General features: G+C 71.9%; 52 protein-coding genes and 1 tRNA gene (1 of these 53 only partly in view). 26 read left to right on the top strand and 27 right to left on the bottom strand.

Annotated elements, in window-relative coordinates; genetic code table 11:
* The 3 genes from ACZ4MH_RS11480 to ACZ4MH_RS11470 all read right to left on the bottom strand — a co-directional run.
* On the bottom strand, positions 1–359 hold the 5' portion of the coding sequence (locus ACZ4MH_RS11480; protein ID WP_351594152.1) for an LmeA family phospholipid-binding protein. The gene continues 355 nt to the left of window position 1, outside the view; 359 of the gene's 714 nt are visible here — the first part of the coding sequence; the start codon lies at positions 357–359; the stop codon falls past the left edge of the window.
* Between the two features lie 137 nt (positions 360–496).
* The gene (locus ACZ4MH_RS11475; RefSeq protein ID WP_351594149.1) at positions 497–1,690 is read right to left on the bottom strand and encodes a hypothetical protein; all 1,194 of its coding nucleotides are present in this window, start codon (positions 1,688–1,690) and stop codon (positions 497–499) included.
* A gap of 8 nt (positions 1,691–1,698) precedes the next feature.
* Positions 1,699–1,962: a MoaD/ThiS family protein gene (locus tag ACZ4MH_RS11470; RefSeq protein ID WP_351594146.1), complete on the bottom strand. Its 264-nt coding sequence runs from the start codon at positions 1,960–1,962 to the stop codon at positions 1,699–1,701.
* A 97-nt stretch (positions 1,963–2,059) separates the two neighbouring features.
* Here ACZ4MH_RS11470 and ACZ4MH_RS11465 point away from each other — a divergent pair, with 97 nt between their 5' ends.
* Together ACZ4MH_RS11465 and ACZ4MH_RS11460 are read left to right on the top strand one after the other, a co-directional pair.
* Positions 2,060–3,793, top strand: coding sequence for an ABC transporter ATP-binding protein (locus ACZ4MH_RS11465; protein ID WP_351594144.1), 1,734 nt, complete (start codon positions 2,060–2,062; stop codon positions 3,791–3,793).
* Complete coding sequence (locus ACZ4MH_RS11460; protein WP_467754471.1) at positions 3,790–5,811, top strand: ABC transporter ATP-binding protein; 2,022 nt, start codon at positions 3,790–3,792, stop codon at positions 5,809–5,811. Before ACZ4MH_RS11465 ends, ACZ4MH_RS11460 begins: the two co-directional genes overlap by 4 nt.
* A 220-nt stretch (positions 5,812–6,031) precedes the next feature.
* On the opposite strand, the gene ACZ4MH_RS11455 is transcribed toward ACZ4MH_RS11460, so the two are convergent.
* Complete coding sequence (locus tag ACZ4MH_RS11455; RefSeq protein ID WP_351594141.1) at positions 6,032–6,874, bottom strand: alpha/beta hydrolase; 843 nt, start codon at positions 6,872–6,874, stop codon at positions 6,032–6,034.
* A 296-nt stretch (positions 6,875–7,170) separates the two neighbouring features.
* Between ACZ4MH_RS11455 and ACZ4MH_RS11450 the strand changes: the two genes are divergently transcribed.
* The 5 genes from ACZ4MH_RS11450 (at position 7,171) to ACZ4MH_RS11430 (ending at position 12,522) form a co-directional block, all read left to right on the top strand.
* Positions 7,171–7,983, top strand: coding sequence for a response regulator transcription factor (locus ACZ4MH_RS11450; protein WP_351594138.1), 813 nt, complete (start codon positions 7,171–7,173; stop codon positions 7,981–7,983).
* A 24-nt stretch (positions 7,984–8,007) separates the two neighbouring features.
* Positions 8,008–9,033 carry a LacI family DNA-binding transcriptional regulator gene (locus ACZ4MH_RS11445; RefSeq protein ID WP_351594135.1) on the top strand — a complete coding sequence of 342 codons (1,026 nt, stop codon included), beginning with the start codon at positions 8,008–8,010 and terminating at the stop codon, positions 9,031–9,033.
* Between the two features lie 180 nt (positions 9,034–9,213).
* Positions 9,214–10,263 (top strand): S1C family serine protease, encoded by a 1,050-nt coding sequence (locus ACZ4MH_RS11440; RefSeq protein ID WP_467754470.1) that lies wholly within the window; start codon positions 9,214–9,216, stop codon positions 10,261–10,263.
* Between the two features lie 73 nt (positions 10,264–10,336).
* Positions 10,337–11,071, top strand: coding sequence for a response regulator transcription factor (locus ACZ4MH_RS11435; protein WP_351600540.1), 735 nt, complete (start codon positions 10,337–10,339; stop codon positions 11,069–11,071).
* Positions 11,072–11,130: 59 nt separating this feature from the next.
* Positions 11,131–12,522, top strand: coding sequence for a sensor histidine kinase (locus ACZ4MH_RS11430; protein WP_351600551.1), 1,392 nt, complete (start codon positions 11,131–11,133; stop codon positions 12,520–12,522).
* 7 nt (positions 12,523–12,529) lie between these two features.
* Here the strand turns inward: ACZ4MH_RS11430 and ACZ4MH_RS11425 are convergent, their stop codons facing one another.
* From ACZ4MH_RS11425 to ACZ4MH_RS11415, 3 genes are all read right to left on the bottom strand, one after another.
* A complete protein-coding gene (locus ACZ4MH_RS11425; protein WP_351600542.1) occupies positions 12,530–13,984 on the bottom strand; it encodes an FG-GAP and VCBS repeat-containing protein in 1,455 nt (484 codons plus the stop codon).
* A 118-nt stretch (positions 13,985–14,102) separates the two neighbouring features.
* Complete coding sequence (locus tag ACZ4MH_RS11420; protein WP_351600544.1) at positions 14,103–15,407, bottom strand: LmeA family phospholipid-binding protein; 1,305 nt, start codon at positions 15,405–15,407, stop codon at positions 14,103–14,105.
* Positions 15,408–15,476: 69 nt separating this feature from the next.
* Entirely contained in the window at positions 15,477–17,282 is a 1,806-nt protein-coding gene (locus tag ACZ4MH_RS11415; protein WP_351600546.1) for a bifunctional metallophosphatase/5'-nucleotidase, read from the bottom strand.
* Positions 17,283–17,458: 176 nt separating this feature from the next.
* On the opposite strand from ACZ4MH_RS11415, the gene mshD reads away from it, so the two are divergent.
* The 4 genes from mshD to ACZ4MH_RS11395 all read left to right on the top strand — a co-directional run bounded on the left by mshD (position 17,459) and on the right by ACZ4MH_RS11395 (position 22,422).
* Positions 17,459–18,388 (top strand): mycothiol synthase, encoded by a 930-nt coding sequence (gene mshD, locus ACZ4MH_RS11410; RefSeq protein ID WP_351600548.1) that lies wholly within the window; start codon positions 17,459–17,461, stop codon positions 18,386–18,388.
* A 269-nt stretch (positions 18,389–18,657) separates the two neighbouring features.
* Positions 18,658–20,916: an RNA degradosome polyphosphate kinase gene (locus tag ACZ4MH_RS11405; RefSeq protein ID WP_351600550.1), complete on the top strand. Its 2,259-nt coding sequence runs from the start codon at positions 18,658–18,660 to the stop codon at positions 20,914–20,916.
* Positions 20,900–22,009 carry a CHAD domain-containing protein gene (locus tag ACZ4MH_RS11400; RefSeq protein WP_467754469.1) on the top strand — a complete coding sequence of 370 codons (1,110 nt, stop codon included), beginning with the start codon at positions 20,900–20,902 and terminating at the stop codon, positions 22,007–22,009. The genes ACZ4MH_RS11405 and ACZ4MH_RS11400 overlap by 17 nt, the downstream gene beginning before the upstream one ends.
* Positions 22,006–22,422 (top strand): NUDIX hydrolase, encoded by a 417-nt coding sequence (locus tag ACZ4MH_RS11395; RefSeq protein ID WP_351599481.1) that lies wholly within the window; start codon positions 22,006–22,008, stop codon positions 22,420–22,422. Before ACZ4MH_RS11400 ends, ACZ4MH_RS11395 begins: the two co-directional genes overlap by 4 nt.
* A 39-nt stretch (positions 22,423–22,461) precedes the next feature.
* Here ACZ4MH_RS11395 and ACZ4MH_RS11390 read toward each other — a convergent pair whose 3' ends face one another.
* Entirely contained in the window at positions 22,462–23,289 is an 828-nt protein-coding gene (locus ACZ4MH_RS11390) for a class I SAM-dependent methyltransferase (RefSeq protein ID WP_351599482.1), read from the bottom strand.
* 177 nt (positions 23,290–23,466) lie between these two features.
* Here ACZ4MH_RS11390 and ACZ4MH_RS11385 point away from each other — a divergent pair, with 177 nt between their 5' ends.
* The 3 genes from ACZ4MH_RS11385 to ACZ4MH_RS11375 all read left to right on the top strand — a co-directional run bounded on the left by ACZ4MH_RS11385 (position 23,467) and on the right by ACZ4MH_RS11375 (position 27,145).
* Entirely contained in the window at positions 23,467–24,891 is a 1,425-nt protein-coding gene (locus tag ACZ4MH_RS11385; RefSeq protein WP_351599483.1) for a glycosyltransferase, read from the top strand.
* Complete coding sequence (locus ACZ4MH_RS11380; RefSeq protein ID WP_351599484.1) at positions 24,884–25,390, top strand: type III secretion system chaperone family protein; 507 nt, start codon at positions 24,884–24,886, stop codon at positions 25,388–25,390. Before ACZ4MH_RS11385 ends, ACZ4MH_RS11380 begins: the two co-directional genes overlap by 8 nt.
* A gap of 105 nt (positions 25,391–25,495) precedes the next feature.
* The gene (locus ACZ4MH_RS11375; RefSeq protein WP_351599485.1) at positions 25,496–27,145 is read left to right on the top strand and encodes a glycosyl hydrolase family 28-related protein; all 1,650 of its coding nucleotides are present in this window, start codon (positions 25,496–25,498) and stop codon (positions 27,143–27,145) included.
* Here the strand turns inward: ACZ4MH_RS11375 and ACZ4MH_RS11370 are convergent.
* Complete coding sequence (locus ACZ4MH_RS11370; protein ID WP_351599486.1) at positions 27,099–28,448, bottom strand: MDR family MFS transporter; 1,350 nt, start codon at positions 28,446–28,448, stop codon at positions 27,099–27,101. The genes ACZ4MH_RS11375 and ACZ4MH_RS11370 overlap by 47 nt on opposite strands.
* 188 nt (positions 28,449–28,636) lie before the next feature.
* On the opposite strand from ACZ4MH_RS11370, the gene ACZ4MH_RS11365 reads away from it, so the two are divergent.
* A complete protein-coding gene (locus ACZ4MH_RS11365; protein ID WP_351599487.1) occupies positions 28,637–29,398 on the top strand; it encodes a phosphoglyceromutase in 762 nt (253 codons plus the stop codon).
* A 150-nt stretch (positions 29,399–29,548) separates the two neighbouring features.
* Positions 29,549–29,836 carry a hypothetical protein gene (locus ACZ4MH_RS11360; RefSeq protein WP_351599488.1) on the top strand — a complete coding sequence of 96 codons (288 nt, stop codon included), beginning with the start codon at positions 29,549–29,551 and terminating at the stop codon, positions 29,834–29,836.
* Between the two features lie 88 nt (positions 29,837–29,924).
* Here the strand turns inward: ACZ4MH_RS11360 and ACZ4MH_RS11355 are convergent, their stop codons facing one another.
* On the bottom strand, positions 29,925–30,080 hold the full coding sequence (locus ACZ4MH_RS11355) for a hypothetical protein (protein ID WP_351599489.1): 156 nt from the start codon (positions 30,078–30,080) through the stop codon (positions 29,925–29,927).
* A 119-nt stretch (positions 30,081–30,199) separates the two neighbouring features.
* On the bottom strand, positions 30,200–30,877 hold the full coding sequence (gene phoU, locus ACZ4MH_RS11350) for a phosphate signaling complex protein PhoU (protein ID WP_351599490.1): 678 nt from the start codon (positions 30,875–30,877) through the stop codon (positions 30,200–30,202).
* A 278-nt stretch (positions 30,878–31,155) separates the two neighbouring features.
* Between phoU and phoR the strand changes: the two genes are divergently transcribed.
* Together phoR and phoP are read left to right on the top strand one after the other, a co-directional pair.
* Complete coding sequence (gene phoR, locus ACZ4MH_RS11345; protein WP_351599491.1) at positions 31,156–32,469, top strand: two-component system sensor histidine kinase PhoR; 1,314 nt, start codon at positions 31,156–31,158, stop codon at positions 32,467–32,469.
* A 5-nt stretch (positions 32,470–32,474) separates the two neighbouring features.
* On the top strand, positions 32,475–33,146 hold the full coding sequence (gene phoP / locus ACZ4MH_RS11340) for a two-component system response regulator PhoP (RefSeq protein ID WP_465270440.1): 672 nt from the start codon (positions 32,475–32,477) through the stop codon (positions 33,144–33,146).
* A gap of 198 nt (positions 33,147–33,344) precedes the next feature.
* On the opposite strand, the gene ACZ4MH_RS11335 is transcribed toward phoP, so the two are convergent.
* A complete protein-coding gene (locus ACZ4MH_RS11335; RefSeq protein ID WP_351599492.1) occupies positions 33,345–33,938 on the bottom strand; it encodes a copper chaperone PCu(A)C domain-containing protein in 594 nt (197 codons plus the stop codon).
* Between the two features lie 764 nt (positions 33,939–34,702).
* Here ACZ4MH_RS11335 and ACZ4MH_RS11330 point away from each other — a divergent pair.
* The 7 genes from ACZ4MH_RS11330 to ACZ4MH_RS11300 all read left to right on the top strand — a co-directional run bounded on the left by ACZ4MH_RS11330 (position 34,703) and on the right by ACZ4MH_RS11300 (position 43,233).
* Positions 34,703–35,185 (top strand): CarD family transcriptional regulator, encoded by a 483-nt coding sequence (locus tag ACZ4MH_RS11330; RefSeq protein WP_003953493.1) that lies wholly within the window; start codon positions 34,703–34,705, stop codon positions 35,183–35,185.
* A 497-nt stretch (positions 35,186–35,682) separates the two neighbouring features.
* Entirely contained in the window at positions 35,683–36,432 is a 750-nt protein-coding gene (gene ispD / locus ACZ4MH_RS11325; RefSeq protein ID WP_351599493.1) for a 2-C-methyl-D-erythritol 4-phosphate cytidylyltransferase, read from the top strand.
* A 194-nt stretch (positions 36,433–36,626) separates the two neighbouring features.
* Positions 36,627–37,118 (top strand): 2-C-methyl-D-erythritol 2,4-cyclodiphosphate synthase, encoded by a 492-nt coding sequence (gene ispF, locus ACZ4MH_RS11320; RefSeq protein WP_351599494.1) that lies wholly within the window; start codon positions 36,627–36,629, stop codon positions 37,116–37,118.
* Between the two features lie 715 nt (positions 37,119–37,833).
* Positions 37,834–38,238 (top strand): PPOX class F420-dependent oxidoreductase, encoded by a 405-nt coding sequence (locus tag ACZ4MH_RS11315; RefSeq protein WP_351599495.1) that lies wholly within the window; start codon positions 37,834–37,836, stop codon positions 38,236–38,238.
* Positions 38,239–38,463: 225 nt separating this feature from the next.
* Positions 38,464–39,858 carry a cysteine--tRNA ligase gene (gene cysS / locus ACZ4MH_RS11310; protein ID WP_351599496.1) on the top strand — a complete coding sequence of 465 codons (1,395 nt, stop codon included), beginning with the start codon at positions 38,464–38,466 and terminating at the stop codon, positions 39,856–39,858.
* Positions 39,859–40,103: 245 nt separating this feature from the next.
* Entirely contained in the window at positions 40,104–41,057 is a 954-nt protein-coding gene (rlmB, locus tag ACZ4MH_RS11305; protein WP_351599497.1) for a 23S rRNA (guanosine(2251)-2'-O)-methyltransferase RlmB, read from the top strand.
* 292 nt (positions 41,058–41,349) lie between these two features.
* The gene (locus ACZ4MH_RS11300) at positions 41,350–43,233 is read left to right on the top strand and encodes a DoxX family protein (RefSeq protein ID WP_467754468.1); all 1,884 of its coding nucleotides are present in this window, start codon (positions 41,350–41,352) and stop codon (positions 43,231–43,233) included.
* A gap of 307 nt (positions 43,234–43,540) precedes the next feature.
* Here the strand turns inward: ACZ4MH_RS11300 and ACZ4MH_RS11295 are convergent, their stop codons facing one another.
* The 3 genes from ACZ4MH_RS11295 to ACZ4MH_RS11285 all read right to left on the bottom strand — a co-directional run bounded on the left by ACZ4MH_RS11295 (position 43,541) and on the right by ACZ4MH_RS11285 (position 46,436).
* A complete protein-coding gene (locus tag ACZ4MH_RS11295; protein ID WP_351589493.1) occupies positions 43,541–44,281 on the bottom strand; it encodes a nucleotidyltransferase family protein in 741 nt (246 codons plus the stop codon).
* 163 nt (positions 44,282–44,444) lie between these two features.
* Complete coding sequence (locus ACZ4MH_RS11290; protein WP_351589496.1) at positions 44,445–44,867, bottom strand: hypothetical protein; 423 nt, start codon at positions 44,865–44,867, stop codon at positions 44,445–44,447.
* A 432-nt stretch (positions 44,868–45,299) separates the two neighbouring features.
* Complete coding sequence (locus ACZ4MH_RS11285; protein WP_351589499.1) at positions 45,300–46,436, bottom strand: ABC transporter ATP-binding protein; 1,137 nt, start codon at positions 46,434–46,436, stop codon at positions 45,300–45,302.
* Positions 46,437–46,643: 207 nt separating this feature from the next.
* Between ACZ4MH_RS11285 and ACZ4MH_RS11280 the strand changes: the two genes are divergently transcribed.
* Positions 46,644–46,717, top strand: a tRNA-Thr gene (locus ACZ4MH_RS11280).
* Between the two features lie 110 nt (positions 46,718–46,827).
* Here the strand turns inward: ACZ4MH_RS11280 and ACZ4MH_RS11275 are convergent.
* The 12 genes from ACZ4MH_RS11275 to ACZ4MH_RS11220 form a co-directional block, all read right to left on the bottom strand.
* Positions 46,828–47,985: a tyrosine-type recombinase/integrase gene (locus tag ACZ4MH_RS11275; RefSeq protein ID WP_351589502.1), complete on the bottom strand. Its 1,158-nt coding sequence runs from the start codon at positions 47,983–47,985 to the stop codon at positions 46,828–46,830.
* Positions 47,985–48,182, bottom strand: a complete 198-nt coding sequence (locus tag ACZ4MH_RS11270; protein WP_351589505.1) for a helix-turn-helix domain-containing protein — start codon at positions 48,180–48,182, stop codon at positions 47,985–47,987. The genes ACZ4MH_RS11275 and ACZ4MH_RS11270 overlap by 1 nt, the downstream gene beginning before the upstream one ends.
* Before the next feature lie 46 nt (positions 48,183–48,228).
* Positions 48,229–50,013 (bottom strand): ATP-binding protein, encoded by a 1,785-nt coding sequence (locus ACZ4MH_RS11265; protein WP_351589508.1) that lies wholly within the window; start codon positions 50,011–50,013, stop codon positions 48,229–48,231.
* Positions 50,010–50,876 (bottom strand): bifunctional DNA primase/polymerase, encoded by an 867-nt coding sequence (locus ACZ4MH_RS11260; RefSeq protein WP_351589511.1) that lies wholly within the window; start codon positions 50,874–50,876, stop codon positions 50,010–50,012. Before ACZ4MH_RS11260 ends, ACZ4MH_RS11265 begins: the two co-directional genes overlap by 4 nt.
* Positions 50,877–51,311: 435 nt before the next feature.
* Positions 51,312–51,467 (bottom strand): hypothetical protein, encoded by a 156-nt coding sequence (locus tag ACZ4MH_RS11255; protein WP_351589514.1) that lies wholly within the window; start codon positions 51,465–51,467, stop codon positions 51,312–51,314.
* 147 nt (positions 51,468–51,614) lie between these two features.
* Positions 51,615–51,875 carry a hypothetical protein gene (locus tag ACZ4MH_RS11250; RefSeq protein WP_351589517.1) on the bottom strand — a complete coding sequence of 87 codons (261 nt, stop codon included), beginning with the start codon at positions 51,873–51,875 and terminating at the stop codon, positions 51,615–51,617.
* A gap of 161 nt (positions 51,876–52,036) precedes the next feature.
* Positions 52,037–52,765, bottom strand: coding sequence for a hypothetical protein (locus ACZ4MH_RS11245; protein WP_351589520.1), 729 nt, complete (start codon positions 52,763–52,765; stop codon positions 52,037–52,039).
* The gene (locus ACZ4MH_RS11240; RefSeq protein WP_351589523.1) at positions 52,765–53,214 is read right to left on the bottom strand and encodes a hypothetical protein; all 450 of its coding nucleotides are present in this window, start codon (positions 53,212–53,214) and stop codon (positions 52,765–52,767) included. The genes ACZ4MH_RS11245 and ACZ4MH_RS11240 overlap by 1 nt, the downstream gene beginning before the upstream one ends.
* A gap of 8 nt (positions 53,215–53,222) precedes the next feature.
* Positions 53,223–53,903 carry a hypothetical protein gene (locus ACZ4MH_RS11235; protein WP_351589525.1) on the bottom strand — a complete coding sequence of 227 codons (681 nt, stop codon included), beginning with the start codon at positions 53,901–53,903 and terminating at the stop codon, positions 53,223–53,225.
* Between the two features lie 9 nt (positions 53,904–53,912).
* Positions 53,913–54,068 carry a hypothetical protein gene (locus ACZ4MH_RS11230; protein ID WP_351589527.1) on the bottom strand — a complete coding sequence of 52 codons (156 nt, stop codon included), beginning with the start codon at positions 54,066–54,068 and terminating at the stop codon, positions 53,913–53,915.
* Positions 54,065–54,961, bottom strand: coding sequence for a hypothetical protein (locus ACZ4MH_RS11225; protein WP_351589530.1), 897 nt, complete (start codon positions 54,959–54,961; stop codon positions 54,065–54,067). Before ACZ4MH_RS11225 ends, ACZ4MH_RS11230 begins: the two co-directional genes overlap by 4 nt.
* A complete protein-coding gene (locus tag ACZ4MH_RS11220; protein ID WP_351589532.1) occupies positions 54,961–55,215 on the bottom strand; it encodes a DUF6284 family protein in 255 nt (84 codons plus the stop codon). Before ACZ4MH_RS11220 ends, ACZ4MH_RS11225 begins: the two co-directional genes overlap by 1 nt.
* Between the last annotated feature and the right edge of the window lie 342 nt (positions 55,216–55,557).

Here is a 55,557-nt window from a genome sequence, read left to right as displayed (position 1 = left end):
GCGTAGCTGATCCGCGCCTCGCCGGTCGCCGAGGCCGCGCCCTCGATGGAGGAGTAGTCGCTGCTCAGCTTCACGTCGTGGAACTGGGCCGACAGCTCCGTCACGCGCAGCCGGTGTCCCTCGGCCGTGGCCTCGATGCCGCCGAGCGTGGCGTCGACCTCGGTGAGCTCGCCGCTCGCGACCTGGGTGAGGAAGGGGAAGCCCTTGACCGAGACCTGTGGCGTCTCGCTCAGGCCCAGGCTGCCGCGGATCTTGTCGGCCGCCTTGTCCTCGGCGAAGTTCACCGCCAGCCGGTCGGCGACCACGAACAGCACGCCGACGACGACCAGTAGCACCACGAGCCTTCTCAGAGCACGCATCGAACCCCTTCCCCCCACGCTTCTGTGACGCGCCGAGCCTAACCGGGCCACTCGCGCGGCGGTACGAATCGGCCGGTCACCCTCCGTACATAAGGAGCGTGACCGGCCGCGTGAGGTTGCCCCGGCGGGGGAGATCGTCAGCCGAGGGCGCGGCCCAGGACATAGACGGCGGGCGCCGCGAGCGCCAGCGGCAGCGCCACGCCGGCCGTCAGGTGCACGAACCGCGAGGGGTAGTCGTAGCTGGCCACCCGCAGGCCGATCAGCGCGCAGCCGCCGGCCGCGAGTCCGAGGAGGGCGCCGGCCGTGCCGTAGTCGCCCAGCTGCCCGGCCGCGATGCCCGCGCCCGTGGCGGCGAGCAGCGCCAGTACGACGGAGACGGGCCCGGGCAGCGGCAGCGCGCGGGCGAGCACCGCGACGGCCACCGCGACCGCGCCGATCACCGTGGCGTGCGGCGCCGCGGCGAGGTGGCCGGCGGCCAGTACCGCCAGCGCGGAGGAGGTGAGGCCCGCCGTCAGCGCGTACATCCGCTCGTCCGCGCTGCTGCGGTTGCGCAGCTGCAGGACGAGGACGAGCAGGCACCACACGCCGAGCGTGCCGATGCCCACCACGGGCGCGTCGTCCCGGTCGGTGGCCAGCAGCGCGACATCGGTGACCAGGCCGCCGAGGAACGCCAGCGCGATGCCCTGGCGGGCCGGCCACATGCCGTTCAGCCGGAACCAGCCGGCCGCCGTGACCGCCTGCAGGACCGCGACCACTACGGCGGGGAACACCTGCGGCAGCGGCGCCGCCAGCGCGAGCAGCACGGCGAGCCCCGCCGTGAGCGCGGCCGACTGGAAGCCGGGCGGGATGATCGGCGAGTGGCCCAGGGCGCGGGCGCGCTGGTTGGGCGCGAGGCGGGAGAGGTCCTCGGGCGGCGCGGCGGCGGCCTGCTGCGCGGGCTCGTGGACCGCCGCGGCCTGCGCCGCCGCCTGCTCGACGTGCTGCTGGCCGGGCAGGTGGGTGGTCTCGGCGGCGGCGGACGCGTGCGCGGGCTGCCGCGCGTCGGTCTCCCAGGTGTCGCCCTCCCAGGTCTGCGTCCGCGGCTGCGCCTGCGGGTGGGCATAGGCGTCCTGGGGGTGGCCGCCGTGGCCGCCGCCCTGGGCGTACGGGTAACCGCCGTACGCCCCGTCGCCGTGACCGGCGCTTCCGTACGCCCCGTTGCCGTACGCCCCGTCGCCGTACGGCGCGTTGTCGTACGGCGCGCTGTTGTACGGCGCGTTGTCGTACGTCCCGTACTGCTGCTCGTAAGGCCCGTACTGCTGCCCGTAAGGGTTGTGCTGCTGGTCGCTCATCTCGGCGCTCATCCTCCCGCGAACGGCGGGAGGACCTCGACGGTGCCGCCCTGGGCGAGTTCGACCGTGGCATGGTCCCGGGTGCCGACGGCGGTGCCGTCCACCAGGAACGAGCAGCGCTGCAGTACCCGCGCGAACTCCGGGTTCGCCGCGTGTGCCGCACGCGCCGCGTCCAGCGCCTCGGCGAGCGTGCTCGCGGCGTACGGCTCCTCGGCGGTACCGGCAGCGGCCTTCGCCGCCGCCCAGTAGCGCACGGTGCCTGTTGTTGTCACGACGCCCCTTCTCCTTCGTTGCCGCCTCCATGATGGCCTACGCGGAGACAGGGAAAAGTCGGTTGCTGCGGGCAAACGTTCGCATAAGCTCGACCGAGTGCTGGTCCGACTCGCCAGGGCACACCTTGGCCCCCACAGACGCTCGATATCGCTGATCGTGCTCCTCCAGCTGATCCAGACGCTGGCCACCCTCTATCTGCCCACCCTCAACGCCGACATCATTGACAACGGTGTCGTGCAGGGGGACACGGGCTACATCTTCCGTACCGGCGGCCTCATGATCGCCGTGACGCTGCTGCAGATCGTCTGCGCGATCGGCGCCGTCTACTTCGGCGCCCGTACGGCCATGGCGCTCGGCCGCGACATCCGCGCCGCCGTCTTCGACCGCGTGCAGTCCTTCTCCGCGCGTGAGCTGGGCGGCTTCGGCGCGCCCTCGCTGATCACGCGCACCACCAACGACGTCCAGCAGGTCCAGATGCTGGTCCTGATGACGTTCACGATGATGGTCGCGGCGCCCATCATGATGATCGGCGGCGTCGTCATGGCGCTCAACCAGGACGTGCCGCTCTCCGGCCTGCTGCTGGTCATCGTCCCCGTGCTCGGCCTGCTGGTGGCGCTGATCGTGCGGCGGATGCGGCCGCTCTTCCGCGGCGTGCAGGAGCGCATCGACACCGTCAACCGCGTGCTGCGCGAGCAGATCACCGGCATCCGCGTCATCCGCGCCTTCGTCCGGGACCAGCACGAGCGGACCCGCTTCGGACACGCCAACACCGACCTCTACGACGTCTCGCTGCGCGCGGGCCGGCTGATGTCGATGATGTTCCCGCTGGTCATGCTGATCGTGAACGCCTCCAGTGTGGCCGTGGTCTGGTTCGGCGGGCACCGCATCGACAGCGGCGGCATGGAGATCGGCGCGCTCACCGCCTTCCTCAGCTACCTCATGTACATCCTGATGTCGATCATGATGGCGACGTTCATGGTCATGATGCTGCCGCGCGCCGAGGTCTGCGCCGAGCGCATCCAGGAGGTGCTGGCCACCGACACCAGCGTCACCCCGCCCGCGGCCGGCGTCACCGAACTGCGCCGCCACGGCGAGCTGGAGCTGCGCGACGTCGAATTCCGCTTCCCCGGTGCCGAGGAGCCGGTACTGAAGGACATCACCCTCCACGCCCGCCCCGGCGAGACCACCGCCGTCATCGGCTCCACCGGCAGCGGCAAGTCCACCCTCCTCGGCCTGGTGCCCCGGCTCTTCGACGCGACCGGCGGCACGGTGCTCGTGGACGGCGAGGACGTGCGCAACCTCGATCCGCGCACCCTCTCCGACGCCATCGGCCTGGTACCGCAGAAGCCGTACCTCTTCTCCGGGACCGTCGCGAGCAACCTGCGCTACGGCAGGCCGGACGCCACCGACGAGGAACTGTGGCACGCGCTGGAGACCGCGCAGGCCCGCGACTTCGTCGAGCGGACGGAGGGCGGCCTGGAGGCGCCGGTCGCACAGGGCGGCGGCAACTTCTCCGGCGGCCAGCGGCAGCGCCTGGCCATCGCCCGCGCGCTGGTCCGCAGGCCCGAGATCTACCTCTTCGACGACTCCTTCTCCGCGCTGGACTACGCCACCGACGCCGCCCTGCGGGCCGCGCTGGCCCGCGAGACCGGCCGGGCGACCGTGGTGATCGTCGCGCAGCGGGTGTCCACCATCCGCGGCGCCGACCGGATCGTCGTCCTGGACGAGGGCCGGGTCGTCGGCACCGGTACGCACACCGAGCTGATGGCGGACAACGAGACGTACCGGGAGATCGTCCTCTCCCAGCTCACCGAGCAGGAGGCGGCGTGACCACCCCGGACAAGGGCAGTGCCCAGGACAAGGGCAGCACCCCGGACAAGGGCGCCGCCGCGCAGAAGCCGGCCCCGCAGGCAGGACCCAGACCCGGTGCGGGCCCGGCCCGCTTCATGGGCGGCCAGCCCACCGAGAAGTCGATGGACTTCAAGGGCTCGGGCAAGCGGCTGCTGCGCCAGATGCGGCCCGAGCGCGCCATCGTCACCGTCGCGCTGCTGCTCGGCACGGTCAGCGTCGCGCTGACGGTCGCCGGGCCGAAGGTGCTCGGCCACGCCACCGACCTGATCATGGGCGGCATCGTCGGGCGGCAGCTGCCCGCGGGGCTGACCAAGGCACAGGCCGTCGAGGCCCTGCACCACCAGGGCAAGGACGGGCTCGCCGACCTGCTCGGCGCGATGCCGGTCACGCCGGGGCAGGGCATCGACTTCGGCGCGGTGGGCACCGTACTGCTGTGGGTGCTGGCGATCTACGTGGCCTCCTCGCTCTTCGGCTTCGTGCAGGCCCGCATCGTCACCAAGGCCGTGCAGCGGACCGTCTTCCGGCTGCGCGAGCAGGTCGAGGAGAAGCTGGCCCGGCTGCCGCTGCGCTACTTCGACAAGCAGTCCCGCGGCGAGGTGCTCTCCCGCGCGACCAACGACATCGACAACATCCAGCAGACCTTCCAGCAGACGTTCAGCCAGATCGTCGCCTCGCTGCTGACGATCGTGGGCGTGCTCGCGATGATGTTCTGGATCTCGCCGCTGCTGGCGCTGGTCGCGCTGGTGACCGTGCCGGTGTCGGTGGTGGTCGCCACGAAGATCGGCAAGCGCGCGCAGCCGCAGTTCGTCCAGCAGTGGAAGACCACCGGCAAGCTCAACGCGCACATCGAGGAGATGTACACCGGCCACTCCCTGGTCAAGGTCTTCGGCCGCCAGCAGGAGTCCGCCGAGCTCTTCCGCGAGCAGAACGACGCGCTCTACGAGGCGGGCTTCAGGGCGCAGTTCATCTCGGGCATCATCCAGCCCGCGATGATGTTCATCGGCAACCTCAACTACGTCCTGGTCGCGGTGGTCGGCGGCCTGCGCGTCGCCTCCGGCGCCCTCTCGATCGGTGACGTCCAGGCGTTCATCCAGTACTCCCGGCAGTTCAGCCAGCCGCTCACCCAGGTCGCCTCGATGGCCAACCTGGTGCAGTCCGGCGTCGCCTCGGCCGAGCGGGTCTTCGAGCTGCTGGACGCCGAGGAGCAGGAGCCGGACGGGCAGCGCCCGGCACGCCCCGACCACGTGCGGGGCAAGGTCGCCTTCGAGGACGTCTCCTTCCGCTACGAGGAGGACAAGCCGCTCATCGAGGGCCTGTCGCTGCAGGCGGACCCCGGCCAGACGGTCGCCATCGTCGGCCCCACCGGCGCCGGCAAGACCACCCTCGTCAACCTCCTCATGCGGTTCTACGAGGTACGCGGCGGACGGATCACGCTGGACGGCGTGGACATCGCCGCCATGGCCCGCGAGGAGCTGCGCGGCAACATCGGCATGGTGCTCCAGGACACCTGGCTGTTCGGCGGCACCATCGCGGAGAACATCGCGTACGGCGCGCCCGAGGGCATCTCGCTGGACAAGATCGTCGAGGCGGCGAAGGCCACCCACGTGGACCGCTTCGTGCGCACCCTTCCCGACGGCTACGACACCGTCCTCGACGAGGAGGGCGCGAACGTCTCGGTCGGCGAGAAGCAGCTGATCACCATCGCCCGGGCGTTCCTCGCCGAGCCCGCGATCCTGGTCCTGGACGAGGCGACCAGCTCGGTGGACACCCGTACCGAGGTCCTCATCCAGCAGGCCATGGCGCAGCTGCGGTCGGGCCGGACGAGCTTCGTGATCGCGCACCGGCTCTCCACGATCCGCGACGCCGACCTGATCCTGGTCATGGAGTCCGGCGCGATCGTCGAACAGGGCACGCACGACGACCTACTGGCCGCCGACGGCGCGTACGCGCGCCTGTACGCGGCCCAGTTCGCGGAGGCGGTGGCGGAGACGGACTGAGCGCTCGTCAGCGCCGGGCTCGGCCGGGCGCTGCCGGCGCGTCCGCCTCGGCCGGGCCTTGCCGGCCCCGCCGCCGTCCGCCCTGCCGGGTGCCGGCGGCCCCGCCGTTGTCAGACCCTCCCCGTACTGTGTTGAGCAGGGGCCCAAAAATCCCCCCATGGGGGAGAGGTGGGGGGAAACGGTCCGTCACGCGTGAGGGAGCGGCGGGGGACGCAGCACCTCACGCGTGGGCCGTCAGCCATTGGCCGATGCGTTTCAGCAGTTCCGGGGGCGCCGCGTTCTCCGCGTGGCCGTAGGCGTGCTCGATCCACAGGTCGGTGGAGGCGGGCGCGGCCGCGGCGGCCAGGGCGCGGGGGTGGTCGAGGGGGAAGTACGGGTCGCGGTCGCCGTGCACGATCAGGAGCGGGGTCGGGGCGATCAGCGGAGCGGCCTCGGTGGGGGAGAGGGGGACCGGGTCCCAGGCGATGCCGTGGATACGGGTGCGCAGCCCCAGCCGCCCCACCAGACGGCCCAATGGCCGTTCCACCACCCAGTGCAGCCGCCGCATCGCCGCGGTACCCCGGTAGTACCAGCGAGCAGGGGCGCTCACCGCCACCACCATGTCGGTGTGCGCTCCTGTGCGCCCCTCGTGTTCGGGGCGGTACTGCGCGGCGTGCCGGACGACCACCGAGCCGCCCATGGAGAAGCCGACCGTGGCCACGCGGGTGTGGCCCAGGGTGCGCGCCCAGCGCACCGCGGCCGCCAGGTCCAGTACCTCCCGGTCGCCCACCGTGGAGCGTCCGCCGGACCGGCCGTGCCCCCGGAAGGAGAAGGTGACCACGGGGGTGAACTGCGCGAAGGCGGCGGCCGCGCGGCGCAGCGCGGGGCGGTCCAGGGAGCCGGTGAAGCCGTGCGCGAGGACCACCACGAGGCCGTTCGGCGCGGCGTGCGGAGCGCCCGCCGCGGGGGAATAATTGGCCTCGATACGTACCCCGTCCTCGGTCAACAGCGACACGCGCCGACCACTCGAAGTGATCGAAGGAACACAAGATCGCGCAAAGTCGGCCGCCGCTCGGGAAGTCATGTGGGCTATTCTGTCGGGCAAGAAGGATCCGGGCAGCGTAGCCCCCGGGTCCTTTTGTGCTTTCAGACGCGCGGTGCGCGGATGAGCGCGGGTGTGCTCCAGGGCGCGGAGCGTACTGCGGTGCTCACGTTCCGGAGGCACGCGAGCCTCGCAAGGGCGCGGGGCCCGCGACCATACGAAGCAGTGCCGCAAAAGTCCTCGCAGGCAGGGACCGAGGAGGAACCGATGGGCGAGCGAAGCGTGCAGGAACACCGAACGGACAGGGAACGACGGACGACCCGGGGCGGTGATCAGCGATGAGCTCGCTGCTGCTCCTGACGAACGCCCTCCAGCCCTCGACGGAAGTGCTGCCCGCGCTCGGCCTCCTGCTGCACAGCGTGCGCGTCGCGCCGGCCGAAGGTCCGGCCCTGGTGGACACCCCCGGGGCGGACATCATCCTCATCGACGGCCGCCGTGACCTCCCCCAGGTGCGGTCGCTGTGCCAGCTGCTGCGCTCCACCGGCCCGGGCTGTCCCCTCGTCCTGGTCGTGACCGAGGGCGGCCTCGCCGCCGTCACCGCCGACTGGGGCATCGACGACGTGCTGCTCGACACCGCGGGCCCGGCCGAGGTCGAGGCGCGGCTGCGGCTCGCCATGGGCCGCCAGCAGATCTCCACGGACGACAGCCCGATGGAGATCCGCAGCGGCGACCTGTCGGTGGACGAGGCGACCTACAGCGCCAAGCTCAAGGGCCGGGTCCTGGACCTGACCTTCAAGGAGTTCGAGCTGCTCAAGTACCTCGCGCAGCACCCGGGCCGGGTTTTCACCCGCGCCCAGCTGCTCCAGGAGGTCTGGGGCTACGACTACTTCGGCGGTACGCGGACGGTGGACGTCCACGTACGGCGGCTGCGCGCCAAGCTCGGCCCCGAGCACGAGTCGCTCATCGGCACGGTGCGCAACGTCGGCTACCGCTTCGTCGTACCGGACAAGGTCGAGCGGGCCGCCGAGGAGGCCAAGGAGAAGGCCGCCAAGGAGGCCGAGCGCAAGGCGGCGCGGGCCGCCGCCGAGGCCCGCGAGCACACCGCGGACCGGGGCGCGGCGACCAGCGGCGTACGCCCTGCCGAGCGGTAGGACGACCCGCGTAGACTGCCGCGCGTGGCCAAGGTGACGCGGGATGATGTGGCGAGGCTGGCGGGGACGTCCACCGCCGTGGTGAGTTACGTCATCAACAACGGACCGAGGCCGGTCGCCCCGGCCACGCGCGAGCGGGTGCTCGCCGCGATCAAGGAGCTGGGGTACCGGCCGGACCGGGTGGCGCAGGCCATGGCCTCGCGGCGGACCGACCTCATAGGGCTGATCGTCCCCGACACCCGCCAGCCGTTCTTCGCGGAGATGGCGCACGCCGTGGAGCGTGCCGCTTCCGAGCGCGGAAAGATGGTGCTGGTCGGCAACGCCAACTACGAGGACGAGCGCGAGGTGCACTACCTCCGCGCCTTCCTCGGCATGCGGGTCGCCGGGCTCATCCTGATCAGCCAGGGCCCCAGCGAGCACGCCGCCGCCGAGATCGACACCTGGGACGCGCGCGTGGTGCTGCTGCACCGCCGCCCGGACGCCATCGACGACGTCGCCGTCATGGCGGACGACATCGGCGGCGCCCAGCTCGCCACCCGCCATCTCCTGGAGCACGGCCACCCCTACGTCGCGTTCTTCGGCGGCCTGGAGGAGACCCCGAAGTCCGGCGACCCGGTCACCGACCACGTCAAGGGCTGGCAGCGGGCCATGCAGGAGGCCGGCCGGACTACGGAGGGCCGGTACTTCCAGGCCCCGTACAACCGCTACGAGGCGTACCCCCTCGCGCTGAAGCTCCTGGCGAGCCCGGACCGGCCGCCGGCCGTCATGTGCGCCACCGACGACCAGGCCATCGCCATGCTGCGCGCGGCCCGCGAGCTGCGCATCGACGTGCCCGGCGAGCTGGCGGTGGCGGGTTTCGACGACGTGAAGGAAGCGGCGCTGACCGACCCGCCGCTCACCACGATCGGTTCGGACCGGGAGGCGATGGCCCGTACGGCCGTTGACCTCGTACTGGACGACGGGCTGCGGGTGGCGGGTTCGCGCCGGGAGCGGCTGCGGCAGTACCCGTCGCGGCTGGTGATCCGCGGCTCCTGCGGCTGCGGGGGCTGAGCGGGGCCCTCGGGGCGATTCGAACGCCCCTGGCCCCCCAGCTGGGGGTTACCCAGGAGGGGGTGGCGGTAGTCCGGCCAGGCTCGGCCAGGTCGTCTTTATACCGGGCATACCCACTTCTGCCGGACCTCTCAGGGCGTTCTCAGGTGGTTCTCATGCACGGCTCGCAGAGTCGTAGACATGACCGAGAGCTACCGCCGCAGCGGCGATGAGACCCCGCAGTACGACGCACAGCAGACCACTCCGTACGCGTCCTTCGGCGCCTACGGGCCCGCGGGCGCCTACCCGCCGCCGCCCCCGTACGCGCCGCCGGCGCAGCCCGCCGACGGCGGCGAGCCGCAGCCCCCGCGCCGCCGGATGCGCCGCCCCGTCGCGCTGATCGCCGCGGTCGCGCTGGCCTCCGGCCTGATCGGCGGCGGCAGCGCCGCGCTCATCGAGAGTGCCACGCAGGGCGGCGCAAGCGGTCAGAGTACCGCCGTGGTCAACGCGGGCGCCACCACCGGCAACGGGGTCTCCTCGGTGGCCAAGGCGGTCAGCCCCGCCATAGTCGAGATCAAGTCCCGTACCACCCAGGGCGAGTCCACCGGCTCCGGCGTCGTCGTCACCGGCGACGGCGAGATCATCACCAACAACCACGTCGTCTCCGGCGCCGGCACCGTCTCGGTGTCCTTCAGCGACGGATCGACGAAGACCGCCAAGGTCGTCGGGACCGACCCCGACAAGGACCTGGCCCTGATCAAGGTGCAGGGCGCGAAGAACCTCACGCACGCCACCCTCGGCGACTCCAGCAAGCTCGCCGTCGGCGACCAGGTCGTCGCGATCGGCTCCCCCGAGGGCCTGACCGGCTCGGTGACCAGCGGCATCGTCTCCGCGCTCGGCCGCGATGTGACCGTGCCCAAGGAGGACCAGCAGCAGCAACAGCAGCAGAGCCAGGGGCAGGGCGACATCCCGTGGCCGTTCGAGTTCGGCGGCAACCAGTACAACGGCGACACCGGCTCCTCGACCACCTCGTACAAGGCCATCCAGACCGACGCCTCGCTCAACCCCGGCAACTCCGGTGGCGCCCTGATCGACATGTCGGGCCGGATCATCGGCATCAACTCCGCGATGTACTCGCCGAGCGACGCGACCAGCAGCAGCGCCGGCAGCGTCGGCCTCGGCTTCGCCATCCCGATCAACACCGTCAAGGCGGACCTGGACACCCTGCGTGCCGGCGGCAGCGGCAACTGAGGAGCGGGAGCCGCACCTGAGAAGCTGGGGGCGCAACCGTCCGCTTCCCGTACACCCCGAGGACCCGACACCCATGAGCGCCGCCGAGCAGGGCGAGACGCCCGCCCGCATCCTGATCGTCGACGACGAGCCGGCCGTCCGCGAGGCGCTCCGGCGCTCGCTCGCCTTCGAGGGCTACGCCACCGAAGAGGCCGTCGACGGCCTGGACGCGGTCGAGAAGGTGGCCGCCCACCGGCCCGAACTGATCGTGCTGGACGTGCTGATGCCCCGCATGGACGGCCTGACCGCGGCCCGCAGGCTGCGCGCGAGCGGCGTGACCGTACCGATCCTGATGCTCACCGCGCGCGACACGGTCGGCGACCGGGTCACCGGACTGGACGCGGGCGCCGACGACTACCTGGTCAAGCCCTTCGAACTGGACGAGCTGCTGGCCCGCATCCGCGCGCTGCTGCGCCGCAGTTCGTACGCGGCGGCGGCCGGCGCGGCACCCGACGAGGGCGACACGCTCACCTTCGCGGATCTCCGCATGAACCTCGCCACCCGGGAAGTCACCCGCGGTGAGCGGCCCGTGGAGCTGACCCGTACCGAATTCACCCTGCTGGAGATGTTCCTGGCCCACCCGCGCCAGGTCCTCACCCGCGAACAGATCCTCAAGGCCGTCTGGGGCTTCGACTTCGAGCCCTCCTCCAACTCCCTGGACGTGTACGTGATGTACCTGCGGCGCAAGACCGAGGCCGGCGGCGAGCCGCGGCTGGTGCACACCGTGCGCGGCGTCGGGTACGTCCTGCGGTCCGGCGGTGCCGAGTGAACCTGCGCGAGGAGGCGGCCCAGCGCTACCGCCGGCTGCCGCTGCGCTCCCGGCTGGCGATGCTCACCGCGCTCGCCGTCGCGCTCGCCGTCGCCGCGTCCGCCGCCGCCTGCTGGCTGATCACCCGCGACCGGCTCACCGAGCAGCTGGACGCCACCCTGAGCAACGTCAGCGTGGACGCGGCGTACGTACGGGCGCTGGGTGCCGAGTGCAACGGCACCGCGCCCGACGGCATCCGCTTCCAGCCGACCCCGTACACGATCCAGCTGGTGTCGGTGGACGGCAGCGTGTGCACCTCGCCGGAGAAGTCGCAGATCCCCGCCGAGCGTGCGGACGTCGAGGTCGCGCAGGGCCGCGCCGGCGGTACGGTGCACACCGCGCGGGCCGCCGACGGCGCGGAGATGCGGGTCTCGACCGTGCCGTACCACGGGCCGGCGACCGACGCGCTGGGCAATCAGGTGGCGGTGTCCGTCGCCGCGCCCATGGACCAGGTCACCCAGCCGCTCAACCAGCTCGCGCTGGTCCTGCTGGTCGTCTCCGGGGTGGGCGTGCTGGGCGCCGCGACCACCGGCCTGTGGGTGGCCAGGGCGGGTCTGAAACCCGTGGACCGGCTCACGGCGGCCGTCGAGCACGTCGCCCGTACGGAAGATCTCGCGATCCGTATCCCCACCGAGGGCGAGGACGAGATCGCCCGGCTCTCCCACTCCTTCAACTCCATGACCGCCGCGCTCGCCGCGTCCCGCGACCTCCAGCAGCAGCTGATCGCGGACGCGGGCCACGAGCTGCGTACTCCGCTGACCTCGCTGCGTACCAACATCGACCTGCTGGAGCGCAGCGAGCGCACCGGCCGGGCCATCCCGCCCGCCGACAAGCTGGCCCTGCTGGACTCGGTGAAGGCGCAGATGGGCGAGTTGGCTGCGCTCATCGGCGACCTCCAGGAGCTGTCCAGGACGCCGGATCACGAGCCCGGCGGGCAGGGCGTGCCGCCGGTCGTGGCGCTGCACGAGACCGCGGGTACGGCGCTGGAGCGGGCCCGGCTGCGCGGCCCGTCCCTCACCTTCGACGCCGCGCTGGACCCCTGGTACGTACGGGCCGAGCCCGCCGCGCTGGAGCGCGCGGTGGTCAATCTCCTGGACAACGCGGTGAAGTTCAGCCCGCCCGGCGCCACGGTCGAGGTGCGCCTGAAGGGCGGCCTGCTGACCGTGCGGGACCACGGCCCTGGCATCCCCGAGGACGAACTCCCGCATGTCTTCGAGCGGTTCTGGCGCTCGCCCTCGGCGCGCAGCCTGCCCGGCAGCGGCCTCGGCCTGTCGATCGTGGCCCGCACGGCGCAGCAGGCGGGCGGCGGTGTCCGGCTGCGGCCCGCGGAGGGCGGCGGCACGCTGGCGGAGCTGACTCTGCCGGGTGCCGCCACCCCGCCCCCGGACCACGCGCCGGAGCCGGGCCGCTGAGCGCTCGTTACCGGGCGAAGTCCGACCCCAGTCCGGCCCCCGCCTCGGGGCCCCCGATCGCTCCGGGCCCGTAGGAGACGACACCGTCCGTCGTCAGCCCGCCCGCGGCGCCACGGAGGGACCACACCGCGCCCGTGTCCTTCGGGGCCGCGCCGTCCTCGCCCGGCGCGCCGGCCGCCAGATCCGCCTTCCCGTCGCCGTCCGTGTCGAGCAGCGAGACCGCCTCGCCGAAGCGGTCACCGGCCTCGGCGACGCCCGGGACGCCCGCGGTGTCCTGGTGGAAGGACTGTGCGCCGGTGCCGGTCAGGCCGCCCTTGCCGCCCTTGAGCAGTACCGTGCTGCCCGCGTCCTTCAGCGCCGCGCCGGAGGCGGACGTCAGGTCCTCGTACGGGACGCCGGCCGCGACGTCCGCGTACCCGTCGCCGTTCACATCGCCCGCGCTGAGCGAGTAGCCGAACTGGTCGCCCTCCTCGCCCGCGCCCGGGACGCCCGCGCTGTCCTGGGTGAGCGTCGTGGAGCGCTTGCCGGGGCCGTCCGCCGAGCCGTACGCGACCTTGACCGTGCCCTTGTCGTACGGGAGGTCCTCCACGACGCCGCCGGGCACCGGGCGGTATATGAGGTCGCCGTAGCCGTCCTTGTCGACGTCGCCGACGGTGGCCGTGGCGGCGTCCGGCAGGTGCGTCGGCTTGGTGGCGAGGCCGTCGGCGCCGCCCTTCCACAGCTCGCTCGACTCCGACATCTCCTCGAACGCGTGCATGCTGACCAGGTCGTCCCGGCCGTCACCGTTGAGGTCACCGGCGGCCAGGTCCTCGGAGAGGAAGAGGTGGCCGGTCGCGATGTCCGCGGTCCGGGCGGGCGACCCGGCACGGGTGAACGGCCCGTACATCACGTGCAGGCCGGAGGAGTCCCCGTCGCCCTGGCTGTCGGCGACCAGGTCCTGGTGGCCGTCGCCGTCGAAGTCCCCGGCGGTGAGGTTGCGGCCACCGGTGCCCGGGAGGCTGCTCGCGCCGCCCTTGCCGTCGGTGGAGCCCCACAGGACGACCGGCGCTCCGCCGCCGGTGACGACGAGGTCGGCGGTGCCGTCGCCGTCCAGGTCGCGGGCGGTGGTGTCGTCGCCGAAGCGGCCGTTCTCGGCGGGGTCGCCGGGCACGCCGGCGGTGGCGCGGCTGATGACCTGGTGCTTGCCGGTGGCGGCGCCGGAGGCCGAGCCGTAGACGACAGTGACGTAACCGGCTTTGGCCTTGCCGCCGACGGTGCCGCCGGGGGCGCCGGCAACGATGTCGGCGTAGCCGTCGTGGTTGAAGTCGGCCTGCGGGGCAGTGCCGGCCGGGCCCTTGGCCGCGGCGGCCTGCTTGTCGTCCGCCGGTGCCGCCTGGGCGGGCACGGCGAGGACGAGGGGAGCGGTGAGCAGGGCGGCCACCACGGCGCAGCGCGCTGCGGTGGGGGTGGGGCGGTGGCGCACGGTTCCTCCTGTGGTCGGCACCTGGACATCCCAAGTGCACCGTTCGTACACCTGCTACGACGCCAGCCACGGACGTGCGGTTGTATGCATAGCTACATCTTCTGCCCCACGTGCCCCGTCAGTGCTGTCGCTTCGCCGCGTCGCCGAACGGGATTCCGGTGCCGGAGAGTTGGGCCCGGATGCCGTCCCGCTCCACCGAGATCGTGCGCAGCCGCACGTCACCGGGGGTGGCCGGGAGGCGGAAGGACAGATCCATGCGGTCCGCGAGCTCCGGCTTGGTGAGTCCCGCGAGGCTGCCGAGGATCTTCGGATCGATGCCGACTTTTTTCAGCAGCCAGGGGTGGTCGACGACGACATCGACGAGATTGACCTTCATCAGCTTGCCGATGAAGCGCGGCGTGCCGATCAGGTCGTGCAGCTTCTGCTCGTTGTGCAGGGCGGCGTCGATGTACGCGTGCGGGATGCCGATGCGGTCGGCGATGGCCGGGACGGCGAGCATCGCCCGTACCTTGGCGGCCTCCCGGCTGAGCTGCCGGGCCGTCTTGCGGGTCAGCTGCAGGCCCTCGCCCTTCCCCGTACCGGGGCGGTAGACCGCGACATCGCCGATGTCCAGCCGCATGCCGCTGATCTCGGTGGAGATGCCGCGGTCGCCGGCCTGCCGGATGCGGGCCCTGGCGTGCATCCGCAGCTCGTGCCCGGCGATGGGCAGCCGCCCTTCCGCGCGTACGGAGTTGGGCCCCAGTTCGCTGAACTTGACCTGCGAGGCGCCCAGTTCGCGGTTCATGTCCTCGAAGGAGAGCAGTACGTCGCCGTGCATCCGGTCGACCGTGCCGCCCTTGAGGGACGTCGGCAGATCGCCGTCGAGCGTCACGTTCTCCGCCGTCGCCTCGAATTTCGCCAGTGAGACCCGGTCGGCGGCGAGGTCGGGGATGGTCACCCGCACCCGGTCCAGGCGCTTGTCCGCGACCTGGGTGAGGAAGGGGAAGCCCTCGATGTCCACCTCGGGGTCGGCCGCCAGGTGCAGCGAGTCCTTGAGCTTCTCGGCGGCCTTGTTCTGCGCGTACAGCACGGCGAACCGGTCGGCGAGGCCCGCGAAGGAGGCGGCCGCGAGCACCGTGGCGAGCAGCTTCACGGTGATCGGCACGGCGGCGAACCGGCCGATGCCGCGCTTGGCCTTGCGGTGGTTGGGCGGTGCCCACGCCTCGTCGTCGTCCGGCTCGGTGCGCAGCCCGAGACCCAGGGGGTCGTCGCGGCCGGGCTCGGGCTCCGGATCGGCCAGCCCGGCGAGCTCCGCGTAGGGATTGACCGGCGCGAACTCGCGGGTGTCGCCCTGCGGGTCAGGGCCCTGGGACGCGCGGGGCCGCTGTGAGTCCCGCGCGTCCTGCGGTGCGTGCGATGCGGATATGCGTGTGGGGGGTCGCATCGGTACATCCCACCATGCGTACGGCCATCGAACGCAAGTCTTACTAGAGGTAAAGGCGGATTTGGATGGTTACTTCACGACCGTGATGCGGTCCGCCTTCGGCGGGGCCAGCGGGCCGGACGCCGAGGAGTGCGCGCCCAGGTACGCGGTGAACGCGTCCAGGTCCGACGGGCCGACGAACTTGTCCTTGCCGTCCTTGAACGCGGCGAAGCCGTCACCGCCGCCCGCCAGGAACTCGTTCAGCGCGACGCGGTAGGTCTTCGCCGGGTCGATCGCCGCGCCGTTGAGCTTCACCGAGTCCTTGACCACCCGGTCCGCGCCCGACTTGGTCATGTCCAGGGTGTAGGTGAGGCCCTCGGACACCTGGAGGATCTTCGGGGAGGCCGCGTTCGCGCCGCTGACCTGCTGCTGCAGCGCGGTGATCAGCTGCGCGCCGGTCAGCCCGATCACGTTCGTCATGTTGGTGAACGGCTGCACCGTGAACGCCTCGCCGTACGTCACCACCCCGTCGCCCTCGCTCCCCGACGCCTTGAAGGCCAGGTCGGAGCGGACGCCGCCGGGGTTCATCAGGGCCAGCTGCGCGCCGCCCTTGCCGCTGTCCGCCGTCGCCTCCAGCTGCGCGTCGGCGATGACGTCGCCGAGCGGCGACTCGGGGGTGCTCGCGCCGCGGCCCGGGATGTCGCCTGCGATGTGGCCGACCGGCTTGTTCGCGACCGGCGCGGCCAGCCTGTCCCAGCGCTTGATCAGCGAGGTCAGGTCAGGCGCCTTGGGCTGGGTGCGGTCGACGACGTGGTTGGCCGACTTCACGGCCGTGCGCACGATGTCCTGGGTCTTCCGGTCGTACGTCAGCGTGGTGTCGGTGTAGAGCTTGCCGAAGGAGGACGCCGAGGTGACCATCCGCGGCTGCCCGGCCGGGTCCGGGATCGTGCACGCGTACGCCTGGTGGGTGTGCCCGGTGACCAGCGCGTCGACCTTCGGCGTGACCTTCTTGGCGATCTCCGTGATGGGCCCGGAGATGCCGTCACCCGCGCCGGGGCTGTCGCAGTCGTAGTTGTACGCGGTGGACGCGGGCGCCCCGCCCTCGTGGATCAGCGCGACGATCGACTTCACGCCCTGCTTCTGCAGCACCTTGGCGTACTTGTCGATGGTCTCGGCCTCGTCGTGGAACTTCAGGCCCTTGACCCCGTCGGCGCTGACGATGCCGGGCGTGCCCTCCAGCGTCACCCCGATGAAGCCGATCTTGACGCCCTTGTGCCGCCAGACCGTGTACGGCTTCAGGATCGGCCTGCCGGTCTTCTCGTCGGTGACGTTGGCGGCCAGGTACGGGTAGTCCGCGCCCTCGAATGTCCGCCCGTCCTCGTAGCAGCCGTCCTTCGGGTGGCAGCCGCCGTTCTGCAGTCGCGCCAGCTCCGCGCGGCCCTCGTCGAACTCGTGGTTGCCGACGCTGGTCACGTCCAGCTTCAGCTTGTTCATCGCCTCCACGGTCGGCTCGTCGTGGAAGAGGCCCGAGAGCAGCGGGCTCGCGCCGACCAGGTCGCCGGCGGCCGCGGTGACGGAGTACGAGTGGCCCCGGCGCGCGGTGCGCAGCGCGTTCGCCAGGTACTCCACGCCACCGGCCTCGATCTTCTTTCTGCTGCCGTCCGCCCGCTCCTCCTCCACGGTGCCGGACGAGCCCTGCGGCGGCTCCAGATTGCCGTGGAAGTCGTTGAAGGAGAGCAGCTGCACGTCGACGGTGCGCGAGGAGTGGCCGTGGCCGTCGGGCGTGCCGGCGCCGGCGGGCAGCGCCGCTGCGGTGACGCCGGCCGCGGCGGCCAGCACCGCGGCTCCGGCCGCCAGACGGCGCCCGACGCGGCGCCGGTGCGGAGTAGCTGACATCGATCGTCCCCCTTGTGGACAGCGGATGAGGAGTGGTCGAGCGACCGGAAGCCTACGGTCAACGCGCGTAGCGCAACAGGGGTGACGGGTTAAGGCGCGGTTGCGCCGGGGCGACAGCGGGCCGCCGCCCGACGGCGGTCGCCACCGGCCCCGCCGCGCGCCGTACCCTTCGGGACATGACTGACGCTGCACAGGGAACGGGCCCGGCCGGGCGGGACATGCAGGTACGGGAAGCGCTCACGCCGGACGTGGCCGGTGCCGTACTGGAGCTGATCGAGACGGCGGCACGGACGGACGGCCAGCCGGCCGTGTCCGAGCAGGGACGGCTGCAGGTACGCGGGGGACGGCGGGAGGGCGTGCGGCACGTACTGCTGCGCGCCGAGGGCGACCGCATCGTCGGGTACGGGCAGCTGGAGGACACCGACCCGGTCGAGGCGCCCGCCGCCGAGCTGGTCGTGCACCCCGAATTCCGCGGCAACGGCCTGGGCCGCAGGCTCGGCAGCGCGCTGCTGGAGCAGTCCGGGCGGCGGCTGCGGTTGTGGGCGCACGGCGGCCACCCCGCGGCCCGCCACCTCGCGCAGACCCTGGGCCTGACCCTCTTCCGCGAGCTGCGCCAGATGCGCCGCCCGCTGGCCGACCTGGAGCTGGCCGAGCCGGTGCTGCCCGCCGGCGTCACCGTCCGCACCTTCCAGCCCGGCACCGACGACGCGGCCTGGCTCGCCGCCAACGCCGCGGCCTTCGCGCACCACCCCGAACAGGGCTCGCTCACCCAGCGTGACCTGGACGACCGCAAGGCCGAGCCGTGGTTCGACCCCAAGGGCTTCTTCCTGGCCGAGAAGGACAGTGTCCTCGTCGGCTTCCACTGGACGAAGAAGCACGCGGAGGAGGGCCTGGGCGAGGTGTACGTCGTCGGGGTCCGGCCCGAGGCGCAGGGCGGCGGGCTCGGCAAGGCGCTCACCGCGATCGGGCTCCGGCACCTGGCCGGCGAGGGCGTGCCGACGGCGATGCTCTACGTGGACGCGGACAACGTCCCGGCCGTCACGGTCTACGAACGCCTCGGGTTCGTCACGCACGAGACGGACCTGATGTACCGCACCGAGCTCTGAACCGGTAACGGAGCCGGAGTTGACGGGCCGTCATGAGGTGGCGGCGGGGCTCAGCGCCCGCCGCCGCCTCCGCCCCCGGCACCGGATCGTCCCCTGCGGGTAGCCCCCCGCTTGCCTGTCCGCCATGTCCGCGTTACCGGCGATTCAAACTCGCTTGCGAGCATCACTGAATGCAGCCCTCCGCGCAGCCGGCCGGTGACCGAAGGCTCCGAGCCGCCCCGCCGCCTCCCGACGCGCCTTCCCCGCCGGGGGCGCGGAAGAATGAGGCCATGGACCAGCAGACCAGCGCCCAGGCCCCGGTAACGCCCCCGACGCCGTCCGCACAGGCTCAGCCCTCGGTCGGTTCGATCGCCGCGCACCGCCCGAACACCGTGGCCGCCTCCCTGCCCGAGCTGGAACCGGACCTCGACGCCGATCTCGACGCGTACGACGTCGACGGCGCCCTGGGCGACGACGGCGCGGAGCTGCCCGCCGGCCGCTTCCTGGACCGCGAGCGCAGCTGGCTCGCCTTCAACGAACGGGTACTGGAGCTGGCCGAGGACCCGGCCACGCCGCTGCTGGAACGCGCCAAGTTCCTCGCGATCTTCGCCTCCAACCTGGACGAGTTCTTCATGGTCCGGGTCGCGGGCCTCAAGCGCAGAATCGCCACGGGCGTCGCCACCCGCTCCGCCTCCGGGCTCCAGCCCCGCGAGGTGCTGGACCTGATCTGGACCCGCTCCCGCGAGCTCATGGCCCGGCACGCCGCCTGCTATCAGCAGGACATCGCCCCCGAGCTGGCCGGCGCCGGCATCCACCTGATCCGCTGGCCGGAGCTGACCGAGAAGGAACAGGCCCGCCTGTTCACCCTCTTCCGCCACCAGATCTTCCCCGTCCTCACCCCGCTGGCCGTCGACCCGGCCCACCCCTTCCCGTACATCTCCGGCCTCTCCCTGAACCTGGCCGTGGTCGTCCGCAACCCCGTCAGCGGCCACGACCACTTCGCCCGGGTCAAGGTCCCGCCGCTGCTCTCCCGCTTCCTGGAGGCGTCACCGCAGCGCTACGTCCCCATAGAGGACGTCATCGCGGCGCATCTGGAGGAGCTGTTCCCGGGCATGGAGGTGCGCGCGCACCACATGTTCCGGGTCACCCGCAACGAGGACCTGGAGGTCGAGGAGGACGACGCGGAGAACCTCCTCAAGGCCTTGGAGAAGGAGCTGATGCGGCGCCGCTTCGGGCCGCCGGTCCGGCTGGAGGTCGAGGAGTCCATCGACCCGGCCGTACTGGACCTGCTCGTCCAGGAGCTGAAGATCTCCGAGGCCGAGGTCTACCCGCTGCCCGGCCCGCTGGACCTGACCGGCCTCTTCGGCATCTCCGCGCTGGACCGGCCCGAGCTGAAGTACCCGAAGTTCGTCGCCGGAACCCACCGCGACCTCGCCGAGGTCGAATCCGCCTCGGCCCCCGACATCTTCGCCGCGCTGCGCGCCCGCGACGTCCTCCTCCACCACCCGTACGACTCCTTCTCCACCTCCGTCCAGGCGTTCCTGGAGCAGGCCGCCGCCGACCCGGACGTCCTCGCGATCAAGCAGACGCTGTACCGGACCTCCGGCGACTCCCCGATCGTCGACGCCCTGATAGACGCCGCCGAGTCCGGCAAACAGGTCCTCGTCCTCGTCGAGATCAAGGCGCGCTTCGACGAGCAGGCCAACATCAAGTGGGCGCGGAAGCTGGAGGAGGCCGGCTGCCACGTCGTCTACGGCCTGGTCGGCCTCAAGACGCACTGCAAGCTCTCCCTGGTCGTCCGCCAGGAAGGCGACATGCTGCGCCGCTACTCCCATGTGGGGACCGGCAATTACCACCCGAAGACCGCCCGGCTCTACGAGGACCTGGGGCTGCTGACCGCCGACCCGCAGGTGGGCGCCGACCTCTCCGACCTGTTCAACCGGCTCTCCGGCTACTCCCGCCGGGAGACCTACCGGCGGCTGCTCGTCGCCCCCAAGTCGCTGCGGGACGGCCTGGTCCAGCGCATCACCAAGGAGATCGCGCACCAGCGCGCGGGCCACCCCGGGTACGTCCGCATCAAGGTCAACTCGATGGTGGACGAGGCCGTCATCGACGCCCTGTACCGCGCCTCCCAGGCCGGTGTGTCCGTGGACGTCTGGGTACGCGGGATCTGTGCACTGCGGCCCGGCGTGCCGGGCCTGAGCGAGAACATCCGCGTCCGCAGCGTCCTGGGCCGCTTCCTCGAACACTCGCGGGTGTTCGCCTTCGGCAACGGAGGGGAGCCCGAAGTGTGGCTGGGCAGCGCGGACATGATGCACCGCAACCTCGACCGGCGGATCGAGGCGCTGGTACGGGTCACCGACCCGGGCCACCGCGCCTCGCTCGACCGCCTGCTGCGGACCGGCACGTCGGACACCACCTCCGCCTGGCACCTCGGCCCGGACGGCAACTGGACCCGGCACGCCGCCGACGCGGACGGCACCCCGCTGCGCAACGTACAAGAAATGCTCATCGACGCCCGGAGGCGCCGGCGTGGCCCTGCGACCTGACCTCTCCCCGCCCCGCGAGCGGACCGGTGCCCACGCGGCCGGCCCGGCGCCCGACCGCGCGACGGCCGGCGAGGTGCTCTCCGCCTACCTCCACGAAGAGTCGACGGCCTTCCTGCGCAGCCTGCGGCTGCACCGGGAGAGCGGTTCGGACGCGCGGGGCGCGGGCGACGCGGCCCGGGAACTGCGGGCCGCGGCCCGCAGGATCAGCGGCGCGCTGCACACCTTCCGGCCGCTGACCGACGAGGCCTGGGCCGACCAGCTGCGCGCCGAACTGGGCTGGCTATCGGGCACCCTGGCCCGCGAGCACGCCTACGCCGACCGGCTCGCCCGCCTGCTGGCCGCCCTGCACCGGGTCGCGGGCCCCGCCGAACCGTCCGGCGCCGCCAGAGAAGCGGCCGGCGCCGCCAGAGCCCCCGAGGGCGACGCCCCGCCTCCGCAGCGGTCGCAGAGCCGCACCGCGGGGACCAGGGAGGGCGCCCGCGACCCCAAGGACCCGGCCGCCACCACGGCTGCGGGGGCCGCGCGGGCCGGCGCGCTGCTGGACCGGCAGCTGACCCTGGCCCGCACCCGCGCCCACTCCGCGGCCCTCCAGGCGCTCGGCTCCTCGCGCTTCCACGCCGTCGCGGACGCCGTCGCGGTACTGGCCTCCGAAGCGCCGCTGGACAAGAATGCCGCCGACCGGCTCGCCACCGAGGCGCTGCCGCCGCTGGCCGACCACGCGCACCGCCGGCTCGCCGAGGCCGTCGCCGCGCTGCCGCTGACCCGCGTCGGCCACCCGTACAACGCCGCCGCGCTGGCCGGCGACGACCGCCAGGATGCCGCCTGGCACCAGGTACGGCTGCTGCTGCGGCACAGCCGGTACGCGCAGGAGGTCGCCGACGGCGGCGTCACCGACCTGCGGCTGCTGGAGGCGGCCCGCGCCCTGGAGCGGCACCGCGACGCGGCCGAGGCCGCGGCCGCCGCGGCCGCCGCGGCCCGCACCCCGCGCATCGCCCCGGCCACCGCGTACGCGCTCGGCATCCTCCACGCCGACCAGCGCCACGAGGTCGAGGCCGCCCGCTACACCTTCACCCGCGCCTGGAGGACCGGATGAACAACGGAACGGTGATCCGCGCGGCTGGCTGCGTCCTGTGGCGCCGGGCGCCGGGGACGGGCGGGCTGGAGATCGCCCTGGTGCACCGGCCGAAGTACGACGACTGGTCGCTGCCGAAGGGCAAGCTGAAGCGGGACGAGGAGGCGCCGGCGGCGGCGGTGCGCGAGGTCGCGGAGGAGACCGGCATGGACTGCCGGCCGGGCCCCGAGCTGCCGACCGCGTACTACGAGGTGAACGGCCGCCCCAAGGAGGTCCGCTACTGGGCCGCCGAGGCGTGCGGCGGGACGTTCGCCGCCAACGACGAGGTCGACCGGATGGCCTGGCTCTCCCCGGCCGAGGCCCGCGACCGCCTCACCCAGGCCCGGGACCGGCCGCTGGTCGACGCGTTCCTGGCGGCGCTCCGTACGGCCTGACCCGGCCGCTCAGGCCCCGCCCAGCGGTCCCCGCGCCGCTCAGGCCCCGCCCCGCGGTGCCAGCGCCTCCCAGCGCACCGTGACCTCGCCCAGGCGCCAGCGGCCGGGGCCGTCGGCGAGGGGCCAGCCCGCGGCGTGCAGGGCGCGGACCGAGCGGATCCAGCGCTGGCGGGCGCCGAGCGCGCCGTAGGGCGCTGCCGCCGCCCAGGCGCGGTCGAAGTCCCGCAGGAAGGCGTGCACCGGCTCGCCCGGCACATTGCGGTGGATGAGCGCCTTCGGGAGCCGTTCGGCCAGGTCGGAAGGGGTGGCCAGGGACGCGAGCCGGGCCGCGAAGGTGACCGTGCGGGGGCCCTCGGTGCCGAGCGCGACCCAGACGTGCCGGCGCCCGATCTCGTCGCAGGTGCCCTCCACCAGCAGGCCGCCCGGGGCCAGCCGGGCGCACAGCCGCGCCCAGACCGTCGCCACCTCGGCCTCGTCGTACTGGCGCAGCACGTTCGCCGCCCGGATCAGCGCGGGGGAGCGGCCCGGGGCGCCCGGCAGCGGCACCTCGAAGCCGCCGTGCAGGAAGACCAGCCCGTCCCGCTCGTACGGCCGGGCCGCCGCGACCCGCGCCGGATCGATCTCGACGCCCACCACCGCCGCGTCCGCGCGGGCCGTGCGCAGCCGGTCCAGCAGCTCCACGGCGGTCCAGGGCGCGGCGCCGTACCCGAGATCGACGGCGACCGGGTCGGCGGTGCGGCGCAGCTGCGCGCCGTGCGTGGCGGCGATCCAGCGGTCCATGCGGCGCAGCCGGTTCGGATTGGTGGTCCCGCGGGTGGCGCTCCCGACCGGGCGTGCGGACGGGGGAGGGGAGGAGCTGCGGGCCATGAGATGACTTTATGCGCCGCTGTGCGCCGGCCCGCCCGGGAGCCTCTTAGGGTCACGCTTTGGCAAAGAGGGGGCGGCGCGGCGTCTGGCGGGAAATGGCACGGCCGGCTCTGTTGTTGGCCGGTGGAGAGGCGTTTTTGTGCCGGATTTCCGCCGGATTGTGGGAGGTAGCTCGCAGTGAGCCAATATGTGTCCCGGCTCCGCGGCCGTCCTCAGAGCCAGTTCGCGGGCCCCGCCCGGCTGCGCCTGGGGGGCTCCCGCAAGCCGCGCCGGGTGGCGATGCTGAGCGTGCACACCTCCCCGCTGCACCAGCCCGGCACGGGCGACGCGGGCGGCATGAACGTCTACATCGTCGAGCTCGCCAAGCGCCTCGCCGCGATCGACATCGAGGTCGAGATATTCACCCGCGCCACCACCGGCGCCCTCCCGCCCTCCGTCGAGCTGGCCCCCGGCGTGCTCGTACGGCACGTGGACGCGGGCCCGTACGAGGGCCTGAACAAGGAGGACCTGCCCGCCCAGCTGTGCGCCTTCACGCACGGCGTGATGCAGGCGTGGGCCGGCCACCGCCCCGGCCATTACGACCTGGTGCACTCGCACTACTGGCTCTCCGGCCACGTCGGCTGGCTCGCCGCCGAGCGCTGGGGCGTCCCGCTCGTGCACGCCATGCACACGATGGCCAAGGTCAAGAACGCCGCGCTCGCGGCGGGCGACACCCCGGAGCCGGCCGCCCGCGTCATCGGTGAGACGCAGATCGTGCGCGCCTCGGACCGGCTGATCGCCAACACCGCCGAAGAGGCCGGTGAGCTCGTCCGGCACTACGAGGCCGAGCCCGGCAAGGTCGCGGTCGTGCACCCCGGCGTCAACCTCGACCGCTTCCGCCCGGCGAGCGACGCGACGGGCAGCGACGCGACGGGCAGCGGCGTGACCGGCAGCGGCGTGACCGGCAGCGGCGCCGCCGACGCGCGGGCCGCGGCCCGGCACCGTCTCGGCCTGCCCCAGGACGCGCTGATCCCGCTCTTCGCGGGCCGCATCCAGCCACTGAAGGCCCCCGACATCCTGCTGCGCGCGGTCGCGGTCCTGCTGGACCAGGACCCCTCGCTGCGCTCCCGGATCGTCGTCCCTGTCGTCGGCGGCCCGAGCGGCAGCGGCCTGGCCAAGCCCGAGGGCCTGCAGAAGCTGGCCGCCCGGCTCGGCATCGCGGACGTGGTGCGGTTCCGGCCGCCGGTCGGCCAGGACCAGCTCGCGGACTGGTACCGCGCGGCCAGCGTGCTGGTCATGCCGTCCTACAGCGAGTCCTTCGGGCTGGTGGCCATCGAGGCGGAGGCCTGCGGCACGCCGGTGATCGCGGCCTCGGTCGGCGGCCTCCCGGTGGCCGTGAAGGACGGCGTCAGCGGCTTCCTGATCGACGGGCACGACCCGGTGGACTACGCCCGCGCGCTGCGCCGGTTCGCCGAGGACCCCTCGCTCACGCCGCGGATGGGCGCGGCGGCCGCCCGGCACGCCGGCTCCTTCGGCTGGGACACCGCGGCCGCCGCGACCGCCGACGTGTACACCGCCGCGATGCAGGAGCGGCGCCGTCGCCTACGATCACTGCATGGCTGAGGACAGCAGGGCCGCGGACGCGCGGCAGGTCGTCGAGGAGACGCTGAACGACGCCGGACTGGAGTGGGAGTCCCCGGAGGCCGGCAGTTATGTCGTGAAGCTGCCCGGCACCCGCAAGCTCTCCACGACCTGTTCGCTGCTGGTCGGCAGGCATTCGCTGTCGGTCAACGCGTTCGTCGTCCGCCGCCCGGACGAGAACCACGAAGCGGTGCACCGCTGGCTGCTGGAGCGCAACACCCGTCTGTACGGCGTGGGTTACGCGATCGACAAGCTCGGCGACGTCTACCTCGTCGGCAAGCTGCCGCTCGCGGCCGTCACCCCCGAGGAGCTGGACCGGATCCTCGGCACGGTCCTGGAGAACGCCGACGGCTCCTTCAACACGCTGCTGGAGATGGGCTTCGCGTCGGCGATCCGCAAGGAGTACGAGTGGCGCGTCGCGCGCGGCGAGTCCACCCGTAACCTCGACGCGTTCGCGCATCTGACCAGCCGGGACAAGTAGCACTTTCCGGCCCGTTTCGCGGCGTCCTCTTCCGCCGTGCGGCGGGCGCGTGCCATGCTCGCGCCGTCTCTCCCATGCACCTCTTCACCTGCATGAAGGCGGCCCATGGACATCAGCAGGCGCACTGTGCTGGGCAGCGCGACCGCCGTGACGGCGGCCGCCGTACTGCCCGCCCTCCCGGCCGGCGCTTCCGGTCACCGCAACGCACTCTGGGACGAGTTCACCGCCCGCCCCTTCCGGCATCCGCAGATCCCGTACGTCGGCCGGGCCGGCAGCCGGCGCGGGCCCCGGACCGCCGGCGAAGGGCCCGTGATCGACGCGGTACGGGAGCACGGCGCCGTCCCGGACGGCAGCAAGGACTCGGCCCCCGCCCTCAACCGCGCCATCGAGGCAGCGGGCCGGCGCGGCGGCGGCGTCGTCACCCTCCCGCCCGGCACCTTCCGCATCGACGGCATCGTCCGCATCGGCCACGATCACGTGGTGCTGCGCGGTGCCGGCAGCGGCCGTACCAAGCTGCTCGCCACCAAGCACCTGACCGAGCTCATCGGCCCGTACGGCAGCCGGTACGGCGGCGACAAAACCGCCTGGTCCTGGACCGGCGGCCTCATCTGGCTCTGCCCGACGGCCCGTTGGGACTCCCTGGTCGCGGCGATCAGGAAGCGGGACTGGCCGTTCGAGGGGTGGACGGGCAACCGGCGCGACGAGTGGCGCACGCTCACCGCCGTACGCCCCGCGCGCCGCGGCGACCGCACCGTCACGGTCGCCGACGCCTCGCGCCTGAGCCCCGGCGCCCTCGTCCTCCTCCGCCTGGCCGACGACAAGGGCCACACCCTCCTCCAGCACATCGCGGGCGACGGTCCGGGCCCCGCCGCGTACACCTGGCACGACAAGGTCAAACTCACCAGCTACGTCCCGTACGAGTGGCCCGTGCGCATCGTCCGTATCAAGGGGCGCTCGGTCACCCTTGAGCGCCCGCTGCCGCTCGACGTGCGCCCGGAGTGGGACCCGCGGCTCACCACCCACGTCCCCGCGCTCGTCGGCGCCGGCGTCGAGGGCCTGACGATCGAAGCGGTCGAGACGCCGCAGTCACCGCACCTGCACGACAAGGGGTACAACGCCCTCACCCTGCAGTGCGCGTACGACTGCTGGGTGCGGGACGTCGTCGCGCGCCACGTCGACAACGGCTTCGGGATGACCGCCGCCTCCGCCTGCACGATCAGCAACACCCGTGTCGCGGGCCGCGGTTCGCACCACCCGTACTACTGCCGCGAGGGCTCGCACGACAACCTCTTCGAGGACTTCACCATCGAACAGCGCACCGTGCCCACGCCGCCCGGCACGCAGCTGCACGGCATCAACGTCGAAGGACTCTCCAGCTACAACGTCTGGTCGCGCGGCCGGATGGAGATGGGTACGTTCGACTCCCACCGGGGCATGCCGTTCGCCAACGTCCGTACCGACATCGTGCTGAACAACAACGGCCGGCACGGCGGCGACATGCGTGCGGGGCCGCTCTTCGGGGCCCGCTTCACGCACTGGAACGTCCGCGTCACCAACGGCCGGGCCGGCATGGTGCGGATCGACGGCCTGGCCCCGTACAGCGTCACCGCGGGCATCTCCGAGGTCCGCGAGTTCGACCAGACCGACCAGCCGGACTTCACGGGCGACCTGCACAGCAGGCTGATGGCGTACGGCCGCCCCGGAACGGTCAGGCCACGGAATCTGTACGAGGCACAGCGCCGGCTGCGTCCATGACGGGCGCGGATTCCGGAACCCGGTCGGATACCGATCCGGGTTCCGGAGCCGGGTCCGATATCGGCGCGGGTTCCGGAGCCGGCGTACGCGCCGCCCGCTCCTCGGTGTTCATCCGCCGCAGCAGCAGCCCGTAACCGAGCGCGGCCACCGTCCCGATCACCGCGCTGCCGGACCAGAGGGTGGCCGGGCCGTAGCGGTCGATGACCGTGCCGCCGAGCAGCGGGGCGGCCAGCGAGGCCACCGACCAGGACAGCGCGTACATGCCTTGGTAGCGGCCGCGGCCATGGGTGGGCGAGAGCCGGACCACCAGCCCCATCTGCGTGGGCGAGTTGATGATCTCGCCCAGCGTCCAGACGGCGACGGACACCGCGAACAGCGCCACCGAACCGGCGAACGCCGTCAGCCCGAAGCCGTAACCGGTCAGCAGCGCCGAGCCGATCAGCAGCGCCGCCGGGCTGCGGTGCTCGATGAAGCGGGTCACGGGGATCTGCAACAGCACGATCAGCACGCCGTTCGTGGCGATCACCAGCCCGAAGTCCGTGCTGCTGAAGCCCGCCCGGCCCATGGTCACCGGCAGCGACACGTACGCCTGCTGGAAGAGCAGCGCGAGCAGCAGGTTCAGGCCGACGACGGTCATGAACCGCCCGTCCCGCAGCACGGTCAGCATGGAAACCCGCCGTACGGGCTCCTCCGCCGTACCGGCCTCCGCCGCCTCCGCCGCCACCGGCCGGGACTCGGGCAGCTTCACGAAGACCACCACCGCGCAGGCCAGCACCAGCGCCGACTCGCCGAGGAAGAGCAGCAGATAGCCGTACTGGGCGAGCAGCCCGGCCAGCGACGAGGAAATCGCGAAGCCCATGTTCAAGGCCCAGTAATTGAGCGCGAAGGCCCGCACCCGGTCCTCCGGCGCCACGATGTCCGCCATCATCGCCTGCACCGCGGGCCGCGAGCCGTTGCTCGCCATGCCCACCACGCCGGCCACCGCCGCGATGGCCACCGGGTCCTCCATGAACCCCAGCAGCGCCACCGAGACCGCGGTCGCCAGCTGTGCGATCAGCATCGTGGGCCGCCGCCCGAGCCGGTCGGTCAGCACCCCGGCCACCACCGAGGAGACCACCCCGCCCAGTCCGTACAGCGCGCCGACCAGCCCCGCGTACGACGCCGAGTACCCCCGCTCCACCGTGAGGTACAGCGCCAGGAACGTGGCGACGAACGCCCCCAGGCGGTTGATCAGCGTGCTCGTCCACAGCCACCAGAACTGCCGCGGCAGCCCCGACACGCTCGCGACGACGGCTCGTCTCACCGTGCCTCCCCCAAAGAACCGACGTAAGTGGCGCAACCGCCAAGGGGAAGCTATAGACGCAGGTCACCTCACGCCATTGAATTGACGCGAACCGTCAAACGTCATCGCCCCGGCACAGACGAGCGCCCCGGAGTCCACACATCGGCCCCCTGCCTGGCCTGTCACCGTTTTCGATTAGTCTCAAAGACATGGCCGACGCACCGTACAAGCTCATCCTCCTCCGCCACGGCGAGAGCGAGTGGAACGCGAAGAACCTGTTCACCGGCTGGGTGGACGTCAACCTGAACGAGAAGGGCGAGAAGGAGGCGGTCCGCGGCGGTGAGCTGCTCAAGGACGCCGGCCTGCTCCCCGACGTCGTGCACACCTCCCTCCAGAAGCGCGCCATCCGCACCGCGCAGCTGGCCCTGGAGGCCGCCGACCGTCACTGGATCCCGGTCCACCGCAGCTGGCGCCTGAACGAGCGGCACTACGGCGCGCTGCAGGGCAAGGACAAGGCCCAGACCCTCGCCGAGTTCGGCGAGGAGCAGTTCATGCTCTGGCGCCGCTCGTACGACACCCCGCCGCCGGCGCTCGACCGTGACGCCGAGTACTCGCAGTTCTCCGACGCGCGCTACGCCACGCTCCCCCCGGAGCTGCGCCCGCAGACCGAGTGCCTGAAGGACGTCGTCGTCCGGATGCTCCCGTACTGGTTCGACGGCATCGTCCCGGACCTGCTCACCGGCCGCACCGTCCTGGTCGCCGCCCACGGCAACAGCCTCCGTGCGCTGGTCAAGCACCTCGACGGCATCTCCGACGCGGACATCGCCGGCCTGAACATCCCCACCGGCATCCCGCTCACCTACGAGCTCGACGCCGACTTCAAGCCCCTCAACCCGGGCGGCACCTACCTCGACCCGGAGGCCGCCAAGGCCGCCATCGAGGCGGTCAAGAACCAGGGCAAGAAGAAGTAAGCCCGAGCCTTCTCCGACGCCAGGCCCCCTGCCTGCGGTTTTTCCGCGGGTGGGGGGGGGCTTGCTGCCGCTCTGGGGCCGGCGTTGGGCCGGCAGCGTCGCGGTAGTCTCCGTGCCCCTGGTTCACCTGCGTCGAAATGTGAGCACCCTGTGGCCATACGTGAGACATTCGCCAACCTCTTCAAGCGCACGGCGAAGACCGCCGACGGAGCGTACGCGGCGGAACGACCCTGCCTGTGCTCTCCCCCGTGGCCCGGCCTGGAGACGACGGCGAATGGCTACACGCTCCCGGCTGTGGTTTCGAGCCACTACAGCGTGCTCACCCACCCGGACGTCGGCCCGTTCGTCGCTCGCTGCACCGGCTGCCGGGCCCGGTACCCCGACCCGTGGGTGATTCCGCAGGGCGCCCCCATGCCCTTCCGGTGGGCGCAGGACTAGGGACTCCGGGCCGTGCGCCCGCACATCGAGGGGCCCCGGTCGGCGGTGCCGGCCGGGGCCCCTCGGTCGTGCGGTCGCGGTTGTTGCCTCAGCCGCAGTTGCCGCCGCAGCTGCACGGGCCGCCGGACTGGCAGCCGCAGCCGCAGCCCGAGCCGCAGCCGCAGGCGGCCACGAGGGGCAGCAGGGGGCGGCGGTCGTCGGCCGCGGGACGCTCGGTCGTCACAGGGGTGGGGGAGTCAGCCATGAAATGCCTCCTCTGGAGGGGGTCATCGGGAGGTCGTACCGGGCTGTGCTGTACCGCTGCCCATGACATGCCCGCGTGAAGAGGCGCATCAACCGCGCGCGGTGGCACGCGGTGGCGCGTCAGCCGCCCTCGACCGCGGTCGGCGGCGCGATCTCGTCCGCGTGCTCGCCCGTGACCAGGTACACCACGCGCTTGGCGACCGATACCGCGTGATCGGCGAACCGCTCGTAGTAACGGCCCAGCAGCGTGACATCCACCGCCGTCTCGATGCCGTGCTTCCAGCGGTCGTCCATCAGGTGCTGGAAGAGCGCGCGGTGCAGCAGGTCCATCGCGTCGTCGTCCTGCTCCAGCTGCAGCGCCAGATCGACGTCCTTCGTGATGATGACCTCGCCCGCCTTCGCCATCAGGCGCTGCGCCAGCTGCCCCATCTCCAGAATCGTGGCGTGCAGGTCCCGGGGCACCGCCGTCTCCGGGAACCGCAGCCGCGCCAGCTTCGCGACGTGCTGCGCCAGGTCACCGGACCGCTCCAGGTCCGCGCTCATCCGCAGCGACGTCACGACGATCCGCAGATCCGTGGCGACCGGCTGCTGGCGCGCCAGCAGGGCTATGGCCCGGGCCTCCAGGTCGCGCTGCAGATCGTCGACCTTCTCGTCGCCGGCGATCACGTTCTCCGCCAGCTTCAGATCCGCGTCGAGTATCGCCGTGGTGGCGCGCCCGATCGCGGAGCCGACAAGCCTGGCCATCTCGACCAGGCCTTCGCCGATCGAATCCAGCTCCTCGTGGTACGCGTCCCGCATCAGTGACCTTCTCTCGCATCGAGTCGTTCGAGTCGTATGTGGGCCTGCGATGCCCGTGATCAGTCCCCCGGGCCGGTGCCCCTGCGTAGTCGCCCGGGCTGCGCCCCTGGTGGTGTGGGCCTACGATCCCCACGCTCCCACGTTCGAGCCCGGATGCGACCGGTTCGCCCCTCCGGAGTGAACCGGTGCCGACATGAAGGTGAACTCTCGGCAACCAGTGGCCGAGGTGACCCTCGGACGGCTGGGGAACTGTCACAACCGGCGCATAACCTGGACTCATGAACGTGGACGCGGCCATCGCCGCAGTGGCAGCGATCGCCGGTTGTTGTACCGGCGTGATCGCCATGCTGGCGTTCCGCTGGAGCGAGCGGGACCAGGCCAAGCCCACGCGTACGTCCCTGCACACCGACGCCGTCCTGCCCCCCGGCGTGGACACCGTCCTGTCGGTGCTGCGGTCCTCCGCCGTCGTCCTGGACGAGGCCGACGGCGTGGTCAAGGCCAGCTCGGCCGCGTATGCCCTGGGCCTCGTACGAGGCGGCAAGCTCGCCGTCGACCCCATGCTCCAGATGGCGCGCGACACCCGCAGGGACGGGGAGATACGCCAGGTCGAGCTGGACCTGCCGCGCCGCGGCACCGGCCGCGGCGACGCCCTCGCCGTCTCCGCGCGGGTCGCCCCGCTCGGCTCCCGGCTCGTCCTGCTCCTGGTCGAGGACCTCACCGAAGCCCGCCGCATCGAAGCGGTCCGCCGCGACTTCGTGGCGAACGTCAGCCATGAGCTCAAGACCCCGGTCGGCGCGCTCTCCCTGCTCTCCGAGGCCGTCATGGACGCCAGCGACGACCCCGAGGCGGTGAACCGCTTCGCGGGCCGCATGCAGGCCGAGGCCACCCGCCTGACCAGCCTCGTACAGGAGCTCATCGACCTCTCCCGGGTGCAGAACGACAACCCCCTGGAGGACGCCGAGCCCGTCCGCGTGGACGAGCTGGTCGAGGAGGCCATGGACCGCTGCCGCCAGCAGGCCAGCAGCAAGTCGATCACCATGGCCATCGGCGGCATCGCCGACCTGCACGTATGGGGCAACAGAAGCCAGCTCGCCGGCGCCCTCGGCAACCTCGTCGAGAACGCCGTCAACTACTCCCCGGCCCGGACCCGCGTCGGCATAGCCGGCCGCCGTGTCCCGGCGTCCGGCGGCACGATGATCGAGATAGCCGTCACCGACCAGGGCATCGGCATCTCCGAGAAGGACCGGGACCGGATCTTCGAGCGGTTCTACCGCGTCGACCCGGCGCGCTCCCGCGCCACCGGCGGCACCGGACTCGGTCTCGCCATCGTCAAGCATGTGGCCGCCTCGCACGGCGGGGAGGTCACGGTATGGAGCGCCGAAGGACAGGGCTCCACCTTCACCTTGCGGCTCCCGGAAGCCGGCGCGGTCCGTGACCGCGACACCCAACGGGACGGCGCCGCAGCAGACCCGGACGACCTCGATGGCGAGGACGGTCCGTACGACACCTTCAACGGCCCGGCCGACACCCACCACCACACTTCCCCGGAAGCGCTACGCGCGCCCTACCCTGCCCCGGAGGTCCTTCCGTGACCCGAGTGCTCGTCGTCGAGGATGAGGAGTCCTTCAGCGACGCCCTGTCGTACATGCTCCGCAAGGAGGGCTTCGAGGTCGCGATCGCCGCGACCGGCCCCGACGGACTGGACGAGTTCGAGCGCAACGGCGCCGACCTGGTCCTGCTCGACCTGATGCTGCCCGGCCTGCCCGGTACGGAGGTCTGCCGCCAGCTGCGCGGCCGCTCCAACGTCCCGGTGATCATGGTGACCGCCAAGGACAGTGAGATCGACAAGGTCGTCGGCCTGGAGATAGGAGCCGACGACTACGTCACCAAGCCGTTCTCCTCGCGGGAGCTGGTCGCCCGCATCCGCGCGGTCCTGCGCCGCCGCGGCGAGCCGGAGGAGGTCACCCCGCAGGCCCTGGAGGCCGGCCCGGTCCGCATGGACGTGGACCGGCACGTCGTCACGGTCTCCGGCGGCAAGGTCGACCTCCCGCTCAAGGAGTTCGACCTGCTGGAGATGCTGCTGCGCAACGCCGGCCGGGTCCTCACCCGTATGCAGCTGATCGACCGCGTCTGGGGCGCCGACTACGTGGGCGACACCAAGACCCTCGACGTCCACGTCAAGCGCCTGCGCGCCAAGATCGAGCCGGACCCGGGCGCGCCGCGCTATCTGGTCACGGTCCGCGGCCTCGGGTACAAGTTCGAGCCGTAGGCCGACCGGCGCGCCTTCAGGGGCGCGGGGAACTGCGCGAGCAGTCCAGGCGGCGAGATGTCCGCGCCACGTGCCCTGCCCACCACGGGCGGGGCGCTTTCGCGTACGCGGACGGCCGCTACGACGCCCGCACGGACGCCTCCATGTGCCCGAACGCCCGCCCCGCCGCCGAAGCGGCAGAGCGGGCGGGGGCATACCTCAGTGGCCGCCGTGCGCGGATTCCGAGGCCGAAGGCGAGGCCGACTCCGAGGCGGACGCGGACGCCGACGGCTGCGGCACCTCGCTCGGCCCGTAGTCCTTGAAGTAGCTCTTCGCCGGGACGACGTACGCCCGCAGCGTCACCTTGCCGGTGCGGCTGAAGTCGAAGGTCACCTTCTGCGCGTTGCCGTCCTGGACGGCCTCGCGGCCGCTGGACAGGGTGGCCGAGGCGTTGCCCTTGCCGCCGATGACGAGGGAACCGCCGGCCGGCACGGTGATCTTGCCGGAGCCCTTGGCGGGCTTCAGCTCGGCCTGCTGGCCGCTGCCGTCGACCGTGACGGAGTCCAGCGTCTGGTCCTTCGTACCGCCGTTGAACAGCGTCGCGGACACCGCTGCCGGGCCCTTGGCGTCCGGCTTCGGCTGGGTGATCACGATGGCGTTCTGGATCTTGATGTCGCCGACGGAAGTGGCGGCGTTGTCCGGCTTGACTTGCAGCGTCGCGGCATCGTTCCCGGCCGCGCACGCGGAGAGCGAGGCGATCGAGAGCGTGAGGACGGTGGCGGCGAGGGCGCCGCGTCGAAGGCTGCGGCTCACGGCGGCGGCATCTCCTAGGACGAGCTTCGGCGGCCGAACGGGCATGCCCGGTCGCGGGGTGGACGGCTGGGCGGCCGTTCCGTACGCCGCGCGTCGGCGCCGTACGTAAAGCCGCCCTAAGGGTGTGTCAGCGCCGCTAGGTTACCGAGCCGCCCTTCCGCCGCCGCACCCGACCCGCCCCCTGCGCGATCACGTGCCGATCGCGCGCCGGTCACATGATCACGAGCGGCCGCCCGGAACGCTCCCGACGCCGCTGCCGGCGGCCCCTCCCGTGCGTGCCCGGCCGGCTTGCCGCAGCCCTCACGAGAACTGCCGGAAGAATTCACCTCACGTCCGTTCGAGTGATCGCCGCGGGAGAATCCACCGGAGCCGCCGAGAGGAATAGCGGCAATGGCAAAGGAATGCGCCGCGTCACACGAATTGATCATGTCCGGTACGCCCGGCCGGGTGACGGGGTGATCAATTCTCGATTCGGGCAGGAGTGATCGGGAGTGACCGAACGGAGTAGTGGAAGCACGCCATCCGGATCCCGGCAAACCGGGACGTTCGTCCTGTCGATCGGGCTCTTCGGGAGCTGTAACGTACGCGTTTCGCTCCGCTCAAGAAGCGCCTCCGACCTGCGCATACCTACTTCCATTGGGCGGTCGATGCACGTCACGACCGTCGTTGTCAAGCCCCGAGATGCGCCCTGACCTGCGAAAACGCCATTCAGAACGGACCGTTCCCGTGTTAGGATGGATAGCCACGGAAGGGGTACCTGTCACATGACGTTCAAGGTTGGCGACACCGTGGTCTATCCCCATCACGGGGCCGCGCTGATCGAGGCCATCGAAACTCGCCAGATCAAAGGCGTGGACAAGACCTACTTGGTGCTGAAGGTCGCCCAGGGCGATCTGACGGTTCGTGTGCCAGCGGACAATGCGGAGTTCGTCGGTGTACGCGATGTGGTCGGCCAGGACGGGCTCGACCGGGTCTTCGAGGTGCTTCGCGCACCATATGCCGAAGAGCCGACGAACTGGTCCCGTCGCTACAAGGCAAATCTCGAAAAGCTCGCCTCCGGCGACGTGATCAAGGTCGCCGAGGTGGTTCGCGACCTGTGGCGCCGTGAGCGTGAGCGCGGACTCTCCGCAGGTGAGAAGCGAATGCTCGCCAAGGCCCGCCAGATCCTGGTGAGCGAGCTCGCCCTCGCGGAGAACACGAACGAAGACAAGGCCGAGGCTCTGCTCGACGAGGTCCTCGCGTCCTGACGCCCGCCGCTGCCGGGTTTCCACAGTGATCGCTCACGGTGGCAGGCCCCGCGATGAGGCGCTCAGCACAAGGAGCGCGCTCAGCGGTGCTCAGCAGTGGTGCTCAGCACGAAAATGCCGCGGTGCCCGAGCGACGATTGCTTCCTCGCGGAAGCAGTCCGTTGCCGGGCGCTGCGGCATATCTGATGACAGGCGTACCCGATGGCCTACGTACCTGGTGTGCTGCCCCAGCCCCTGGCGTGCCTACGGGGCCTGCCTACGGTCCTACGGGGCGTGCCCTACGGCCGGCGTGCCGAGAAGCCGGCCACGGCGGCCATACCCTGAGCCGAACCAGGAACTGACGTGCCGGGCCCGGGCAGCTGGCTCGACCGGCCGTCACGGAAGGGTCCGGTCGGGGCGTCGCGCCCGGCACGGTGTGGCCATACCCACCTCGGCCGAGTAAACAAACCTGCCGCTCGAAATTCGGGGTGCGACCCCCGGCTCACGGAGTGCAACCGATGTCTGAAGATTCCCGCCGACTTCGCACGGCGGCGGTCATCCCCGCGGCCGGCCGCGGGGTACGCCTCGGCCCCGGCGCCCCCAAGGCGCTGCGCGCGCTGGGCGGCACGCCCATGCTCATCCACGCCGTACGGGCCATGGCGGCGTCCCGCGCCGTCTCGCTCGTCGTCGTGGTCGCGCCGCCCGACGGCGCGCCCGAAGTACGTGCTCTGCTGGACAGCCACCCGTTCCCCGAGCGCACCGAGCTGCTGGTCGTCCCCGGCGGCGACACCCGCCAGCAGTCCGTGAGCCGCGGCCTGCAGGCGCTGCCCGACGACGTCGACGTGGTCCTCGTCCACGACGCGGCGCGGCCCCTCGTGCCGGTGGACACCGTCGACACCGTGATCAACGCCGTACGGGGCGGCGCGCCCGCCGTCGTACCGGCGCTGCCGCTCGCCGACACCGTGAAGGAAGTACGGCCGGATCCCGACGGCGGATCCGAGCCGGTGGTGGGCACACCGGAGCGCGCCCGGCTGCGCGCCGTACAGACCCCGCAGGGCTTCGACCGCGACACCCTGGTCAAGGCCCACACGACCGTGACCTTCGACGGCGAGGGTGCCACGGACGACGCCGGCATGGTCGAACGGCTCGGCGCGCCGGTCGTGGTCGTACCCGGCCACGAAGAGGCGTTCAAGGTCACCCGCCCGCTGGACCTGGTACTCGCCGAGGCGGTACTGGCGCGCAGGCGCGTGACGGACGGGTACGCCTGAGGGACGGGTAGGCCGGAGGGACGGGGGCGCCTGACGGGTCCTTCTCCGGTGGCTGTTCTGTGGACGGCTTGGGGTTTGGGGTGGGGGCGGGGCGTATACGGGGGCGGTGGGGGTGGCCCCCTACCCGTCCGACGAGCGGGGGCGGGGCGGAGTTCTCGCGCGGTTCGATGTTCACTCGCAGGGAGGAAAATTTCATGGTCGCGTTGCCCCAGGTGGGGATCGGGACGGACGTACACGCCTTTGAGCAGGGGCGTGAGCTGTGGTGCGCCGGGCTCCTGTGGGACGAGGCGGCCAGCGGCGGCTACGGCCTCGCCGGGCACAGCGACGGCGACGTGGCCGCGCACGCCGCCTGCGACGCGCTCTTCTCCGCGGCCGGCATCGGCGACCTCGGCGCGCACTTCGGTACGAGCCGCCCCGAGTGGTCCGGCGCCTCCGGCGTGACGCTGCTCGCCGAGGCCGCCCGCATCGTCCGGGCCGAGGGCTTCGAGATCGGCAACATCGCCGTCCAGGTCATCGGCGTACGCCCGAAGGTCGGCAAGCGCCGCGAGGAGGCCCAGAAGGCGCTCTCGGCCGCGGCCGGCGCGCCCGTCGCGGTCTCCGGCACCACCACCGACGGCCTCGGCCTCACCGGCCGAGCAGAAGGCCTGGCCGCCCTGGCCACGGCCCTGGTGATCCGCACGGCATAACCCCCGACGGCCCGGCCCCACGAGCCGGCTGACCCGGTTTCGGCCGGGGCTCCGGTTTCGGCCGGGCCTCCGGGCTCGCTTCGACCCGCCGCCTCGGTCCGGGCTTCGGGTTTCACCTCGACCCGCCGCCTCGGCCGGGCCACCGGTTTTGGCCGGGCCTCCGGGTTCGCTTCGGCCCGCCGCCTCGGCCGGGCCTCCGGTGCCGCCTCGGCCGGGCCGCCCGGTCCCACCTCGGCCTCGGTGCCCGGTTCCGCCTGGATCCGGCCGTCCGGTTCCCCGTTTCGGCCTCCGGCCCACCTGGCCCGGCCGCCCGGTTCCGCCCACGCCCCGACCGCCCGGTTTCGCATACACCCGCCCCCGGCCACTCAGCTTCGCGTACGCCCGCCCCCCGCCGCCCGGCTTCGCGTACGCCCGCCCCCGGCCGTCCCGTTCCACCCTGCGGGTGAATCTCGTGCTCGGCGCGAACACCCGCCACCCGTCATTCGTCAGACGGGGTGGGGGCCCCAGGGTGCGCACATACGGGCGCAGCCCCGAACTCGCCGCTCCTCAGGGGGAATTCCGCGCCCCAGGGGAATTCCCCGCCCCGCACGGACGTTGGCCCGGCAACAGCACCCGTCCGCGTCCTGCTCCGCTTCGCACCCGCGCTCCCGCTTCGCCCCGTGTACGACCGCTTCGACCGCGTCCCGCTCCGTACGCTCCGCAGGAAGGAACCGCCGTGGCAGCCGAACTCTCCGAGGCCCTCAAGAAGGTCCTCGACTCCCCGGTCCTGGTCACCGTGGCCACCATCCAGCCCGACGGCAGCCCGCAGCTCTCGCCGGTGTGGGTCAAGCGGGACGGCGACGACCTCCTGTTCTCCACGACCGAGGACCGCCGCAAGGCCGCGAACCTGCGGCGCGACCCCCGGGTGACCGTCATCGTCCAGCCCGCCGACGATCCGTACGCCTACGCGGAGATCCGCGGCAGTGCGGAGCTCACCGGCGAAGGCGCGCAGGAGCTGCTCGACGAGCTCTCGGTGAAGTACACGGGCAAGCGGTACGCGGAGTTCAACCCGAGGGCCGGCCGGGACGGCGCGCGCGTGGTCGTCCGCGTCAGCCCGCGGAAGGTCGTCGGGCGTCTCTGACCGGCCCGCTCGCACCCCGCCCGCCCCGCCTGGCATCCGCAGGCGTACAACCCGTATCCCCGTCCGCCCCACCCCCGTCCCCCCCCCTCATCCCCGGGCGTACCACCGCGAAGTGGTGCCGAAGGGGTGCCGAAGTGGTGTGGAACACCCGCGAATATCACGCTTCTGTGTCCCCGTGGGCCATCGGGTCGCGGGGCACTGCCTCGTTCCGTCTACCCTTGATGCGTGACCATTCGCCTGTACGACACCAGCGCCCGGCAGATCCGTGACTTCTCCCCGCTCACGCCGGGCTGCGTCTCGATCTACCTGTGTGGCGCGACCGTGCAGGCCGCCCCGCATATCGGGCACATTCGGTCGGGACTGAACTTCGACATCATGCGCCGCTGGTTCGAGTACCGCGGCTACGACGTGACGTTCATCCGGAACGTCACGGACATCGACGACAAGATCATCAGGAAGTCGGCCGAGCAGGGCCGCCCCTGGTGGGCGATCGGGTACGAGAACGAGGTCGCGTTCAACACCGCGTACGACACCCTCGGCTGCCTGCGGCCGACGTACGAGCCGCGTGCGACCGGCCACATCCCCGAGATGATCGAAATGATGCGCGGCCTGATCGAGCGTGGCCACGCCTACGCCGCCGATGGCAACGTCTATTTCGACGTGCGCTCCTTCCCCGGCTATCTGGAGCTGTCCGGCCAGGACCTGGACAAGCTGCTGCAGCCGTCCGGCGAGGGCGAGACCGGCAAGCGTGACCCGCGCGACTTCGCGATGTGGAAGGCGGCCAAGGAGGGGGAGCCCAGCTGGGAGACCCCCTGGGGCCGCGGCCGGCCCGGCTGGCACCTGGAGTGCTCGGCGATGGCCCACAAGTACCTGGGTGAGCAGTTCGACATCCACGGTGGCGGCGTCGACCTCGTCTTCCCGCACCACGAGAACGAGATCGCGCAGGCCAAGGCGTTCGGTGACGCGTTCGCGCGGTACTGGGCGCACAACGCCTGGGTGACGATGAGCGGCGAGAAGATGTCCAAGTCGCTGGGCAACTCCGTGCTCGTCTCCGAGATGGTCAAGCGCTGGCGTCCCATCGTGCTGCGCTACTACCTCGGTACTCCGCACTACCGTTCGATGATCGAGTACAGCGAGGAAGCGCTGCGCGAGGCCGAGTCCGCGTTCGCGCGCATCGAGGGTTTCGTTCAGCGCGTCGTGGAGAAGGCCGGTCCGGTCGAGCCCGCCGACGAGGTGCCGCTGGCCTTCGCCGAGGCGATGGACGACGACCTCGGGGTGCCGCAGGCGCTGGCGATCGTGCACACGACCGTCCGCCAGGGCAACTCCGCGCTGACCGCCGACGACAAGGAAGCCGCCGTCGCCCGGCTGGCCGAGGTCCGTGCCATGCTCGGCGTGCTGGGCCTGGACCCGCTGGACGAGCAGTGGTCCGGCGGCGGCTCGGAGCGCGGCGAGGACCTGCACGGCGTCGTCGACTCCCTGGTCCGCATGGTCCTGGACCAGCGGCAGGCGGCCCGCGCCCGTAAGGACTACGCCACCGCCGACGCGATCCGCGACCAGCTCCAGCAGTCCGGCCTCGCCATCGAGGACACCCCGTCGGGGCCGCGCTGGTCGCTGTCGTGACGGACGGCGAGCCGGCCCGGTCGTCCGCCCGGCCGCCCGCGCGGTCGCCCGCACGGGGGACGGCGGGGGACACTCGTACGTACACGTAGCAAACGCAGCGCATGTAGCAAACACAGTACGAGTAGCAAACACGGTACGAGTAGCAAACGCAGTACACGTAGCACGTGTATACGCATCAGACATCTACGCAGCAGACATCACATCCACGTCGCGAGACGTCGAGAGCAGTAAGAAACAGGTGACCCATGGCCGGCAACAGCCAGCGCAGGAACCGCCGCACGTCCAACAAGAAGGGCATGCAGGTCGGCAGCGGCGGCCAGCGCCGCCGGGGCCTGGAGGGCAAGGGCCCCACCCCGCCCGCGTCCGCCCGCAAGGGACATGTGAAGAACCGCGTCGCCAACGCGAAGGCCAAGCAGGCGGCGCACCATCGCCCGGCCCCGCGCCGCGGCGGCGCCAAGGGCACGGCCGAGCTCGTCGTCGGCCGTAACCCGATCGTGGAGGCGCTGCGCGAGGAAATCCCCGCGACGACCCTCTACGTCCAGCAGTTCATCGACAGCGACGAGCGGGTGCGCGAGGCGCTCCAGCTCGCCGCCGACCGCGGCATGAACATCCTGGAGGCGCCGCGCCCCGAGCTGGACCGGATGACCAACGGGCTCAACCACCAGGGTCTGGTCCTGCAGATCCCGCCGTACGAGTACGCGCACCCGGAGGACCTGGCCGCGGCCGCGTTCGACGTCGGCGAGGACCCGCTGATCGTCGCGCTCGACGGCGTCACCGACCCGCGCAACCTCGGTGCGGTGGTCCGTTCGGTCTCCGCTTTCGGCGGCCACGGCGTGGTCGTACCGGAGCGGCGCGCGGCCGGAATGACGGCGGGCGCGTGGAAGACCTCCGCCGGTACCGCGGCGCGCACGCCGGTCGCGCGCGCCACCAACCTCACCCGCACGCTGGAGTCGTACCAGAAGGCGGGCATGATCGTCGTGGGCCTGGCGGCCGACGGCGAGGTCGAGCTGCAGGACCTGGAGGCGCTGGACGGCCCGGTCGTCATCGTCGTCGGCAGCGAGGGCAAGGGCCTCTCGCGCCTGGTCGGCGAGACCTGTGACGTGCGCGTCCGCATCCCGATGCCGGGCGGCGCCGAGTCGCTGAACGCGGGCGTCGCCGCGGGCGTCGTCCTGTGGGAGGCGGCACGCCGCCGGGGCTGAGGGGCACAGCGCGGCCGCCGCCGGGGCTGATGCCCACGGCGCGGCGCGGTGCACGCGGGGCGGCGCACGCGGGGCGGGCCGAAGCCTGTCCCCGCGCGCGCAGCGCCACCGTCCGCCTCCCCTCTCGGGGCTGCCGAGGCCACGTCGACGTCAGCCCGGGGTCACACCCGGGCAAAACACCCCCACAACTCGGGGCAGAACGTAACCCTCCGTGCGGCAGGGGAAGTTTTGACGGGTCTCGGACAGATCGACGCGGTCAAGGCAGTGTCTTAAACGCTGGTCACTCGGTTAGATGAGCGTGGACACCAGAACACCCCGCACGCCTACGGGGGGACGCTCGCCGGGCTTCGATGACGAGCCGGTACTGAGCTCGGTCAAGGTGCCGTGCGACCCCGCGCAGGTCATCGTCAATCACGCCAGCTTCCGCGTGCAGCTCGCGGCCCCCGTGTCGGCGGGCGCCGCGCGGGGTGCCACGGCAGGCGCCGCGTCCGGGCCGGGTACCGCCGCCGGCCCCGGTGCTGCCGCGTCCGGGCCCGCCCGGCGGCGCGCGCCCGTCGTCTGGAGCGGCCGTACGACACCGGGCGACACCACCGCCCCCACCACCCAACTCCTGCACGCCGTGCGGAACAACGCGGGCCGCAGCGACGACGCCGGCGCGACCCAGGTGCTGCCCAGGGTCAGGTCCGAGGAGGCCACCTCCTTCGCGCCGCCCCCGTCGGCCGGCGTGATCGGGCCCCGCGGCGCCTCCGACGACACCGAGCTGCTGCCCCAACTCCCACAGGCCCGCCCCTCGGACGGCGCCTGGTCCGACGACACGTACGGCACGGGTGACGACACGTACGCCGTGCCGGGCGAGGGCGGCAACGCGTGGCGCGACGGTGCGCGCAGGGGCGCCCACGGCGGTGCGTACGCCGGCTCGTACACCGATTCGTACGCTGATTCGCCCGACGGCTCGTACGCGGGTCCGTACGACGGTTCCCCCGAAGGGCCCGCCTCCTCCGCTCCGTACGACGGCGCGGCTCCCGGCCCGTACGGCAGCACGGGCGACGCCTGGGCCGAAGGCCCGTACAGCGGCGAAGGCCCGTACAGCGACGCCGAATTCGAGCCCCGTCAGGAGGGCGGCCGCCGCTTCGCCGGCGACAAGCAGGCGTTCTACCCCGGCCGCCGGATGAACCTCGGCGTCGTCCTGCTCCCCCTGCGCATCTTCCTCGGTTTCATCACCATCTACGCGGGCATGGGCAAGCTCTGCGACCCCGTCTACTTCGACGGCGGCGAGCGCGGCTCCATGGTCAAGTGGCTGGAGTCGCTGGACCCGTGGGCGCTCGCCACGCCGCTGCGCGACTTCGCGCTCGCGCACCCGGTCGGCGCCGGCCTCACCGTCGCCTTCCTCCAGGTCGTCGTCGGCGTACTGACCGTCTGCGGCCTGTGGCAGCGGGTCGCCGCCTCCATGGGCGCGCTGCTCTCGGCCGCCCTCCTGATGACCGTCAGCTGGCGCAACGTCCCCGTGTACGACGCGCCGGACATCATCTACCTCGCCGCCTGGAGCCCCCTGATCATCGCGGGCGCCCCCGTCTACTCCCTCGACGCGCGGCTGGCCGGCGAGGCGTGGCGCAACCTCGGCCCCCGCGTCGAGGTCTGGGACCTGCGGCGCCGAGTACTGCGTCGCGGTGCGGTGATGACCGCGGTGGTCGCGGGCCTCACGCTGCTGATCGGCTCGCTCCTGGGCGGCGCCGTACGGTCCGCCTCCGGCCCGACCGTCCCGAAGCCGGGCGAGCCGCCGACCAACAGCCTGCCCGGCCGCCCGCTGCACACCCCGCGCGAAGCCCCCGGCCGTACGGACAGCGGCCGCACGGCGGGCGCCTCGCAGGGCAGCAGCGCCTCGCCCACCGCGGGCGCCTCCCGCGGTACGGACTCCTCGGCCTCCCCGTCGGCCTCGCAGCCGAGCATGGCCAGGGAGACGGCAGGCGCCACCCAGGGCGCCCAGCCCGGCCGGACCACGAGCGGCCCGCCGCAGCAGTCGGCCCCGGCCGACCCCCCGCCCGCCACCCAGGCCCCGACCTCCACGGCCGGCACGGGCGGCGGCACGACGGGCGGCGGCTCCTCGGGCGGCTCCTCCTCGGGCGGCTCCTCAGGAGGCTCCTCCGGCGGCGGCACGCTGGGCGGCCTGCTGGGCTGAGAGCCGGGCTGAGAGCCGGACTGAGGGCCGGACTGACGGCCGGGCTGGCGGTAGGCCTGTCCGCAGGTCCTCGGCACATACGACATCCCCTTCACGGTCCCGGATTGGGTCCGTGAAGGGGATGTCGTATGAGTGCGGCGACTGGACCGTTATGGGTACTGGCATTTGGTGGCGGTGGCGGTATCGGCACCGGTGGCGGTCGGCGGTGCCGGTGTTTGTGGCGGTGCGGTGCTGGCACATGGTGCTGGTACTGGAGCCGGCCCGCGGCTGTTCAGCGGCCCCGGCCCTACCCGCGCCCCTACCCGTGTCAGTGCCCGTGCCCGTGTCCGTACCTGGCGAGCTCGCTCGCCGCCTCGGTGAGATCCTTCGCCGTGTCGATCGCGCGCCAGTAGGCGCCGTGCGGCAGCGGGAAACCGGCCAGCCGGCGCTCGCGCGCGAGCCGCGGGAACGTCATCCGTTCGTGGTCGCCACGGTCCGGCAGCAGCCCTCTGAAGGCCGCCGAGAAGACGTACACGCCCGCGTTGATCAGGTACGGCGACGGCGGCGCCTCGATGAAGTCCAGTACGTGCCCGAAGGGATCCGTCTCGACGGCGCCCCAGGGGATCCGCGGCCGGGCCAGCGCCAGCGTGGCCTCCGCGCCCCGTTCGTGGTGGAAGTCCGCCATCTCGCGCAGGGAGAAGCGCGTCCAGATGTCGCCGTTGGTGGCGTACCAGGGCTGGTCGGGGCGGGGGAGTGAGGCGGCGGCGTACTTCAGTCCGCCGCCGCGGCCCAGCGGTTCGGTCTCCACGACGGTGGTGACCCGCAAGGGCAGTTCGGCCTGGTCGAGCCAGTCCTGGAGGACCTCGGCGAGGTGGCCGCAGGAGACGACCGCGTCGGTGACGCCCTCGGCGGCCAGCCAGACCAGCTGGTGGCCGATGATCGGGGTTCCGGTGCCCGGGATCTCGACCATCGGCTTGGGCCGGTCATCGGTGTACGGGCGGAGCCGCGAGCCCTGGCCGCCTGCCAGGACCACGGCCTGCGTGGGATGCGGATACGGGACACCTGTCATGATCCGCACCCTATGCCGTGATCGCGGTGGCCGACGGTGGCCACCGCGACCAGGGGGCCGACGGCCGGTTTCCGGGGCGCTCCGAGAGGGAACGCCGCGCGCCGCGTACGTACATCACCTGCTACTGCTGCAACTTCTACTGCCGTTGCTGCTTCTGCTGCTGTCACTGCGCAGCGGCGACCCCGCTCGCGAATGACGTGTCGCAGACCGGCCGCGAGTACGCCTGCGCGCGGTGCGCGGCGCCGTACTTCTCGACCGCGGCGCGGCCCAGGGCGCGGGCGATGGACGCGCAGTGCTTGGCCAGCGACGGACGCTTGGTGGTGGCTTCCTGGAGGTGGGTCAGGGCGGTCCCCGGGTTCTTCTCCTGGAGCTCGGCCAGGAGCTGGTCACGCAGAAGGTCCTGCGGGGCTCTGTTGCGGGGCTGCTGGTGGCCAGTGGCCGTGCCGGAGGACGCGGTGAGCATCTGCGACTCGGAGGTCGGCGAGGCCCACGGCACGCGGGTGACGGCGAGCGTCCCGGAGAGTACGAGGACGACGGGCAGGACGAGAGCGAGAGTTCGGCCGATACGCCGGGCTGCGGAGTTCACGTCCGTGATGGTAGCGAGCAGTGATGATTTGGCGACATTTAGTCACCCGGTCGAGGGATGAATTCGCCTGTCGTGCGTTAAATGATGTTGACGCACACTGCTCGAAATGGCGGAACTGCCGGGGTATTTGTCGACAACGGGGAAGCTCACGTACCTCCCCAACCCGCCCGCCGCCTCAAACCGCCCGTACCGCAAGCGAATCGCGTCCCCCGTAACCAGTGGGCCGGACTGCGAAAACGGCGGCCGAGGCGGCCCTCCCCAAGGAAGACCACCCCGCCCGCCGCCAAACTCACCCGTTCCGGGCACCTACAACATGCTCACGCGCGTGACGCGCCTGAGGCGCGGGGTATGCGACAGCTCCCGTTCGCGCAGTCGCGCAGTCGCGCAGTCGCGCAGTCGCGCAGTCGCGCAGTCGCGCAGTCACTCAGTTGCTCAGTCGCTGAGCCGCTCGCCCGTCGACGTCGAGAAGACGTGCGTCTCGCCGGGCCGCGGCACGACATGCAGCTGGGCGCCCTTCTCCGGCACCTGCCGCCCGTTCACGCGGACGACCAGGTCCTTGACCTCGCCGCCGACCTCGGCCGTGCCGTACACGTACCCGTCCGCGCCCAGCTCCTCGACGACGTTGACCGTCACGGCGAGGCCCGCCGGCGCGTCCGCGGCCTCCTTGGCCAGCGTCTTCGCCGCGCTGCCGTTCTGCTCCACGATCTCGAAGTGCTCGGGTCGCACGCCGACCGTGACCGTACGGTCGCCGTTGTCCGCCGCGGCGGTCAGCGCCTCCCGGCTCACCGGTACGACACTGTTCCCGAACTTCACCCCGCCATCGGTGATGGGAACCTCCACCAGGTTCATCGCGGGCGACCCGATGAACCCGGCCACGAAGAGATTCGCCGGCCGGTCGTACATGTTCCGCGGCGAGTCGACCTGCTGCAGCAGCCCGTCCTTGAGTACGGCCACCCGGTCGCCCATGGTCATGGCCTCGACCTGGTCGTGCGTGACGTACACGGTTGTGATCCCGAGACGGCGCTGCAGGCCCGCGATCTGCGTACGGGTCTGGACGCGCAGCTTCGCGTCCAGGTTGGACAGCGGCTCGTCCATGAGGAACACCTGCGGCTCACGCACGATCGCGCGCCCCATGGCCACACGCTGCCGCTGACCACCGGACAGGGCCTTCGGCTTGCGGCCCAGGTACTCGGTCAGGTCCAGGATCTTCGCCGCGTCCTCGACCTTCTGCCGAATCTCCGCCTTGTTCACGCCCGCGATCTTGAGCGCGAAGCCCATGTTGTCGGCGACGGTCATGTGCGGGTAGAGCGCGTAGTTCTGGAACACCATGGCGATGTCCCGGTCCTTGGGCGGAAGGTGCGTGACGTCGCGGTCGCCGATGCGGATCGCGCCGCCGTTGACGTCCTCCAGGCCCGCGAGCATCCGCAGGGAGGTGGACTTGCCGCACCCGGACGGCCCGACCAGGACGAGGAATTCCCCGTCCTCGATCTGGATGTCGAGCTGATCGACGGCGGGCTTGTCGGAACCCGGGTAGACGCGGGTTGCCTGGTCGTACGTGACCGTAGCCATGGTGATGTGTCCCTTCACCGGCAGGAACGTGCCGGACGATCCGAGTAAAGGAATGAATGGGGCAGCCCGGTGCGCGATGTGGTGTAGTCCACTGCGCACGAACTGCCAGGGACGGTACCGGCACCGACACCCGGTGTCAGTAGCCCGGACATCACAAAAATTCTCCACCCAGGTAACCTGCAGCCCTGGGTACACTTCACCAGGCACGCCTCCTTAGCTCAGCTGGCCAGAGCACCGCTCTTGTAAAGCGAAGGTCGTCGGTTCGAATCCGACAGGGGGCTCGGAGCGCTTCGGCGCGCTGAACTGCGTAAACGCCCCGGGCAGGCCCCTTCGAGGGTCCGGCCGGGGCGTTTTGACATCCACGATCGACATCAGCCGACCGGCGGAACGATCACCGCTCGCGCTCGACTCGCCTCTTCAGTAGCCGATCCATGTGACTGATCGCTTCTCGCTGGGTGTCCTGCGCAACGTGCGTGTAGACGTCCATGGTCATGCTGATCTGGCTGTGGCCGAGGATCTCCATCAGGACGCGGGGCGCGACTCCGGCGGCGGTGAGGAGAGTCGCGCACCCGTGCCGCGCATCGTGCAGCCGGATGGAGCGGAGGCCGGCGGACGCGGTGAGCCGGGAGAAGGACCGGTTGAGGTTCCGCGGCTCGATGGGACGGCCGTAGCGGGTCGTGAAGACGAGCGCGTCGTCCTGCACCAGCGCCGTGCCCCGCTTCTCCGCCTCGGCGGCCTGGCGGAGCCGATGCCAGCGGAGAGCGGCCAGGCAGATCAGCGGGAGAGGTACCGGCCGGCGCTTCCCCGTCTTCGTGGTGTCCTGGTACAGCTCGCCGCCGATGCGCTGCACCTGGTTGCTGATGCGGATGACGCGCCCGTCCAGGTCCACATCCGACCAGCGCAGCCCCAGCACCTCACCGCGCCGCAGTCCCATCGCGATGGCGAGCACAAAGGCCGCGTACAGCGGGTCACTCCGTGCCTCCTCCAGGAACCTCAGCGTCTCGTCCAGAGACCACGGCGTCGTCTCCCGGCTGACGACCTTCGGCGCCTCCACGAGCGAAGCGACGTTCCGCGTCACCAGCTCCTCCCGGACGGCCGCCGTGAGAGCTGTACGCAGCACGCGGTGGGCTTCCTTGGCCGTGGCGGCCGACGACTTCCGGGAGACCTCGGCGAGGAACACCCGGACGTCACGTGGACCAAGACTCTCCAGCCGCTTCTTACCGACCAGCGGCACGAGGTAGAGCCGCACGTGCATCGCGTACTTGCTGTACGTGCTTCGCTTTCGGTTCGGCTTGATGACGTTCTCCAGCCAGTACGGCAGCCACTCGGCGAGCTTGGCCGAACGGGTCGGTACGGCAATGCCGTTGCTGACCTTGTCGAGCAGGTCGCGGCGCTTCTCGTCGCACTCGGCCCACGTCTTGCCGTAGGCGAACTTCCGGGCGCGGGTGCCATCGGGCTGGAGGACGTAGACAGCGGCTTGGTAGCGGCCGTCCTTCCGCTTGGTGATGGTGCCGGCACCGTTGGGATTGCGCTTTCGCTGCTGGGCCATCAAGCGGCTTCCTTTACCTGGTGCTGGATGAAGCGGTGGAGTGCGTCGGCGGGGATACGGCGGGACCGGCCGACGGTGAAGCTTTCGAGCCGACGGGAGCGGATGAGGTCGTAGACCGTGCTCCGGCCCAGACCTAGTGCCTTCATGACCTCGGGAACGGTGAGTGCTTTGTGCGAGGTGGGCAGGGAGAAGTGCACGAATTTCCTCCTCAGAGGGCAGGCGGCTGCTGCCGCGATGCGGCGGCTAGCGAGCGCAACAGGTGTGCGTGGTGTCCCCGAGGGCGGCCAGGCCGCGGTCCATCGGTTCGTGGCAGACGGCGCAGAGGGGCTGTCGTCCAGAGATTGCGTGTTTTCCAGCGTCCGCAGTGTCCGTAGCGTCCGGCGACTGGTGTTCCTGCAGCTCAGACGCACGGGTGGCTGCGGACGCTGATGTGGACCCAGCGTCCGGTCCGCTGTCCGCAGCGTCCGCAAGTGCGCTTTGCGGACGCTGACCGGACACTTCGCGGACACTGCGAAGGCCGGCAGTGTCCGCGAGTCCACCCAGGTCAGAGACCGCTGCGGACACTGTGGACGCTGCGGACGCTGAAATCCGCTCATCTCTGGTGTTCGCGGGTGCGGTGAGCTTGTACAGGCGCTGCCGGTGGCGGTCGGGGGTGCGTGCGGTGTCGTCGAAGGTGATGCCGACCGAGCGCAGGATCGGGGCGAGGCGCTTGAGCTGGCCGCCAGCGCGGGTGGCGTCCTTGGGCCACTTCGGGTGCGGCACCTCGGGGTGCGGCAGGTGCTCCAGGAGCATCCCGGCCGTGCCCTCCCAGCCGCCGTTGGCTTCCACCAGGGAGACCACGGCGCTACCGAACGGGTCGCCCTCCAGAGCGTCGGCAGCGACGTTGGCGGACGAGGCGGTGTACGAGGCGAGTGTGCGCCAGCCCTTGATGCGGTCGACGGCCGCCAGGACGCGGGCGAAGTCCGCCATCCGCGGCATCCGCTCCAACTGCACGTTCGGCAGCTCCTTGAGCACCGCCGAGAGCAGGTCGAATAGGGAGGCCAGGATCGAGGGCCGGGCGTCGCGGAAGGCGCTGTCCAGTTCTTCCTCCGTGCGGCGCTTGTTCTCGTCGATGAGCTGTAGATCCAGCATCAGCAGCCGCTCGGCGAGGTCTCCGGCCAGGGCGCCAGCGTCGATGGTGGTCATCGCCAATACGCGCCGGAAGGTGAGGACCACGACGTCGTCGTCGGTGTACAGGGCACGGTCGACGATGCCGTCGCCGGTGACGGCCTTGCACAGGGTGTCCGAGAGCCACGGCGGGATGGTGCTGATGTTGTCCAGGCACAGCGCCCAGGAGTTGAACGCCTGCGTCGCCCAGGACTTCACGTCCCGCGGCTGCGAGCGCTTGGCCGCGGGTGAGGGATCCACCAGGTTCACGATCGTCTGCGCGGCCTTGGACTTCCCCGTGCCCTGCTCGCCCTTGAAGGTGAGGACCGGGTGCGGGATGTGCGGGATCCATGCGGCCACCAGCCAGGCGACGAGCTGGTGGAAGGCGTCGTCGTCCATGTTCACCAGCGAGCGGAGCGCGGCCAGGCCGTCGCCGTCGGGCTGAGGCTCGGGCATCGGCGCCATCGCACCGGAGCGGCGGAAGAGCACCGGGGACCGCTCCAGGACCGACCAGCCCGAGCGGTCCGCGACGACGCAGCGGCCGTCGGCGGTGCCGAGGTCGACGACGACCTGGTCCGCGTCCCCGGCCACGCGCAGCAGCACGGGTACGGGGTCGGTGGCGCCGGCGATGCCTTCCAGCACCGTCATGGCGTCGGCCAGGGCCGACTGAGAGGCCACCGCGCCGTCGTTGAGGTCGGTGTAGATGCGGGCGAGCTGCGAGCGCAGGCCGGCCTTTCCGCGCAGCGGCATCGCCAGGTTCGGCCCCTTCTTCTTCACGCCGTAAGGGCGGCCGTCCTCGGAGGTCACCAGCTCGTACCGGTCGCGGGCGATGGTGACGAGCTGGCTGGCCTGGGAGGGGCCCTTGCCTTCCTTCTCGCTCAACGGGTTGCCCTCCCTGCGATGCGCGTGCGGGCGCTGGCGATGGTGCGAGCCGCGCCGCGCTCCGGGTGGCCGGCCTCGATGGCAGCGGCGAGCAGCTGCTCGGCGGTGGTGTCGGGGTCGGCGGCCTGCTCATAGGCGCGGCAGGCGGCCCAGAACAGGCGGTTGTTCAGCTGGCCTCGCGGTGCGTCGCGAACGAAGCGCACCAGCGCGTCATCGTCTCCATGGCCGACCGGAGAGGTCTGCTGCCGAGGCTGTGTCGCGGAGGGAGCGGGAAGCATCAGCCGGAGCAGTGCCGGGGGCACGGGCGCGACGGTGGCGCCGGTGCCGGGGCACAGGCGGTACTCGCCGCGCGGGGTCCAGGAGCCAGGGCCGGCCAGGTAGCCGCCCTGGCCGCGGACATCGATGCCGGGGCCGATGCGGCTGGCCGAGTTCGGCACGACCGTCCCGGCCGGGGCCAACAGCCACAGATGCAGGCCGCCGCTCGGAGTGCTCACGGTGACAGTGCTGCCGATGGCGAAGCCGTGCTCGTGGGCGAGACCGCGCAGGGCGGCCACACCGTCCACGCCGTTCTTGCGGTCGAGGTCCAGGCCGATCAGGTTAACCGGCGCCCGGTTGCAGGCAATGCCGTAACCCGTCGCGCGTCCGGCCGCGTGGAAGAGCGCACGGATGCGGTCCCGGTCGGTGGTGGCGTCATGGACGCCGTGGCCGGGACGCCCGCACTCGCCGAGGCACGCTTCGCCGCGCTGATGCGGGCTGCGGAGAGCCGGCAGCTTGTTGGAGGCGAGTGGGAAGACGGGAAGGCCACGGCCCGCGACAGTCAGCGCGTCGCGCAGTGCCTTGGGCCAGAACAGGGAACAGGTCATGCTGGACACCTCCTGTGTCGTGACTGGGATGGGAGGGCAGGGCGGCCCGAGGCTTTGGCGAGACGCGGGCCGCCCTTGTCGTGCGTGATGTGGAGGCCCTGCCTGGTTCGGCGGGGCCTTGTTCTTCATGTGGGTCAGTGGTGGGTTGTGATGACCACGCCGAGGCAGGCTGCGGGCAGGTCGGTGACCTTGTCCCAGTCGGCGAGGGTGATGCCGTGGGAGGTGGAGGCCCGCAGCAGGCTTCGTAGGAGCGTGATGGCGGCGGTTGCTGAGGTGTGATGGGGGTGCTGCCGAAGCGCTGGATGCGGCAGATGCGGTCAGCCGGGTTGTTCCTGTCCACGTCGACCCCTCAGCCGTTCTTTCCGCCGTTGGGGCCGGTGGACTGCCGGTTGGCCTCGGCGACCTTGCGCTCCAGCTCGGCGCGCTCTGCGTCCGTCATCGCCGGTCACCGCCCTTCGGCGTGCCGGGGACGGGACGGGGGCTGGGGTCGCGCGTCCAACCGCCGCTGGTCTGGCTGTACTCCCGTACGTCCTGCGGCCGTTCGCCGTCCCGGCCGGGGTCGCTGATCGGCATGTCGCGACGTAATGCCACGATGGGGCTCCTGTCTCTAGCGGGATAGGAGCCGGGTCGGTCGGTGTCTTGGCGGATGACGACCGGCCCGGCATTCATGCCTGGAGCGCGGACTGCTGTCCGGCTCCCCGCCCGCCCGGCGGTGGCCGCGGGGCGGACGGGCAGCTGTCAGTGGCCGTCGATCCAGTTCCAGGCGGCCATCGCGGTGCCGCCGATGCCGAGGCCGATGAGCATCCGGCGGGCCGGGCGGGAGAGGCCGGCGCCGTCGACGGGCCGGTCCTCCAGGAGCCAGATGTCGTCCCCGTCCGGGACGGCTCCGCCGTGGACGACTGCGCGGTGGCGGGCCCGCTGTTGGTCGGCTTCCTCTCGGGTCGTAACGGGCGGCCAGGTCCTCTTGCAGCGATCGCAGCGGTAGCGGTGGCGTGTCATCAAATGTCCGTTTCGTGGGTGGTAGGCGCGGTAGGTAGGCGGCCGGTAGGAAGGTGGTAGGCAGGCACTCTGACCTGCGGTTCCTACCTCCCTACCGGGACCCCAGGAGAGGGCCGGAGCGATAGGGGAGGGGAGCGGTCGGCGCGGCCCCCGGCGACCCCTCACGCGGCGGCCGCGGGCGGGTGCTCGGCGGCGACCGGGGCGGGGTTCTGAGCGGGCGTCGGTGGGGCCCCCTCCCCGGCCTCGGCGGGGGCCTCCCCGAGCCCGGCCGGGAGGTCCCGCAGCCGCACCCCCTGCCGGTTGCGCTGCTGGCCGTTGAAGCGGAGCTTCAGGCCCTCCTCGACCGGCACTTCCCAGGCGGTGAGCGCGGCCTTGAGATCGGCCTTCTCCCAGTCGCCCAGCTCGCCCGTGGCGATCAGGTCGTCCAGGTGGGCGCCCTGGTGCTCGGTCCCGGCCAGCTTCCGTACGAGCGCGGCCACCAACTCCAGGTCCGGGGCAGGGGAGAAGGCTTGGTCGTCCAGATCCTCGTCATGCTCCTGGTCCGCGTCCTCGGCGGCCGCTGGCCTCTTGGTGGCTGGGGTAGGGGAGGGGGTGTGCATCCAGGCGGCGACGCCCCAGCCGACCAGGCCGACCGGCATCACGACCGACGGATGGTTGTGAGCGAGGTAGGCGAGGACGTAGCCACCTCCGGCGACATAGCCGAGGCGGGCCAGCGCCTCCTTCCAGTCCTCCGCCGTGACCCAGGCCCAGCCGCGGGCGATCAGGGCGGAGGAGCCGGTGAACAGCGCACCGGCGGCCTCACGGTTGGGCAGGTAGGGCCGCACGTCGATGCGGGTCCGGCCGGGAGCGGCCTCCTCGGTGGGCCGCTCCCCCGTGGTCTCGTCGGTCATCAGGCCACTCCCAGGACCTGGTTGAGGCCGGAGGCGAGGACGGTGCTGAGGATGCTCCACAGGCCGCCGGCGGCCCCGAAGACGGAGGCGGCGGCGATGCCGAACAGGGCTGCCGTACGGGGCTTGAGCTTGGCGCCGTAGATGATCAGGCAGATGACCAGGGCGATGGCGCCGAGGCCGACGTTGCCGCCGATGCCTGACTGGACGGCGGCCGCGATGCCCTTGGTGATGCTGCCGGGTGTGCTCCATACGGATGCGGCGGTGGCGTAGAGGGTGCCGGCGATCAGGCCGACGATGGCGGCCTGATCGGCATCCAGCTTGATCTTGTGCTTGCCCTTGATGCCCAGGATGAGGAAGACGGTGACGGCGAGGGCGGCGCCGGAGGCGCCGAGGCTGCCGAAGATCTGCCCGGCCTGGATGCCGTCGGCGGCGAGAACAGCGGTGTACACGGGACTCTTTAGAAGTAGGCGAGGGCGAGGGCGAGAAGGGTGGTGGCGAGCGGGATGCGACAGATCCAGGCGAGTGGTGGCCACCAGTGGCGGGTCTTGTGGTCAATCAGCACGCCGACCGCGACGACCAGGGCGGCGCTGAGGATGAGAACGGCGGTGTCGGAGAACTCGCGGCCCACGTACGCGACCAGCTGCTGCACCGGGTCGTCCAGGTGCAAGCCCCAGCCCAGGGCGGCGGCCGAGGCGTTGTAGATCAGGCGGCGGCCGCGGCTGGGGTGGAGCAGCTGCATGCCCACCGCACCCGCCGGCGCCCAACCTCGCCAGAACGAGTCGGCGGCCGGAGCTTTCGGGGCCGGGACCGGAGCCGCGATGCCGTCGGAGCCGTCGGCGTCGTGCTCCTGGCCGTGGGTCTCCTCCAGTTCCTCCGGCTCTTCGTCCACCTCGTCGGGGTCGGTGTCCTCCGGCTCAGGCTCGGTGTCCTCCTCCGGGCCGAGGTGGACGGGCTTGTCCGCCCACCAGTCCGGGAGCCGGTCGGCCGGAACGGCAACCCGGAGCGGGGCCGGGTCTTCGGCGGGGACCTGGTCCTCGTCGGCGTACAGGCGGTCCCACCAGTCGTCAGCTCCGGTGTCCACCTGCTGCGGTAGGTGGACGGTCGGCGGTTCGGAGGGCATCGGCGGTGGTGTGGTCATCGGCCCTCCTCACAGGGCGGCGCAGGCCAGGGCGAGGCCCACGGCGACGGGCAGCAGTACGGCGGTGGCGCACAGGGCGGGGAGAATCCGCCGGGGCGATACGGCGGCCAGGCCGGCCAGAGCCAGGGCGGTAACCGCCCACCAGGCCAGGACGAGAGGCGTCATCGGGCGGCCTCCAGCGCCAGCCGGGCGGGGGCCGGCTGCGTTTCGGCGGCTTCCTTCTCCTTGGTCAGGCGCTGGTAGACCTTGTGGACGTATGAGGTGGACCGGGTGGACTTCCGGGCTGCCTCGGCGATGGTCTCGCCCATCACCCAGCACGTCCGGATGACGTTCAGCGCCTCAAAGGAGGACAGCTTTTCCGGCTCCGGCGCCTCCTGCGGCTCCGAGGTGGACGCCGCAGGGACGGTGAGGGGATACACCTGCCGGTCACCGCAGATGACCAGCGACGGCCGCCGCACCGGTGCCACGGCAGGCTCGGCGGCCACCGGGGTCGGACGGACGGTGGACGGCGCGGTGGATGCCGGGTGACCGGCCGGGCCGTCCACCTTCTCCACCACCGCGTCCCCCGCGGCCGTGACGGTGTCCACCTGAGCGCGGAGTTCGGCGATTTTCGCCAGGATCGCGCGCCGGTAGTGGGTGATCGCCTCGGCCAGGATGATCAGCAGGGCCGGGGGGATGGAGTGGAGAACCAGCCCCGCCGGATCCACCGCGCGGGGGACACCGAACGGCGTCCCCTCTGGCCACAGCGAACCCCAGCAGTTCATGACCCAGGTGCCAAGTCCTGCGAACCAGCGGAGCCCGGTGGCCCAGCCGGAGGGGTGGACGCCGTACTCCGACAGTCGCCCGTCGAAGATGAGTACCGCGCCCAGGGCGACGGCGACCATGGGGTCCAGCAGCCAGGCGATCCACGGCGAGACGTGGTGATCGGTGGCGAAGGTGGTCACGTTGGTGGCGGTGAAAACCAGCGCGATCACCGCGACCACCACCAGGACGCTCGTCAGGCCGGCCTGCAGCCGGTTGAGCGCTCTGATCTGTGCGGTGACGGTGGGGGTGGGCATCAGGCGGCCTCCGGCGAACCGGCCCGGCCGCGGCGCTCCTCCAGTGCGCGGCGGGCGGCGAGGACCTTGCGGCGGGTGCGGAGGAGGCGGCGGGTGTCCAGCTCGGATGCCGGCCGGTAGAGAGTGACGATGTACGCGTCCAGCAGCTCGACCTCCGCCTGGATGACGGGCATCTCGTGCTCGATCGCGTCTAGCTCCGCGGCCGTCGGCTCGCGGTCGGTAACAGGGCTGTGAACAGTGCCGATGCGCTTCATGGGGTCGGGCTCCTCTCGTTGTGGAACGGCCCAAAGAAGCGGCCCCGGTGTGCCAGCACCGGGGCCGCGCTCGTGTGGAGTCGAAGGGTTCCGGCTCCCCTCAACCCCGCCCGTACGGCCACGGCGGCCGGACGGACGGAGGAGGCAACCGGCCGCAGCACGCGAAGCGCTGCGGAACAGGTCGGGTTGCGCTGTACCTCACGCGGAAGACCGCGTGGCCGCCTACTTGGCCGAGGAGAGGCGGCGTAATCCCCATCCAGTTGTCAAAGAACGTGCGCTTCCTTCGAGCCCCGCAGAGCTCTCCGGGCGTGCTGAAGCAGCCCAAATAGGGCCACTTCCGCC

The sequence above is a fragment of the Streptomyces sp. NPDC026301 genome, from assembly GCF_055567935.1.
This window is presented reverse-complemented; position numbering and strand designations above follow the sequence as displayed.

Coding starts and splice junctions, on each gene's coding strand:
- ACZ4MH_RS11475 (WP_351594149.1), bottom strand. CDS start 1,690: ATGAGCGACCAGCAGCACAACCCTTACGGGCAGCAGTACGGGCCTTAC.
- ACZ4MH_RS11455 (WP_351594141.1), bottom strand. CDS start 6,874: ATGACTTCCCGAGCGGCGGCCGACTTTGCGCGATCTTGTGTTCCTTCG.
- ACZ4MH_RS11450 (WP_351594138.1), top strand. CDS start 7,171: ATGAGCTCGCTGCTGCTCCTGACGAACGCCCTCCAGCCCTCGACGGAA.
- ACZ4MH_RS11440 (WP_467754470.1), top strand. CDS start 9,214: ATGACCGAGAGCTACCGCCGCAGCGGCGATGAGACCCCGCAGTACGAC.
- ACZ4MH_RS11435 (WP_351600540.1), top strand. CDS start 10,337: ATGAGCGCCGCCGAGCAGGGCGAGACGCCCGCCCGCATCCTGATCGTC.
- ACZ4MH_RS11430 (WP_351600551.1), top strand. CDS start 11,131: ATGCTCACCGCGCTCGCCGTCGCGCTCGCCGTCGCCGCGTCCGCCGCC.
- ACZ4MH_RS11420 (WP_351600544.1), bottom strand. CDS start 15,407: ATGCGACCCCCCACACGCATATCCGCATCGCACGCACCGCAGGACGCG.
- ACZ4MH_RS11415 (WP_351600546.1), bottom strand. CDS start 17,282: ATGTCAGCTACTCCGCACCGGCGCCGCGTCGGGCGCCGTCTGGCGGCC.
- mshD (WP_351600548.1), top strand. CDS start 17,459: ATGACTGACGCTGCACAGGGAACGGGCCCGGCCGGGCGGGACATGCAG.
- ACZ4MH_RS11405 (WP_351600550.1), top strand. CDS start 18,658: ATGGACCAGCAGACCAGCGCCCAGGCCCCGGTAACGCCCCCGACGCCG.
- ACZ4MH_RS11395 (WP_351599481.1), top strand. CDS start 22,006: ATGAACAACGGAACGGTGATCCGCGCGGCTGGCTGCGTCCTGTGGCGC.
- ACZ4MH_RS11390 (WP_351599482.1), bottom strand. CDS start 23,289: ATGGCCCGCAGCTCCTCCCCTCCCCCGTCCGCACGCCCGGTCGGGAGC.
- ACZ4MH_RS11380 (WP_351599484.1), top strand. CDS start 24,884: ATGGCTGAGGACAGCAGGGCCGCGGACGCGCGGCAGGTCGTCGAGGAG.
- ACZ4MH_RS11375 (WP_351599485.1), top strand. CDS start 25,496: ATGGACATCAGCAGGCGCACTGTGCTGGGCAGCGCGACCGCCGTGACG.
- ACZ4MH_RS11365 (WP_351599487.1), top strand. CDS start 28,637: ATGGCCGACGCACCGTACAAGCTCATCCTCCTCCGCCACGGCGAGAGC.
- ACZ4MH_RS11355 (WP_351599489.1), bottom strand. CDS start 30,080: ATGGCTGACTCCCCCACCCCTGTGACGACCGAGCGTCCCGCGGCCGAC.
- phoU (WP_351599490.1), bottom strand. CDS start 30,877: ATGCGGGACGCGTACCACGAGGAGCTGGATTCGATCGGCGAAGGCCTG.
- phoR (WP_351599491.1), top strand. CDS start 31,156: ATGAACGTGGACGCGGCCATCGCCGCAGTGGCAGCGATCGCCGGTTGT.
- ACZ4MH_RS11330 (WP_003953493.1), top strand. CDS start 34,703: ATGACGTTCAAGGTTGGCGACACCGTGGTCTATCCCCATCACGGGGCC.
- ispD (WP_351599493.1), top strand. CDS start 35,683: ATGTCTGAAGATTCCCGCCGACTTCGCACGGCGGCGGTCATCCCCGCG.
- ispF (WP_351599494.1), top strand. CDS start 36,627: ATGGTCGCGTTGCCCCAGGTGGGGATCGGGACGGACGTACACGCCTTT.
- rlmB (WP_351599497.1), top strand. CDS start 40,104: ATGGCCGGCAACAGCCAGCGCAGGAACCGCCGCACGTCCAACAAGAAG.
- ACZ4MH_RS11300 (WP_467754468.1), top strand. CDS start 41,350: ATGAGCGTGGACACCAGAACACCCCGCACGCCTACGGGGGGACGCTCG.
- ACZ4MH_RS11295 (WP_351589493.1), bottom strand. CDS start 44,281: ATGACAGGTGTCCCGTATCCGCATCCCACGCAGGCCGTGGTCCTGGCA.
- ACZ4MH_RS11285 (WP_351589499.1), bottom strand. CDS start 46,436: ATGGCTACGGTCACGTACGACCAGGCAACCCGCGTCTACCCGGGTTCC.
- ACZ4MH_RS11275 (WP_351589502.1), bottom strand. CDS start 47,985: ATGGCCCAGCAGCGAAAGCGCAATCCCAACGGTGCCGGCACCATCACC.
- ACZ4MH_RS11260 (WP_351589511.1), bottom strand. CDS start 50,876: ATGACCTGTTCCCTGTTCTGGCCCAAGGCACTGCGCGACGCGCTGACT.
- ACZ4MH_RS11250 (WP_351589517.1), bottom strand. CDS start 51,875: ATGACACGCCACCGCTACCGCTGCGATCGCTGCAAGAGGACCTGGCCG.
- ACZ4MH_RS11245 (WP_351589520.1), bottom strand. CDS start 52,765: ATGACCGACGAGACCACGGGGGAGCGGCCCACCGAGGAGGCCGCTCCC.
- ACZ4MH_RS11235 (WP_351589525.1), bottom strand. CDS start 53,903: ATGACCACACCACCGCCGATGCCCTCCGAACCGCCGACCGTCCACCTA.
- ACZ4MH_RS11230 (WP_351589527.1), bottom strand. CDS start 54,068: ATGACGCCTCTCGTCCTGGCCTGGTGGGCGGTTACCGCCCTGGCTCTG.
- ACZ4MH_RS11225 (WP_351589530.1), bottom strand. CDS start 54,961: ATGCCCACCCCCACCGTCACCGCACAGATCAGAGCGCTCAACCGGCTG.
- ACZ4MH_RS11220 (WP_351589532.1), bottom strand. CDS start 55,215: ATGAAGCGCATCGGCACTGTTCACAGCCCTGTTACCGACCGCGAGCCG.